Annotated in this window: 45 protein-coding genes (1 of these 45 running past the window's edge); 16 read left to right on the top strand and 29 right to left on the bottom strand. The window is 36.8% G+C overall.

Annotated features, from left to right (window positions below; translation table 11 throughout):
• Window positions 1-71: the 3' end of a GNAT family N-acetyltransferase gene (locus K350_RS33045; protein WP_211236788.1), read on the top strand. 922 nt of this gene lie to the left of the window's left edge; only the last 71 of its 993 coding nucleotides appear in the window; its start codon lies off the left edge, out of view; the stop codon is at window positions 69-71.
• 69 nt (window positions 72-140) lie between these two features.
• Here the strand turns inward: K350_RS33045 and K350_RS0126580 are convergent, their stop codons facing one another.
• Complete coding sequence (locus K350_RS0126580; RefSeq protein ID WP_028982512.1) at window positions 141-1,436, bottom strand: flavin monoamine oxidase family protein; 1,296 nt, start codon at window positions 1,434-1,436, stop codon at window positions 141-143.
• A 307-nt stretch (window positions 1,437-1,743) separates the two neighbouring features.
• On the opposite strand from K350_RS0126580, the gene K350_RS30570 reads away from it, so the two are divergent.
• A complete protein-coding gene (locus K350_RS30570; RefSeq protein WP_051313786.1) occupies window positions 1,744-3,537 on the top strand; it encodes a glycoside hydrolase family 9 protein in 1,794 nt (597 codons plus the stop codon).
• Window positions 3,538-3,656: 119 nt separating this feature from the next.
• On the top strand, window positions 3,657-6,140 hold the full coding sequence (locus K350_RS0126570) for a glycoside hydrolase family 9 protein (RefSeq protein ID WP_028982511.1): 2,484 nt from the start codon (window positions 3,657-3,659) through the stop codon (window positions 6,138-6,140).
• Between the two features lie 207 nt (window positions 6,141-6,347).
• Here K350_RS0126570 and K350_RS0126565 read toward each other — a convergent pair whose 3' ends face one another.
• Window positions 6,348-6,737, bottom strand: a complete 390-nt coding sequence (locus K350_RS0126565; RefSeq protein ID WP_028982510.1) for a VOC family protein — start codon at window positions 6,735-6,737, stop codon at window positions 6,348-6,350.
• 159 nt (window positions 6,738-6,896) lie between these two features.
• Between K350_RS0126565 and K350_RS0126560 the strand changes: the two genes are divergently transcribed.
• Window positions 6,897-7,667: a DUF5995 family protein gene (locus K350_RS0126560; protein ID WP_028982509.1), complete on the top strand. Its 771-nt coding sequence runs from the start codon at window positions 6,897-6,899 to the stop codon at window positions 7,665-7,667.
• 247 nt (window positions 7,668-7,914) lie between these two features.
• Here K350_RS0126560 and hxpB read toward each other — a convergent pair whose 3' ends face one another.
• Window positions 7,915-8,577: a hexitol phosphatase HxpB gene (gene hxpB / locus K350_RS0126555; protein WP_211236787.1), complete on the bottom strand. Its 663-nt coding sequence runs from the start codon at window positions 8,575-8,577 to the stop codon at window positions 7,915-7,917.
• 124 nt (window positions 8,578-8,701) lie between these two features.
• Here hxpB and K350_RS30565 point away from each other — a divergent pair, with 124 nt between their 5' ends.
• The gene (locus tag K350_RS30565; protein ID WP_037577536.1) at window positions 8,702-9,856 is read left to right on the top strand and encodes a glycoside hydrolase family 3 protein; all 1,155 of its coding nucleotides are present in this window, start codon (window positions 8,702-8,704) and stop codon (window positions 9,854-9,856) included.
• Complete coding sequence (locus tag K350_RS0126545; protein ID WP_028982507.1) at window positions 9,853-10,614, top strand: SDR family NAD(P)-dependent oxidoreductase; 762 nt, start codon at window positions 9,853-9,855, stop codon at window positions 10,612-10,614. The genes K350_RS30565 and K350_RS0126545 overlap by 4 nt, the downstream gene beginning before the upstream one ends.
• 43 nt (window positions 10,615-10,657) lie before the next feature.
• Here the strand turns inward: K350_RS0126545 and K350_RS0126540 are convergent, their stop codons facing one another.
• From K350_RS0126540 to K350_RS0126525, 4 genes are read right to left on the bottom strand one after another with little or no spacing between them, the layout of a single operon-like run.
• Window positions 10,658-11,302 carry a hypothetical protein gene (locus tag K350_RS0126540; protein WP_028982506.1) on the bottom strand — a complete coding sequence of 215 codons (645 nt, stop codon included), beginning with the start codon at window positions 11,300-11,302 and terminating at the stop codon, window positions 10,658-10,660.
• Window positions 11,292-11,966, bottom strand: a complete 675-nt coding sequence (locus tag K350_RS0126535; RefSeq protein WP_028982505.1) for a DUF4136 domain-containing protein — start codon at window positions 11,964-11,966, stop codon at window positions 11,292-11,294. Before K350_RS0126535 ends, K350_RS0126540 begins: the two co-directional genes overlap by 11 nt.
• A gap of 49 nt (window positions 11,967-12,015) precedes the next feature.
• Window positions 12,016-12,819: a bestrophin-like domain gene (locus K350_RS0126530; protein WP_028982504.1), complete on the bottom strand. Its 804-nt coding sequence runs from the start codon at window positions 12,817-12,819 to the stop codon at window positions 12,016-12,018.
• A gap of 55 nt (window positions 12,820-12,874) precedes the next feature.
• Complete coding sequence (locus K350_RS0126525; RefSeq protein ID WP_028982503.1) at window positions 12,875-13,279, bottom strand: QcrA and Rieske domain-containing protein; 405 nt, start codon at window positions 13,277-13,279, stop codon at window positions 12,875-12,877.
• A gap of 618 nt (window positions 13,280-13,897) precedes the next feature.
• On the opposite strand from K350_RS0126525, the gene K350_RS30560 reads away from it, so the two are divergent.
• Window positions 13,898-15,304 carry an aspartate kinase gene (locus tag K350_RS30560; protein ID WP_051313784.1) on the top strand — a complete coding sequence of 469 codons (1,407 nt, stop codon included), beginning with the start codon at window positions 13,898-13,900 and terminating at the stop codon, window positions 15,302-15,304.
• Between the two features lie 581 nt (window positions 15,305-15,885).
• On the opposite strand, the gene K350_RS0126510 is transcribed toward K350_RS30560, so the two are convergent.
• From K350_RS0126510 to glsA (K350_RS0126470), 8 genes are all read right to left on the bottom strand, one after another.
• On the bottom strand, window positions 15,886-16,557 hold the full coding sequence (locus K350_RS0126510; protein ID WP_028982501.1) for a trimeric intracellular cation channel family protein: 672 nt from the start codon (window positions 16,555-16,557) through the stop codon (window positions 15,886-15,888).
• A gap of 400 nt (window positions 16,558-16,957) precedes the next feature.
• A complete protein-coding gene (locus K350_RS0126505) occupies window positions 16,958-17,323 on the bottom strand; it encodes a hypothetical protein (protein ID WP_028982500.1) in 366 nt (121 codons plus the stop codon).
• A gap of 102 nt (window positions 17,324-17,425) precedes the next feature.
• Entirely contained in the window at window positions 17,426-19,678 is a 2,253-nt protein-coding gene (locus tag K350_RS0126500) for a TonB-dependent receptor (protein ID WP_028982499.1), read from the bottom strand.
• Window positions 19,679-19,840: 162 nt separating this feature from the next.
• Window positions 19,841-20,383 carry a hypothetical protein gene (locus K350_RS0126495; protein WP_156027226.1) on the bottom strand — a complete coding sequence of 181 codons (543 nt, stop codon included), beginning with the start codon at window positions 20,381-20,383 and terminating at the stop codon, window positions 19,841-19,843.
• Window positions 20,384-20,622: 239 nt separating this feature from the next.
• Window positions 20,623-21,666: a glutaminase A gene (glsA, locus tag K350_RS0126485; protein ID WP_081671166.1), complete on the bottom strand. Its 1,044-nt coding sequence runs from the start codon at window positions 21,664-21,666 to the stop codon at window positions 20,623-20,625.
• A gap of 105 nt (window positions 21,667-21,771) precedes the next feature.
• Entirely contained in the window at window positions 21,772-23,031 is a 1,260-nt protein-coding gene (locus K350_RS30555; protein ID WP_051313782.1) for a DcaP family trimeric outer membrane transporter, read from the bottom strand.
• Window positions 23,032-23,131: 100 nt separating this feature from the next.
• Window positions 23,132-24,298, bottom strand: coding sequence for an amidohydrolase family protein (locus tag K350_RS0126475; RefSeq protein WP_051313781.1), 1,167 nt, complete (start codon window positions 24,296-24,298; stop codon window positions 23,132-23,134).
• 239 nt (window positions 24,299-24,537) lie between these two features.
• On the bottom strand, window positions 24,538-25,581 hold the full coding sequence (gene glsA, locus K350_RS0126470) for a glutaminase A (protein WP_081671165.1): 1,044 nt from the start codon (window positions 25,579-25,581) through the stop codon (window positions 24,538-24,540).
• 234 nt (window positions 25,582-25,815) lie between these two features.
• Between glsA (K350_RS0126470) and K350_RS31770 the strand changes: the two genes are divergently transcribed.
• Window positions 25,816-26,658: a bestrophin-like domain gene (locus tag K350_RS31770; RefSeq protein WP_028982493.1), complete on the top strand. Its 843-nt coding sequence runs from the start codon at window positions 25,816-25,818 to the stop codon at window positions 26,656-26,658.
• Window positions 26,659-26,695: 37 nt separating this feature from the next.
• Window positions 26,696-27,187, top strand: a complete 492-nt coding sequence (locus K350_RS0126460) for a DUF2721 domain-containing protein (RefSeq protein ID WP_028982492.1) — start codon at window positions 26,696-26,698, stop codon at window positions 27,185-27,187.
• Window positions 27,188-27,246: 59 nt separating this feature from the next.
• On the opposite strand, the gene K350_RS0126455 is transcribed toward K350_RS0126460, so the two are convergent.
• The 4 genes from K350_RS0126455 to K350_RS0126440 all read right to left on the bottom strand — a co-directional run bounded on the left by K350_RS0126455 (window position 27,247) and on the right by K350_RS0126440 (window position 32,063).
• Entirely contained in the window at window positions 27,247-28,755 is a 1,509-nt protein-coding gene (locus K350_RS0126455; protein WP_081671164.1) for an APC family permease, read from the bottom strand.
• Window positions 28,756-28,925: 170 nt separating this feature from the next.
• A complete protein-coding gene (gene gad, locus K350_RS0126450; protein WP_028982490.1) occupies window positions 28,926-30,320 on the bottom strand; it encodes a glutamate decarboxylase in 1,395 nt (464 codons plus the stop codon).
• 130 nt (window positions 30,321-30,450) lie between these two features.
• Window positions 30,451-31,014, bottom strand: a complete 564-nt coding sequence (locus K350_RS0126445) for a DUF4136 domain-containing protein (RefSeq protein ID WP_081671163.1) — start codon at window positions 31,012-31,014, stop codon at window positions 30,451-30,453.
• 140 nt (window positions 31,015-31,154) lie between these two features.
• Entirely contained in the window at window positions 31,155-32,063 is a 909-nt protein-coding gene (locus K350_RS0126440; protein WP_028982488.1) for a hypothetical protein, read from the bottom strand.
• A 182-nt stretch (window positions 32,064-32,245) separates the two neighbouring features.
• Between K350_RS0126440 and K350_RS31765 the strand changes: the two genes are divergently transcribed.
• Window positions 32,246-35,497 carry an Ig-like domain-containing protein gene (locus tag K350_RS31765; RefSeq protein ID WP_051313779.1) on the top strand — a complete coding sequence of 1,084 codons (3,252 nt, stop codon included), beginning with the start codon at window positions 32,246-32,248 and terminating at the stop codon, window positions 35,495-35,497.
• Between the two features lie 395 nt (window positions 35,498-35,892).
• Here the strand turns inward: K350_RS31765 and K350_RS0126430 are convergent, their stop codons facing one another.
• From K350_RS0126430 to K350_RS33020, 3 genes are all read right to left on the bottom strand, one after another.
• Entirely contained in the window at window positions 35,893-36,375 is a 483-nt protein-coding gene (locus tag K350_RS0126430; RefSeq protein ID WP_028981128.1) for a hypothetical protein, read from the bottom strand.
• A gap of 10 nt (window positions 36,376-36,385) precedes the next feature.
• Window positions 36,386-36,892, bottom strand: a complete 507-nt coding sequence (locus K350_RS0126425; RefSeq protein ID WP_028981129.1) for a hypothetical protein — start codon at window positions 36,890-36,892, stop codon at window positions 36,386-36,388.
• 537 nt (window positions 36,893-37,429) lie between these two features.
• Window positions 37,430-39,676: a helix-turn-helix domain-containing protein gene (locus K350_RS33020; RefSeq protein ID WP_037577516.1), complete on the bottom strand. Its 2,247-nt coding sequence runs from the start codon at window positions 39,674-39,676 to the stop codon at window positions 37,430-37,432.
• 238 nt (window positions 39,677-39,914) lie between these two features.
• Here K350_RS33020 and K350_RS0126415 point away from each other — a divergent pair, with 238 nt between their 5' ends.
• On the top strand, window positions 39,915-40,475 hold the full coding sequence (locus K350_RS0126415; protein WP_245598702.1) for a transposase: 561 nt from the start codon (window positions 39,915-39,917) through the stop codon (window positions 40,473-40,475).
• 569 nt (window positions 40,476-41,044) lie between these two features.
• Here K350_RS0126415 and K350_RS0126410 read toward each other — a convergent pair.
• On the bottom strand, window positions 41,045-41,218 hold the full coding sequence (locus K350_RS0126410) for a hypothetical protein (RefSeq protein WP_156027224.1): 174 nt from the start codon (window positions 41,216-41,218) through the stop codon (window positions 41,045-41,047).
• A gap of 118 nt (window positions 41,219-41,336) precedes the next feature.
• Complete coding sequence (locus K350_RS0126405) at window positions 41,337-49,373, bottom strand: T9SS type B sorting domain-containing protein (protein WP_156027222.1); 8,037 nt, start codon at window positions 49,371-49,373, stop codon at window positions 41,337-41,339.
• 202 nt (window positions 49,374-49,575) lie between these two features.
• On the opposite strand from K350_RS0126405, the gene K350_RS0126400 reads away from it, so the two are divergent.
• Together K350_RS0126400 and K350_RS0126395 are read left to right on the top strand one after the other, a co-directional pair.
• A complete protein-coding gene (locus tag K350_RS0126400; RefSeq protein ID WP_162144224.1) occupies window positions 49,576-50,619 on the top strand; it encodes a PorP/SprF family type IX secretion system membrane protein in 1,044 nt (347 codons plus the stop codon).
• 126 nt (window positions 50,620-50,745) lie between these two features.
• Window positions 50,746-51,345 (top strand): outer membrane beta-barrel protein, encoded by a 600-nt coding sequence (locus K350_RS0126395; protein WP_162144223.1) that lies wholly within the window; start codon window positions 50,746-50,748, stop codon window positions 51,343-51,345.
• A gap of 214 nt (window positions 51,346-51,559) precedes the next feature.
• On the opposite strand, the gene K350_RS0126390 is transcribed toward K350_RS0126395, so the two are convergent.
• Window positions 51,560-53,053: a WG repeat-containing protein gene (locus K350_RS0126390; RefSeq protein ID WP_028982482.1), complete on the bottom strand. Its 1,494-nt coding sequence runs from the start codon at window positions 53,051-53,053 to the stop codon at window positions 51,560-51,562.
• Window positions 52,996-53,325, bottom strand: coding sequence for a WG repeat-containing protein (locus K350_RS0126385; RefSeq protein ID WP_162144222.1), 330 nt, complete (start codon window positions 53,323-53,325; stop codon window positions 52,996-52,998). Before K350_RS0126385 ends, K350_RS0126390 begins: the two co-directional genes overlap by 58 nt.
• 703 nt (window positions 53,326-54,028) lie before the next feature.
• On the opposite strand from K350_RS0126385, the gene K350_RS0126380 reads away from it, so the two are divergent.
• Window positions 54,029-54,286: a hypothetical protein gene (locus K350_RS0126380; RefSeq protein WP_028982480.1), complete on the top strand. Its 258-nt coding sequence runs from the start codon at window positions 54,029-54,031 to the stop codon at window positions 54,284-54,286.
• A 279-nt stretch (window positions 54,287-54,565) separates the two neighbouring features.
• On the opposite strand, the gene K350_RS0126375 is transcribed toward K350_RS0126380, so the two are convergent.
• The 3 genes from K350_RS0126375 to K350_RS0126365 form a co-directional block, all read right to left on the bottom strand.
• A complete protein-coding gene (locus tag K350_RS0126375) occupies window positions 54,566-55,123 on the bottom strand; it encodes a DUF4738 domain-containing protein (protein ID WP_028982479.1) in 558 nt (185 codons plus the stop codon).
• Window positions 55,120-55,608, bottom strand: a complete 489-nt coding sequence (locus tag K350_RS0126370) for a toxin-antitoxin system YwqK family antitoxin (RefSeq protein ID WP_028982478.1) — start codon at window positions 55,606-55,608, stop codon at window positions 55,120-55,122. The genes K350_RS0126375 and K350_RS0126370 overlap by 4 nt, the downstream gene beginning before the upstream one ends.
• A gap of 404 nt (window positions 55,609-56,012) precedes the next feature.
• Window positions 56,013-56,192, bottom strand: a complete 180-nt coding sequence (locus tag K350_RS0126365) for a hypothetical protein (RefSeq protein WP_028982477.1) — start codon at window positions 56,190-56,192, stop codon at window positions 56,013-56,015.
• 75 nt (window positions 56,193-56,267) lie between these two features.
• Between K350_RS0126365 and cas1 the strand changes: the two genes are divergently transcribed.
• Both cas1 and cas2 read left to right on the top strand, forming a co-directional pair.
• Window positions 56,268-57,218 carry a type II CRISPR-associated endonuclease Cas1 gene (gene cas1, locus K350_RS0126360; RefSeq protein ID WP_028982476.1) on the top strand — a complete coding sequence of 317 codons (951 nt, stop codon included), beginning with the start codon at window positions 56,268-56,270 and terminating at the stop codon, window positions 57,216-57,218.
• Window positions 57,215-57,544, top strand: coding sequence for a CRISPR-associated endonuclease Cas2 (gene cas2, locus K350_RS0126355; RefSeq protein WP_028982475.1), 330 nt, complete (start codon window positions 57,215-57,217; stop codon window positions 57,542-57,544). The genes cas1 and cas2 overlap by 4 nt, the downstream gene beginning before the upstream one ends.
• The last annotated feature ends 127 nt before the right edge of the window (window positions 57,545-57,671 follow it).

Raw genomic sequence — 57,671 nt, 5'->3', positions numbered from 1 at the left:
ATAAAGAGGTAAGTGGTGATGAAAGATATTTTAATTCGAACCTGTCGAAGAATCCTTTTAAAAAGTGGTAAAAAGCTTAAAGCAAAAGACGAAAAGCTGAAAGTAAAAATTTATCTGCATTTTACTTTCAGCTTTGTGCTTTAAGCTTTCAGCTCATTAACTACCTTCAGCCCACTTCCAAACGCCGCTTCCACTGTGCCTCCTTCAGGGCCTTCAAACAATCCTTCTCCTGCAAAATAAATAATATCATTAACAGGCTTAATCAGTTGCTTACGTGCTTGGGGTGCTTCAACAGTAGCATAAGTGTAAGCTCCTTTTGAATAAATATCCTCAGTCCAATTAACTATTTTCCAGGCTTTTATTTTGCTTCGTATCACTTCTTCAGTGTATCCGAATATATAAGCTAAAGCCTTCACTGCTTCTGCCAATCCTTCTTCCTGACTTTTAAATTTATATTCTTCTGCTTTCGGACCTGCGAGCCATCCTGTAAAAAGCGCACTATTCACTGGGTACTGAGTCCACCAGGTAGGAATAGAAGCATCTGAGAAAAAAAATCCAAGTTTTTTCAAGCCTACACCATCATTAAAAGGATCATTTGACTCCCAAAACTTTTCTTTAAATTCTATTAAAAACTTTACTACAGATCCGTAACCTAATTTCTGAATAGCTTCAAATCTGTCTTTTATTTCAGGTTTAAAAACAATTGTATCTTTCGCTTGCAATACCCCTATTGGAATAGTAATAATCACCTTTTCTGATTCATAGACTTTATCCGACTTTGTTCGAACCAGGACTTGATTTTTATCCCATTGTATTTCTTTTACTTCCTCTGAAAAGGAAAAGCTGACACTATTTTTTTCACATTCCATTTTTAGGTAATTCATTAATTTCGAATACCCTCCTTCGATTCTGTATTGTGCATCAAAATCTTCATTCAACCATTCTTCTCTTAGAGCAAAAGCACTTGCTCTTGAAACTGAAGCAGCATCATACCCTTCTACAAATGCTATTACCGACCTTCGAAGAGCATCAAATCTGGAATCAGAAAATTCCTTTTCAAGAAATTCACCAATGGATATGTCGTGTTTAAGTGCCTGCAACTTTTCCATAAGCAAATCCCACTCTTTTATAAAATACTGAGATGTTGAGAGTTGACCATTATGTCGGTGCCAGGATTGCCCTTCTACTTTTATCAGAGAAAGTCCAGCTTCTTTCACAAGACTTTTGGTAATTGGCAGATCTCCGTGGATAAATTCTGCCCCTGTTTCAATCGGATATGAAAAGCCTTCAGGCTGAATAGTATGAGCACGTCCCCCTACAAAAGCTTTTGCTTCCAGTACTGTTACTGAAAATCCATTTTCAGATAACTTCTTGGCACAAAGAATTCCTGCTGCTCCTGCTCCTATGACAACTACCCTTGTTTTGTTTATCGTCATTACACAATTAACTTTTAAATTCTTTAAAATTTCAGCTATAATGCTGTTTGTTGAAAACTTTAATATGAAAAACCAAACTTTTTAAAAGTGATTTAACCGCCTCAGTGAATTTAATTATGTCACATAAATATCATCTTTTTACAAACATAGATTCATCCTTTTGGTTACTATGTGCCCAATCATTTACTAGTAATTCTTGTATACCAATGCCTTATGTATCTTTAGTGCTTGACACGGTACTATAATATTAGGTAATTTGAATTAAATAGAGCAAAATAGTCTCATTAGAACACATAAAACCACTCAAATGAATAGAAAAACGTTAAGAGGAAAGCAATTTTCAACCGCTGCAGTTGGTTTACTCACCTTCCTGTCTTTAGGAAACACAACTGCTTTTTCCCAAAAAAGTACTGACGACATCCGTTTAAATCAGGTTGGATTTTATCCCGGAGCATCTAAAGTTGCAATTGTTGTCAATTCTGAAGCATCAAAATTTTTCGTCATCGATGAAGCGAAAAAAGATACTGCTTTTCAGGGCAGCCTTAAAAAAGGAGGCAAATGGGAATTTTCTGATGAAACTGCCAGCAAAGCAGATTTTTCAGGTCTGAAAAAAGAGGGAAAATATCACTTATATATTCCTGGCCTTGGAAACTCTCATTCATTTGAAGTAAATAAAAAAGTACACCAGGATCTTGGTAAAGCTTCTGTAAAAGCTTTTTACTATCAAAGAGCGTCTACTCCTATTCAAAAAAAATATGCAGGAAAATTTGCGAGAAAAGAAGGGCATCCTGATACTGTGGTATACATTCACCCGTCTGCCAAAACAGATAAAAGACCTACAGGAACCGTAATATCTTCTCCGGGAGGATGGTATGATGCAGGTGACTATAACAAATACATTGTCAATTCAGGAATATCAACATATACTTTACTAGCTGCATACGAGCATAATCCTGAGTATTTCGATACTTTAAAGCTTAACATCCCTGAAAGCAATAACAAAATTCCTGATATCCTTGATGAAGCATTGTATAACATTAAATGGATGCTCACCATGCAGGATGCTGACGGAGGTGTATATCATAAATTGACAAATCCTAACTTCGATGGTTTTGTAATGCCGGATGAAGCAATCCAAAAAAGATATGTGGTGGAAAAAACAACAGCCGCTACTCTCGACTATGCTGCTGTGATGGCTCAGGCTGCGAGAGTTTTCAACAAATACAAAAAAGAACTTCCTAAATTCTCTGAGAAATGTCTGTATGCCAGTAAAAAGGCTATGGAATGGGCAACTAAAAACCCTTCTGTATTATATGATCAGGCTAAAATCACTGATCCTGCAGTTGTTACCGGAGCTTATGACGACAAAAATGTTGCTGACGAATTTCAATGGGCAAATATAGAACTATTTGTTTCTACAGGTGATCCAATTTATTATCAAAATGCTAAAGTAACTGAAAACCTGGCTTCATTTAACCTTCCTGACTGGCAGTCTGTTAATACTCTTGGCCTTATTTCTCTTAGCCGTTTCTCAAAAACTCCTGATCACGAAGCTGTAAAAAATGCGCTTCTTAAACTTGCTGATAGTTATAAAAATCATGCTACGACTGAATCCGCTTTTGGAGTTCCAATGGGACAAAATAAAGGACACTTCACCTGGGGTAGCAATTCATTTGCAGCCAATCAAGGTGTGATATTGTTGCAGGCATATAGCCTAACCAAAAATCAGGCATATTTGAATGCAGCTATCTCTTCTCTTGATTATCTTCTTGGAAGAAATGGTACTGGTTATTCTTATGTAACCGGATTCGGAAAGAAATCGACCATGCATCCTCACCATCGTCCATCAGAAGCTGACGGTATTGCAGAACCAATTCCTGGATGGCTTGCTGGAGGTCCAAATCCACAGATGCAGGATAAGGGTGATTGCCCTGGTGCTGAATACTCTTCTTCTCTTCCTGCAAAAGCATACATGGATAACGTTTGTAGTTACGCATCTAACGAAATAGCTATTAACTGGAACGCACCACTTGCTTATCTGACCCTTTCAATTGAAGCATTTATGAATGAGAAAAACAGTATTATACTTAATGCTGAATAATAACATATTTCTCATCCTATCTTAACACAAATTCAACACTAATTAAAGTAAATTACTTTAAGACCTATAAGGAATAATCCTTATAGGTCTTTTAACATAATAACAATAATTAAATACGAATGAATAAATTAGTTTACCATCTTTTCCTTTTTTCATTTATACTTATTTCCACTACTTCCAAAGCTCAACAGGAAACTTTAAAAATAAATGATCTTGAATACCTTGAAATGACAGGCCTTAATGTAATGCTTGCTCATGACTTCTATCCTGAAAGTCATCAGGGAGGAGTTGGGATTATTCAAAATGGTCTTAGAATAGGTACCAACGGTGACTTAAGACTTGAACCTACTCCAGGCCAATGGCAGCCTGTTCCAAAAGTAGGCAAACGCATGGTCGATAGAAATAAAAACGAGATTAGTGTACGAATGGAATATCCTGATCAGGAGAAAAACAGAAAAGGTTTTAATCCAATTATCTATCCTGATCTTAATTTCGCATATACTTTAAAAATCAAGCCTGAAGGGAAAGCTGTTCGAGTGATTGTTGACTTAGATAAGCCACTACCAAAAGAATGGATTGGCAAAGTAGGCTTCAACTTTGAATTGTTTCCTGGTATCCTCTTTGGCAAATCATATTATATGGATCAAAGCTTTGGAATATTCCCCAGACAACTAAACGGACCAGGTTATATAGATCAGGAAAAGCAATACCAGACAACTCCAATGGCTGAAGGCTCCAAACTTGTGGTTGTTCCGGAATCTGATCGTCAGAGATTGGTTATTGAAAATCTTAAAGGAAATAAACTACAACTTATTGATGGAAGAGCTCAGCATAACAATGGCTGGTTTGTAGTAAGATCACTGATACCGGAAGGAGCTACCAGCAATGCAATCGAATGGCTAATAACCCCGCATGCAATAGCTGGCTGGAAATATGAACCTGTAGTACAACTTTCACAAGTTGGCTATCATCCGTCTCAGCAAAAAGTAGCAGTAGTAGAGCTTGATGCTTCCGAGACTAAAAGATACCCCGTAACATTATATAGAATAGGTGAAAACGGAGCTCTGGAAAAAGCTCTGGAAACAACACCTAATGATTGGGGGAAATTCATCCGTTACAAATACCTGAAGTTTGATTTTACCTCAATAAAACAACCTGGAATGTATGTTGTAAAATACAATACCTATACAACAGAACCTTTTCAGATCAGTAAAGATGTATTCAAGAGAAATGTATGGCAACCCACGCTGGAGACTTTTCTTCCCGCACAGATGTGTCATATGAAGGTAAATGATAGATACAAAGTCTGGCACGGCTTCTGTCACCTTGATGATGCAAGAATGGCACCTACAGATACCAATCATTTTGATGGCTATTTACAAGGTAATTCTACTTTATGTAAGCATGCTTCTGGGGACAGAGTCAACGGACTTAACAGAGGTGGCTGGCACGATGCCGGAGACTTCGATCTGCGTGTAGAATCTCAGGCAGAAACTGTTCATGGACTTTCTCTTGCTTATGAATTATTTAAAACCAACTATGACAATACTAGCATAGATCAGGTAAATAAAATAACTGAAATACACCAGCCAGACGGGAAACCAGACATGCTTCAGCAAATAGAACATGGATTATTGTCAATTGTGGGCGGTTATGAATCTTTAGGAAGGTTGTACAGAGGTATCATTTGCCCGACACTAAGACAATATGTGTTACTTGGTGATCCGGCAAACATGACAGACAACAAGAATTACGTTTTGAAAGCTTCTTCAACAACACCTAAAGTAGGCTATCCTGGTTCCGCTGATGACAGATGGGTATTTACAGAAAACAATCCTGAAAGAGAACTCTTTGTTGCAGCAACTTTGGCTTCTGCTTCAAGAGTGATGAAGGGATTCAATGATACACTTGCGGCTAAAAGTCTTTTTATAGCTCAGGAACTCTGGAACAGGACAAAAGAAAGTGATCCTTTGCAAAGAGTTAAACTTGCAAATGAATTATTGATCACAACCAAAGATAAAAAGTACGCTGACTTTCTCATTGCCCATACAGATCTTATCAGCAAGAACATCGAGCAGACGGGCTATGTAGTTGGAAGAAGCTTCTCACTTGTGAATAATAAAAAATATAAAGAAGCTGTACTCAAGGCAGTGAAAGCATTCCGTGCCAAGATAGACGAACAGGAAAAGAAAAATCCATATGGCATACCATATGAGCCATATATCTGGGGCGCTGGTTGGGGCATACAGAACTTTGGTGTTCAGCAGTATTTTCTGCACACATCATTTCCAGAGATATTTCCAGATACTTATATGCTCCATGCGATGAACTTTATACTTGGCTGTCATCCGGGATCTAATACATCTTCCTTTGCATCAGGTATCGGATCAAAATCATTGACTGTAGCTTACGGATTTAACAGAGACGACTGGTCATATATCCCAGGAGGAATTGCTTCAGGAACTGCATTGATCCGACCGGATTATCCTGAGCTTCTTGAATGGCCTTACCTATGGCAGCAAACAGAATATGTTTTAGGTGGCGGAACTACTGATTATCTGTTTCTGATATTGGCAGCAGATGCGCTTTTAGAAAAGAAATAATTAAGAACTAATTTCATGCTCATTTCTTCTCTATTATTAATAAGAAGGATTTAACTTCCAAGTTTTAAGCCTGAGATAAAAGTAGAATTTACTTTCCGCTTTAAGCATTAAGCTTTCAGCTTATAAAAATTGAACAGGTAGTTCATGCGTGTCAATGAACTACCTGTATTTATTAGTATGAAAACTAAAACAGCACCTTTCAACTAATTATTTCACAAGCGTCTCATGAAGACAGAGGATATTACCCTCTGAATCTTTAAACCAGGCAGCCTTGTCATTTTCCATGACAGCCACATGATTATTATTGGTTTTCAGATTCAAATCAGGCATGTCATAATCTTCAAAGATTACACCCTTGTTTTTGAGACCTTTGATCTCGTTTTCGATATCCTTCACCTCAAAAGTCATCACGGTGTGATCGGCTTTAGTCGGCGTTGGTCTTTCATAAACTGTGATTTTAACTCCATTGGCGTCCAGCACCATCATGTCCTCATAAAATTCCTCAATCGTCAAACCAAGTTTATCTTCGTAAAACTCCTTAGCCCTGTTTATATCAGTAGCTGGTAATGTTGTCAATACCGGAACATTATTTAACATCTCTTCCCTCCTCCAATAGTTCAATCAATCTATTATTTTAACATTTCCCTAACACGACTGTTTAGCAGGCCTTCATAAACACTCAATTCCAACAAGATATGATATTCATTTTTTGTATATAGAACAAAATTTATACTTTTAATAAAATCTTCAGAACCAATGTTGCAGGAAAGTAATCCAACAAAAGATCAGTCTATCGAATCGACCCTAACAAAGCTGGATAAAATCATCGCTAGTTGTGAAAAAAGCAGGAACAGGAATGGATACTTTGCTGCCTTTTATAAAAGCATATCTATCAAAATTAGTGGGTCAGTCGAAAAAGGAGAATTTGAAGACAATCAGCGTATGGCGGAATTTGTAAGAATCTTTGCCAATTACTATCTGGATGCTTATGAAAGTTACCATAATAACACTCTTGGTGCTGACAGTCCCTGGTTTTATGCTTTTGAAAATGGTAAAAAGAAACATACCATCATTCAGCATTTGCTTTTAGGAGTAAATGCACATGTCAACTACGACCTCCCTAACACCTGTGTAGCAGTGGCGCCAGGAAAGGAAGTCATCAATCTGAGTAAGGATTATTTCAAAATAAATCAAATCCTTTCCGATGCTATTGTTCAGCTTGAGAAAGATATTTTCTTTTTATCTCCTATCCTGGGAATGCTTGCGAGAATGATCCCGAAGCTGGAAAGAAGACTATTAAACTTCAGTGTATCGGTTGCCAGATGCAAAAGCTGGGAATGTGCCTGCATTTTAGCCATGTCAGACGAAAAGGGAAAAGCAGAAGTAAGGGAAAGCAATAAGGCTATGACAAGGGAAATATGTAACCGAATTATGAATCCGGGACTACTCCCAAGTATAGCGATGTTTTTTATAATGATTACGGAAGTTCGAGGAATAAAAAAGAATATCGAGGTTCTTGAGGTGTAAGAAAAGGGCTCTTGCCTTTCTTAGTAAATAAGCACTTAGAGACGCCATGCATGGCGTCTCAAAACCTTTGATAATGAAACGATGATGAAATATTATAGATAATACTGTTTATCACCATTGTACCCGACAAGATAAATTCCATCCTTGTCGATAGAGAGACGCCAGCATGGCGTCTCTACAAGGAAATGCCCTAAGAATGGAACAGACAAGGATAACGACAAGATTTAAATTATACTTAAAAATCCATCTAAGAAAAGCTTCTGATTAAATCCAAACTTAAATGATCAAGATCCGGCAAGATTGTATCTGCAATGATAAATCTCTTATCTCCTGAAAGACTTTCATCCGGTATTGCCACGACTTTCATTCGTGCTGCTTTGCCAGCTATCACACCGTTTACAGAATCCTCTATAACAAGACACTGATGCGGATCTATCTTAAGTTTATCTGCTGCGGTGATAAATACAGCCGGATGAGGTTTTCCATATGGTTCGGTTTCAGCAGAACAAATTGAATCAAAATATTCCCTTATCTCCAGTTTGTCTACCACGACATTAATGATCCTCATAGCAGATGAAGAAGCAAGCGCAATTTTATAGTTTTGCTCCTTCAATAATCTTAAGGAACGCTTTACCCCTTTCAGCTCATTTCCATTAGCCTTTATTTCATCAATAACAGTTTGAATGATATCTTCAGTCACTTCATCTTTGCTTTTTCCCTCCCAAGGTCTTCTTTCATACCAATAGTCAGTAACCTCATTAATTCTATACCCCATTGTAAGATTGCACATTTCCGTACTCATAATAAGGCCGACTTTGGCAAATGCTTTTTTTTCTGCAATTTTCCACAGAGGCTCAGAATCAATAAGAATCCCATCCATGTCAAAGATTACAGCTTTAATCATAGTCATATTCACAAGTTTATCCTGCCAATTTACAACTTATTTAATAGCTAAAGATTCTTATCTTTGGCAAACAGCAAATACCTCTATCGGTTTTAGTAGAATATTATTTGCTTTAACTAATGCTATCACAATGAAATTCAGAATTTTATTTTTACTATTTATTATTCTTATTTCCTGTAAAACAAAGGAAAAAACTTCGCAAACAAGGACCACACCTATCAAAACTTCAAAAGCAAGATCCAAACCATTATCTGAAGATAGTCTCGATATAATGATTGGACAAATGATCCTTGTTGGTTTGAACGACAGGACCTTTTTACCAGAAAATGACTCTTTAAGAAAAGAATTAAGGGCAGGTAAAGTCGGTTCCGTAATCGTATTTGAAAAAAATATAAGCAAGACAAAATCAGCAGAAACCCTTAAAAAATTGATTGGAGATCTTCAGGCAGAAGCTCCGATTCCTCTTTTTGTCACCATAGATGAAGAAGGCGGGAAAGTACATAGATTAAAAGAAAAATATGGTTTCGTAAAGATGCCCTCAGCCCAATATCTGGGAAATCTTAATAATCCGGATTCCACCCTTTATTATACCAGAAATCTTGCTAAAGAACTTAAAGAGCTTGGTATTAACCTCAATTTCGCTCCTGATGTAGACCTTGGTCTTAACAAAGAAAATCCTGTAATTTATAAAGCCGGAAGAAGTTACTCTGCAGACCCTGGAATTGTCACAAAACAAGCTTTATTAAGCATAGAAGGTCATCATGATTTTGGAGTAAAAACCATTTTAAAGCATTTTCCCGGACATGGCAGTTCTTCTGTAGACTCTCACCTGGGGATAGTAGACATCACCAACCAGTGGAAAATTATGGAGCTCTGGCCATACAGAGACATTATCAGATCCGGTAACTGTGATGCTGTTATGACTGCGCACATAATCAATTGCCATCTGGACACCACATGTCTTCCTGCAACCTTGTCCAGACCTATTGTCAATGATATCCTGAGAGACTTACTTCAATTTGACGGAGTGGTTTTTTCAGATGACATGCAGATGAATGCCATCAGCAAAAACTATGGGCTTGAAAACGCAATTAAGCTTTCTATAAATGCTGGAGTAGACATCCTACTTTTCGGCAACAATGTTCACCTTGAAGACAGGATCTCTGCAACCCAAATACATGCAACCATTAAAAAGCTTGTCAGATCAGGTGAAATCAAAGAAAACAGAATTGAAGAATCTTTCAGAAGAATAATGGCGCTTAAACATAAAACATTTAATCAATGACAAAGAAGATAATTCTTGTAACAGGCGCTACGTCTGGTTTTGGAAAAGCAATAGCTGAAAAATTTGCATTGGAAGGCTGGAGCTGTATAATTACCGGAAGACGCAAAGAACGATTAAATGCACTGAAGTCGGAACTGGAAGAAAGGTATAATGCTGCCGTTTTGGCTTATGACTTTGATGTAACGGACAAAGATCAGGTGACTTATATTGCTACAGGAATCCCTGACGAATGGAAGTCAATTGACCTTCTTGTGAACAACGCAGGGGGTGCAATGGGTAGAGACAACTTTGCTGATGCAGATCTGCAGGACTTTGACTTCATGATAGATACTAATGTCAAGGGATTATTGTATGTATCTAAGGCTATTGTTCCTTACATGATCAGAAACAATAAAGGACATATCATAAACATAGGCTCTATAGCGGGGAAGGAAGTTTATGAAAATGGAAATGTATACTGCGCTGCTAAGCATGCCACAGATGCCATTAGCAAAGGAATGCGTATAGATTTGTTAAAGCACAACATTAAAGTAACAGCCATACATCCAGGTGCTGCAGAGACGGAATTTTCTCTTGTTCGATTCAAAGGAGATGAAGATAAGGCTAAAAAAGTTTATGAGGGATACATGCCTTTACAGGCAGAGGACATTGCTAATATTGTATTTTACTGCGCTTCATTGCCTGCTCATGTCTGCATCAATGATCTGGTTGTAACGCCGACGGCTCAAGCGAACTCATACCATCTTTTTAAGTCTTAGGTAATAAGTTTTATGTTGTAAGTTTCTTATAACTTAAAATTTATTACTCACAACTCCTATCGTTCTTATCCCCCAGGAAGATAATTACTCCCAGCTCCATATAAATCATATTTTTTACTTCTTCGTGGGAATATGCTGCATAATTAAACCGGGCGAAAGCGCCTACCCCTACTTCTGATTTTTTTATAGGTGCCAGAAAGCCTATCTCAGGACTTATACCAGGCCTGAATGATTTCTTTTTGAAGGCAACAGAACCAAACCATTTTTGATAGTCCATAACATATACTCCCAGACTTCCCCCTACATATGGGATTAGAGACTTTCCCTTTAGAGGATAATAAAAAGCATTAAGAACTACAGGTAAACTACTCATATATCTTGTCTGAATTGCAGAAACGGTTCCTTTATCTGTCTGAAAACTCTGACGGTCCAGAACTGCCTTAACATTATTCCAGCCAATCCGAAATCCAAATGAATAATCCTCTTTGAAAAAATGCCTTAAATCAATATGAAATCCATCATAGTATTTTCCATCAATGAATTTATCCAGGGATCCAACCGTTTTTCCTGCAGAATAATTATATAAGAACAAATTTCTGTACTGGGCTTTTGCTTCTGGTTTCGCAAGTAGAATCAGCAACAGCAGACAAAGAAGCTTTATTTTATAAGTCCACATTTTACTTTCCATCCTTTAAGTATGGGGATTGCTCAAACAAAACATTTATACCTGTTAGCACTCTCTGTGGATTTGCTACAAGAGAATCATTCGCTGCACCTGCTATAAGTCCGTTCCATATTATATTCAATTTCCCTGCTGACGGTGCATTCTTCAAATCAATCATATCAATAGTCAGACTTCCTACATCAAAAGAATAAAACCCAAAATTATCAGGCGCTGAAAACTGATATCCAGGAAAGCCAAATTCGCTGGAAGACGTATATCCAAAAACACCTGGTCCAAACAATGTCGGAGAATAAGAAAGAGGAACAGATTCTTTAAACCTCAATACAGAAGCGACCACAGCCACATCCGGATTTTGATCTTTGTTTACTTTGACAAAGCCATAATTCTGAAGATTAGAATCAATGGTATGAATAATTAAACTCTCCGTCAGATAGTGTTTACGTATGCTCATAGTGTCCTTCCCAATCATCTTAAGCGAATCAATGAGAAAGTAAGTTTTAAAGTCAGCAAAATTAACTGAAGCATCTCTGTTAGAGATATATAAATCCTTCTGAAAAGGCTCCAGATCATTCACCGGATCAGGGTCTTTACAAGCATTGACCATTAAAATAACAATGCCAGACAAAAACAGTATTTTCCAATGATCTGAAGATTTTAAAACTTGCATGATATAACCTTGGTAAGAATGAATACAACAGGTATAGGGTAATAGATGTTTACTCCGATACTTTCTTCAAAGGAGAGTATTTTTCCATAGATTTATCAAGATTCATCAGGGTTTGGTCTCCCACTCTTATAATTCCCCTCAATGGCCTGTCAAGGTCTATGATTACCATCAATACAAGTATCATTAAGACAACAAGACTATATGAAAAAATAGACTTTCTGTTTCTTTCCTGTCCGCAGGCAAAGCCAAGGGTAAAAGTACTGATAATAGCAAGCAAAATCATAAGGTAAATGATGATCTCAGGTACGTGATTGAGCTGAACAGCATATCTTTCAGCGGAAAGATCAATCATTTCATTTAAAGTATTAATGAAAAGTGAAGAATTCCAGTTATTATTTAATAGTGCATTTTTGGAAGCCTTTCTCCAAATCCTTATCTGAACGACTTCAGAGCTGTCCACAATTGCATTCATCTTATTCCGATCTGTAGTGCGATCGTATATAAGACGGTATTCCACATATTTTTCAAGAAGGGTGTAAACCTCTGGCTTTATTGAGTCGGGTAAAAGAGATACTCTAAGGTAAGTGGTCCCTATGGCATTAGACTCTTTGAGAATAGCAAGTTTTCTCGCATCGAACCTTGAGGCTGCCATTGAAAATGTAAAAGCGAACATTATCCCCAGCAACCCCAAAATACCTCCCAGTATGGCTCCAATATCCTCGTCCCTAACTCCTTTCCTGACAAGTCTTTTCACTCCAAGGATATAACCGAGTTCAAAAAAGATTGCCAGTACAACTAACAATACCACAGCAATGATCCATTCATCTAGGTGGTACAAATATTCATTTTGCATATAAAGCCTATTTGCTAATAAGCAACCAGGCTTTATATCTTTTGTTTGAACAGGATTACTTACTAATTATGGTCAATAAGCTACCATTCTGAGTTACATTGAATTGAGGGATATTTGGGCTGGGATTTCCGGATAAAAATCTTCCATTAATATCAAACTCACTACCGTCGCAGGAACAGATAAAGCGATTGGAAATAGATGAATAACTTAAACCGCAACCATCATAGGTACATGAATTGGAAAATGCCAGATAAGAGTTGGAATATCTCACAACGATCGCACCATTGCTAACTACTGAGCCACCGGGCATTCTCAATGCAGAATTGGAATTTTCATTTATATCTAGTGTAAAATTGACGTATGGGTTGGGATTGTCTTTCTTGCATGAAGACAAAATATTTCCGAGGAATAAAAATGAAAATATAAGAAATGTAGCTTTTAAAAAATTTAGTCTTTGCATTGTGAATCAAATTTGGCTGTAAAGATAACATTAAAACTAAAAATTTATTTCACCAGAGCTTTAATGAAATCAAGCCATCATTTAAACCTTTGACTATTAAACCTAAACTACGGTAAATAAAAAAACAGGGAGGCCAGTTAATAATCAGCCTCCATGGTAATGATTTTCTCATATTATTGAATTTTGATTAAAAATTGGATAAAAAGTATGTACCAAGAAAGGAAAATTAGCAGGTAAAAATTGCGAGCAGGAAGTTTTTCATACAAGGAAGATATTATCAAATTTTCCGTTAAAATTGACTACCAACTACCAGGCTTAACAACAAACTGATTAACAGGAGAATAAATTCAAACTTTTTAAAATGGACATTAAATGAATTATGCTCCTCCATCTTTCCGAAAAATTCTTTGTTACCAAACTTAAAATCAGCGTGCCTAAAACACTAAAAATTCTTTTATTTGCAATAAATTTGCATAAGTAAAGGGAAAACTAACCTGGAAAGGGTATCTATTTTAACTTCCGGCCTTAAACTTCAGGAAACAATTTCTTAACCGAATGATAACCTGAACTTCTCTTTTGAAAAGACACATAAAGTGAATATATAACATAAATCTCAAAATGCTTACAGTAGAAAAAATAGGTGGAACATGTATGACTGCCCTTCATGATGTAATGAAAAACATCGTATTATATGGCAGAGAAAATGAAAACCTTTATAACAGAATTTTTGTGGTTTCCGCTTTTTCGGGGGTAACCAACTGGCTGCTGGAAAATAAGAAAACAGGAGAACCAGGTGTTTACCATCATATCACCCAACAAAAGGACTTCCACAAACCTTTGAAGGAAACTACTGAAAAGCTTCAGGAGATCAACAAAAAATACGTTGACCTTGGGCTTGACCTTAAACTTGCAGACGAATATATTGCCAATAAAATATCTCAGGCGGAAAAATTCCTTGAGAACCTGGCTAACGTGCTTGCTTCAGGTTATGTGAGCAGCGAAAACATACTTCAGGCATCAAGAGAGATTCTTGCATCTCTTGGTGAGTCTCATTCAGCATTTGTATTTGCTAATATTCTTCAGAAGCATGGTATCAATGCAACCCTTATAGATCTTGGAGGATTTGATGATCACTATCCTTTCACAATCGATCAGCGCATTGAGCATTCGTTCAAAGACATAGATTTCTCTAAGACCATCTGCGTTGTTACAGGATATACAAAAGGTACAGAGGGTATTATGAGAGAATTTGACAGAGGATATTCAGAAGTTACTTTCTGTAAGATTGCTGTTGCTGTAAAACCTCAGGAAGCTATTATCCATAAAGAATACCACTTATCTTCTGCAGACCCTAACATTGTTGGAGTTGAAAATTGTATCCCTGTTTGCAATACCAACTATGACGTAGCTGATCAGCTTGCAGATGTAGGAATGGAAGCTATTCACCCGAAAGCCTCAAAGCCTCTTGAAATGATGGGCATTGACTTAAGAATCAAAAATGCATTCGAGCCAGAACATCCAGGTACTTTAATTACAAGAGAATATATTTCTCCAAAGAAAAAAGTGGACGTGATCACAGGTACGTCTAAGGCTGTTATCATTGAGATCTTCGATCCACTTATGGTAGGCACTGTTGGTTCTGACCTCAAGATCATGCAGAAGTTCGAATCTTATAAAGTAAGTTACATCTTCAAAGCAACTAGTGCCAACAGCATTTCTATGGTAATCTGGGAGAAAGACTTTAAACAAAAGTTAGTTGATGAACTGGAAAAAGAATATCAGAAAGTAGCGGTTGAAAAAGTAGCTATTGTTTGTATGATCGGCTCTAACATGGATCAGCCGGGCGTACTTGGCAAAGCTGCTGGTGCATTGGCTGAAGCAAATGTAAATATCAAGAGCGCAGGTTTCTCTTTAAGAAAAGTAAACCTTCAATTCATTGTGAACCGTGAAGACTTTAATAAGTCAATCATTGCATTGAATAAAACAATGTTCTTTGAGCCTGCTGTTGCAGAAAGTATTAAATAAGCTGAAAGCGTAAAGCCGAAAGCTAAAAGTAAAAAAGCACTTCCTGAAAAGGACGTGCTTTTTTTATACTAAGTCCTTTTCAAAAAGGACTTTATTTTTTAGCTGCTATACCTCTTTGATTAATTACTACTTTTATTTTATAAATACCTATCTAAATTACTTATGAGCATTCCTATCTTATTCCTTCTACTTTTATGCTTTATTGTTTTTGTAATAATCATTTCAAAAATCAACTACAGACTAAAATCCAAAGAAGTCGTACTGACAAAACTAAGATATCTGAATGGAATACTGTCTTTTCTTAACTTCGCGGGAAACTTTTATTTCTGGTATTTATCATTGATGATTTTAACTTCAAAAAATAATTTAAGCAACAATATTTACATTCTGCTAACCTCAGGCATAGCGACCCTGTTTATCATACCGGGGATACTCGGGCTCCAATATGGAACAAATAAAAATTTAATTGTTCTTGTTCTCAATATAGCAGGAGTTTCCTGGATTTACTATTGGTTGGTTCAACTCCTGGTTTTTCATTGATCACCGAGAATAAACTACAAGTAGATGCTTTATTATAAAGCTTACTCCTTCCCTTTCTTCTTTCGCCTTTCTAATAAATGCTGAATATGATGCATAACATCAGGAGGTGTAGGAACTATAAGATCATATCTTAATGCAATAAGTTTTATTATATAAGTTGAAATAACTCCTATTATTTCACTCACAATAATCTCAAATCCGAATAGCTTTATAAATGCCATATAGAGTATTCCACCAAATAGTGATGCAAGGGTATGCGGATGCCCAGGAAGCAATATTACCGGTGTTTCCCTTGACAATACATCTCTTAATAATCCTCCTCCTGTGGCTGTAATTACACCCAGGAATAATGCAGGCAATATGGACAGATCATTAAGGAATGCACGTTGCATTCCTGCTATTGTAAAAAAACCAAGTGAAAAAGCATCTATGTGCCAGATTACCTTTTGTAACCTGTTTACCAATGTTCCAAAAAACATTCCTATAAATGTGGCTGATAAAATTGTAATTAAATAGCTTTCATATTTAATCACTAAGGGAGGTCCATTGCTAATCAAAACATCTCTTAATATACCACCTCCAACACCGGATGCAATTCCGATAATCATTACTCCAACTATATCAAAATTTCTCCGGAGAGCGTGTAATACGCCGGAAAGACATCCTGAGGCAATTGCCAGAAACTCTATTACTATAAAGCTATCTTTCAACATCCTCTTATAAGGTTTTTAAAATCTTTTATTTTGAATTAGTGATGGTAAATTGTGAGAAACTTACCTTCCCTTCAATATCAAGTATAATTACTGAATCTTCCAGCTAGAATAGATGATATTCTTTACTAACCCTTGAATCTAACCATAGTTAAAACATTTTTGCAAAATCTTCTATTGGTACTAATTATCTTCCCTCAGTAACTGCAATCTTTCGGAATTGGAAATGGTTTTAACAAAAAAAAATGGAAGGATATGACGCTCTTAATCCTTGGTGAACCTCAGTTAGACGTTTACTCAGAGAAATACGGAGAAGCCTCATAGATACACAGTGGATTTCCCTCGGCTATTGACATTCCCTTTTATACTCAAGTTTTTAATCTTTTTATAACACAATATTGAGTTAATACCATTCAATTAATTGACCTTCGAAAGGAAATTCATATTTCTCCTTAAAATAACCAATCCATAAATCAACAGTCCGGAATCCCACTTTGTGGGCAATTCCATTAACTCTTTCACGTGAAAGCCTTCGCCCATTCAGTTTAAATAAAAAAGTTCCTTCATGCTCTTCTATTCGAAGATCCCATACATTTTTGCATACAGCATCCCGAAGTTTTATAGCATGCCTTGTTCTGAGCCCCGTGTACAATTGTAATTTCTCTCCCTTATTAAAAGGATGTTTTCTTATCTTTCTTATTGTAAAGTTTTTTGAACCATCACTCACTGACTTTACAAATTCAGATCTGGCGAAATTAATGAGTGTCATAAGCCGGACTTTTGAGGTTATATAAGTTATAACTAAACAGAATCATTGATCGTTCAGCTTGACATGAAAGGAGATTTGCCATATCCCCTTTCTATTATTTCTTTAGAATAAATAGGTTAATCCAGCTTTTATAAACAATGGTGTTCCGGGCGTAAAGTGAATTTCTGTAATCGGAACACTTTCTCCTCTAAGCCTTGATTCCGTAGCAAACTGAGCTTCTTTCCATTTTTGGTTAAACAGATTCTCTGTTGATAATGAAATTTGAAATCTCTCTACATTGTAGTTCACTACTGCATCCATAATAAAATACCCCTGAGCTACAATAGAATTATCTTCTGCTGCTGGCCTTTGACCAAGATAACGGTATCGTAAGCTTGCATTAAATCCATTAAGGTTACGTATACTAAGTCCCGCAATACTAGAGAATTTCGGAGCTAAAGGTAGGTAACCTGTTTCGTCTGAGTTATCTGTAAGCCTTGACTTACAGTAATTTAAATCAAAATCAAAAAACAGCCATTTGTTCATTTGTCCCCGTGCACTGAAATCAAAACCATATCGCTGACTTCTACCTTCGGAACCTATAGTACCGTCATCTCCTGTATAGGTATACTCTGTATCCATGGTAAGTAACCATAAAGCGGCATTGATAAAAACCCTATTGCCGATTTTCAGATTAGTGCCAAGATCAAGTCCATAGGCAGAAGGAATCTTATTGCGCACTGAGTCCATAACAGATACCCTGGTATCATTGGAGTGAAAGCCCTTACCTGCACTGAGATATACTTGAGCTCCAGGTGACAAATTGTAATACAGGTTTACTTTTGGACTGAATACATTCAGACTTCGTGATTTAGCCAGAGTATCTGAGAACCTGTCATTGTATCGAAAAGTAAAAGCATCATATCGGAGGCCAAGATTCAGAGTAAGTCTGGGAGATAGGTAAAAAGACTGATCTACATATACATTTGCATTTGTCTCATCAACACTCCCCTTTTTAATATCATTGAGAATTCTTCTTCTTACAGTATGAGCCAAACCTATGTCCCTAATATTATCATCCCTTAAACCTACACCGCCAGTTGTAGAAGCTTTTATACCAAACAACTCATAGCTTTTTAAATATGAGCCATTGTATCCAAAGATGTTTCTTTCTTCATATTGAAAGATTTCATCTCCGTTAATGGTATCATCTTTAAAGAAGGTAAAATTAGAATATAGATTAAACTTATAGTTTATTCCATATAAATGATTTCTGATGACAGCACCGTCGTTAAGCGTTTTCACTAAAGAAAGATTAGCATTGCTTCTTGATGTATTTCCTCCTTCCGTGGGATCAATGGCTCCATACCAGGATATAAGCCCATTTCTTACCGCTCTTTCAGGAATTTGCCCTGATGCATCCCAACTGCTTGCAAATGTAGATAGCGAAAGGCTGAGACTGGTAGAGCTATTCAGATCTGCTGTATATTTTCCCATTATGTTCAGACGTTCAAAGTTCTGCGGATACAAAAAGTATCCCTTGGTTGTAACAAACTCAGATGCTATATAAGCATTTTGTCTTCGTGAATTCGTCGAATCAGCCTTATCGAGCAACTTTAACAGTGCTACCCCTCTGTAGGTATTATAACTACCGGCTTCGAACTTTAATAAATTCTTCCTTATATAATTTAAAGTCTGAAAACGAACAGCCCCTGCAGTATTGAAATCACCTGCTTTAGCGTCGTATGGGCCTTTGGAAAAGTCCATTCCTTCAATCGTTTCGGGGATTACAAAATGGAGATCAGCATACCCCTGACCATGAGCATGTGAAACCATGTTCACAGGCATACCATCAACAGAGATTGCCACATCGGTGCCATGATCTACATCAAACCCCCTTATAAATATCTGTTCTGCTTTTCCACCTCCTGCATGCTGTGCAATGAACAAACCTGGTACAAGTCTTAACAAATCCTGAGTTGTTTGGGTCGGTCTTAAACGAAAGTCTATCGCATTGAAATAATTTACTTCTTTTCTGGGCGATACTGTAATCTGATCTATCTGGAGAAATCCTTCTTCCATTTTAATAATTACAGATCTTATTTCATTCTCATCCACTACTACTTCCTGAGATTTTGACCTGAATCCCAGCATGGAACATTCCAGATGGAAAACCCCTGTTTCCAGTCTGCGAAACTCAAAAGCTCCGCTTTCATCACTCAAAATCATTGTATTATTTTCCCTAAGAATGATCACTGCATTATTCAGTGGCTCTCCGGTTTTTGAGTTAACTATCCTGCCCTTGATGATTCCATGGGCAAAAGCAGGACAGCTCAGCAAAATGAATATTGCTGTAAAAAGTATATACTGCTTCATTTTAAATCTGTTATTGATAAGAATATAAAAGCTCCCTATCTCCATTTTAAACATAGGGATTGGGCTATGATCTAAAGTGATCATTAAAAATTCCGGGCAAATCAATATCTGATGGAGTCATAAAAACACCACAACTGCAAAGACTTGCTTTGGAATTAGAGATTATATAAGAGTATATTCAGGAGGAGGAGGAGAAGGAGGATTTTGAAAATATATTAAGAAGAAAATATTATTTCCGGGAAAATAATTCTCCGCAACATTTCCATTGACATTGAATTCATAATGGTAATAAATTCCTGGATACCATTGTATCTTGAATGAGTCCTTTTCTTCTTTTCTTCTGCTATCTGTAGAGGATTCATTATCCTGATTTTCTAAGCCAAAATGTTCCAGTACATCATGATCATGCAAGTGTTTATTTTCTTCCTTTACTACCTCATAATCATGTACAGATTCTGAGTGATGATGATGGCCTTCATATCTATGATCAACCTGATGTTGATTTTTTAAATGATGATTAGATCGATGGCTATGATGATGCTCATTACCTGAATGATGCAAATGACCGTGACCATGTATATGAGCGTGACTATGAAAAGGATTTGGAATATAATGCAAAAGACTATGGATACTCCTAAGGCTATCCTTGAGAAAAATTACAGCTATACAACTGATGATCAGAAATATGGATATAAAACTTTTCAAAACACAATCTACTTACGTAATAAATATACATTACATAAGTAATAGTAAAAAATAAAATTCAATTAATTAACATTGGATGATCGACTCCATTCGGAGATATCATATGATAAAAAGTCTGAACGTCGCATTAGAGATGCATTTAGTAGGTTTTAAAAAAAGTTTTCTTCATACCTAAAAGTTGGCTTACATTCAGACAACATTTCAAATATGAAGAATTATGTACTTGAATGCTTAACAGATTATTTCTTTGCAGAAAATAAATTCAAAGACAATTTGTCTGCAATAAATTCAATGGCTTTTTGAGCTTTCACACTATTACCAGCAGGGTCCAAAGGAGGAGCAAATACAGCGATCCCCATTTTACCGGGAACCACTGCCATAATACCACCACCGACTCCGCTCTTGGCAGGTAGTCCGACAGTATACATCCATTCTCCGGTATTTTCATATAAACCTGCAGTACTCATTACAGATAAAATTTCCGGAACATCTTTAGCTTCAACCAATTTCTCTTTAGTCATTGGGTTCACACCATTATTCGCAAGAGTCGCAGCCATCACTGCGAGGTCTTTTGTATTGATACCAAATGAACACTGTTTGGTATAAAGTTCAAGTGCGATCATCGGATCATCAAAGATACGGTTATAAGACTGAAGCAATATTGCAATTGATTTATTACGTTGGTTAGTTTCCATTTCAGATTTAAAAAGCTCATCGATAACCTTTATCTCCCTTCCTGCAAACTTGTTAAAATAGTTGTGCATTTTTTTCCATTTTTCAGCCTTATTATTCTTTGGAAGCACAATACTGGCTGTTGCTATAGCGCCTGCATTAACCATGGGATTCTGAGGTTCTTTCCCCAAAGTTTCAAGAGCTGTGATTGAATTAAATGGAAGACCTGTAGCATTTGCACCTATACTATCTTTTATAACTTGAGGTCCTCTGTCCTGCATAGCAAGAGCCAATGTAACCACCTTAGATATTGATTCTATACCGAACTCGTATTTGATATCTCCTACCAGATGTACATGTCCATCTGTTGTAATGATAGCAATACCATATAAATTGGGATCTACCTTAGCCAGATAAGGAATATAATCTGCATTTTTCCCTTCCTTAACACCTTTAAATTTTTCATATGCTTCTTTTATAACCAGGTCAATATTTTCAGCTGATATCTCATCTTTAGAAAATGTAAAAGAGAACAAAAGACCACCAAGAATTAAAACACCAATAAAACCTTTCAGGAATAAACCTCTTGACAATTGTACTTTTCTTTTCATGGTTATTTAAGTATTAAGTTAAATAATTAAAACCTGTATTGAGCTGAAAATCCTTCTGAAGCTGTCTTCCTGGCAATGACCTGGTGAAGTAACAGGATTCACCTTCTAAGATTTATTTAACCTTCTGTATATATATTGAGAAAATTTATATTTCACAGAAACTTGAATTTTATTCAAATGAGCATCCCATCCATCCCTAAAGTTATCTCGTTTTGCCCATTGATATTCTATACCGGCCATTAAATTGTCTGTTGGATAGTAGAGTAAATTAACGATGGCGTATTGACCTTTGTGAAATGCATCATCAGACTGACCATCTGGATTATCAATGTTTAACATTGAATAACCTAATGTTGTACTGAACTTTTCACTCCAGGTATGTTCAAGAAAAGCAACCAAACTAATCATTGGTATGGGAACCGCTTTGACTGGCTTTGGAGAAGGAGATGCATCTTCTTTGAGTGCAACATCACTAGGAGCATCGTTAATATAACTTTGTATTCCTCGGCCATATACAAACTGTCCTCTGAAAATATCTTTCTTACCTAGATTTAAATTGGTACTTACATTAAAGCCCCATCCCACTGTCCCACCAGACAAGTCAAGTGAATCAGGATTCTGATCTTTCCACATAATTCTTCTTATAATACCAGCTACTCTCACATAACCGAACTTTCCCATTTGGCGATATTCAGCAGAAAAGTCAGGAAGAGGAAATCTAGGTTCTATACTGTCCAGTTCGATACTGCTTGTATACCTTCCCATATCCTGACTGGCACCTGGTCTTTCCAATGCAAACGTCAATAGACTGTGTTCTTTTTGAATAGGCATGTAACGTATTTGTACGTTACGAAAGAAAATCATACCGTTAGGTCCCCAGTAGTCCAATATATTAGGGAATACGTCAATATCCATAAAAGGACTATGCGTTTGTCCTGCTCCAAAACGCCCCAATTCACCGTAGGCATGGCGTAAACGAATGGTAGTTTCTCCAGCGTCCACACCAACTCCAAACATATCTATTTCAAAGATTGTCTTCATTTGTCCATAACGAGTATTGAAATAACTTTTTACTCCAAGTCGTGATTGACGAACAGAAAAAAAGGTGTTACCATCTGATCCGAACTGATTTTTGTAAGCTGGTAATTTTGTTGGTCGTACCACATCAAACCAAAGTGGATCTATGTTATTGAAATTGTATCCCGCATCCCCCATAGCAAACCCGTAAATCGACATACTGTCCACTTTCTCCTTTTTAGGTGCTGCTTCAGAAGTAGGCGCTTTATCTTCCTGCGCACGAACAGAATGAAATAATGACAAAAAAAACAAAGTTATAATGAAGGATACTCCCTTAAGATTTTTCATTTTTAAAATTCTTTAAATTAAAATTAAATAATGAATACATGCTATTCTACGATCAATAGAATATAGAATTTCGGGTGGTAAAGCAAAAACAACAGAATTTTTATTTTGTTTTAACATATATATTTACCTGCTCCCATTCTCTTACTCTCTTTCTTGCCTGGTCAAAAATTCTTACATAATTTCCTTTGCATACCTTATCTTTGGTTTCTTTAGATAAAGATTTCCACAAGGGATCATATTGATAATATACTTGCAGGTATTCCTTCTGATTATCGGGTGCAACTACATCAGTTCCGAATAGAAATTTATCCGGGAACTGATTTATAAGAGCAGCCACAGCACGAACGGTAGTATCATTTCTTACAATATACTTAGCCACTTCATCCCAGGAAATATCAAAGTGCACATGACTTAACTTCGGGTCATTTAAAATATCCTGCACCAATTGTATTTGATTTTTATTCCTCGAAGTTGCTTCCTCTGTTGGTGAACTTTGAACAGGACGAATGATTCTTCCTAAACCAATATGAGCCCAAATGATTGAGGTCTTAGGATGGCGTTTAAGAAGATTCTTCATTTGTTTAAAGTAAGCAGGTTCTTCGTTTTCCTTAGCAAATGGTACGTCTATATCATTGTGTATAATAACAGCCAATCCTACTTCTCCAGCAAAACTAAAAATACTATCTAAAGCGGGATCTAATAAGCTGGCTGCATCCCCTGCCACTTTTGGTGAAACAAATTCTTTATGAATAGTAAACTCTCCAATCCCGGAGAATACTCCTGGAAAGGTCATCAATACACGTCTTATATGATCAGCTGCATACATATCTGTCGGATTAAATCCTGTAATCATTGGATCGAATCGATTTTGCTGTTCCTTTGATAAAGATTTATATGTCATGGCAATGTATGCATCAGTGAAGGAATAATAATATAATGGTGCATCTGTTTCCAGGTAATACTTTGGAGCATGATCTCCAGAAATTCTATAAGACCATTGTTGCTGAAGGGGAATGCCGAATAAGGCTACCCTTCCTACTTTATCGCCCATTATATTTAAAAACTGATGTATATCAGTTCCTTTTTGAATGTAATTAGTAAGGTGAAAATGTGAATCATTTAATTCATAATTGGCTAATTGAGTAAGAGGAGTTGTCTTAGCTGCAACATTCTTATACTTTAAAAGAGTGAAGAATATACAAGCTGATAGCAGAGCTACTATAAAGTGAATTTTCCATTTATAGATATATGCATTGAAAGTATTCATTCTAATAAAATGTTATTTTAAAAGAAAAACTGAAGTAGCCATTTATATATAAGGAAAATTTACCCACTAAAATCCTTTTATTAAGATCTGCAGGTCTTTATGACTGCAGACAAGATTAAGGTACATTAATTAGTGGCACTGGGTGGGAGATTAATAAATGTCATTGTCGTTGCTGAGAAAATAAGACAATGACATTTATTAAAAGAATATTAGTCAATTATAAACTTATACTCCTATAATTAATTTTGCGCCGAGAATACGTTTAATTTTAGTTTATCAGCCAGGAATTCAATTGTCTTTTGTGCTTTTACACTATTCCCAGCCTTATCTAAAGGAGGTGCAAATACCGCAATTCCCATTTGTCCTGGAACTACAGAAATTATTCCTCCACCTACGCCACTTTTTGAAGGTAAGCCTACCTTAAACATCCATTCTCCAGTAGTTTCATAAAGTCCTGCAGTGCTCATTACCGCTAATATCTGTGGGATATGCTTTGGGTCAACTACTTTTTCTTTTGTTAATGGATTAACTCCATTATTGGCCAGCGTAGCTGCCATTACAGCAAGATCTTTAGCATTGACACCAAATGAACATTGTTTAGTGTATACATCAATAGCGATCGCTGGTTTATCATATAGTTTATTGTATGATTGTAGTAGTAGCGCAATTCCTTCATTGTGCTGATCTGTCGCAGCTTCCGATTTATATAATTCATCAATAACTTTAATCTCTCTGCCAGCAAAGCGATTAAAGTTTTTTTGTACCTTATTCCATTTTGCTTCCTGGTTGTTTTTGGGGTCCAATAGACTAACTGTAGCTATTGCACCAGCATTAACCAGTGGATTTTGTGGTTGTTGTCCTTGTATTTCGATTGCTTGTACAGAATTGAATGGCAGACCTGTTGCATTAACACCTACGCTATCCATTACCACTTTGCCTCCTTTTTCTTGTAAAGCTTGGGCAAGGGTAAATACCTTTGAAATTGATTCAATACCAAATTCGTATTTAGTTTCTCCAATTGGATAAACTTTCCCATCAGCAGTAACTATTACTATTCCATAAAAGGTAGAGTCGACCTTTGCCAGGTATGGTATATAATCTGCATTCTTTCCTCCCTTTAAAGTTTTAAATTTATCATAAGCCTCTTTTACTGCTGCTTTGATTTCTTCTTCCGTTGCTTTTTCTTTATTCTGAATAAAAGAGAAAAAACCTATGCTGATTAATAATAGGATAATGAGTCCTCCCAGTATTGACTTCTTTACGTTTGATTTTATAATTTTCATAATTTCTATAGATATAGTTAAATGCTTTAGGTCAGAAGTCATGATATCTTCTTCTCCTATCTGGTATCAGGATGTTTCAAGCCAAACAGGGATGGTATAAAAATGTTACAACGAGCTTAATTAATTTTGTTTTTTTATCATCCCAGTGAAATAAAAACTTATCTCAATTATTAAAAATTGAAATCAGAACATGTAATTAAATTTCAGGTTTTGTGTACAGTAGAGTTCTGATTTATGAAATATTTTCTTACCAATGATTCCTTTACATTTAAAGACGAATGGATATCCATACTGATAGTATTAATACTACTCATCATATCTTATCTCTTCGGATTTCGCCAGGGAAGGAAATTCTTTAGCAAAGAAACTACAAACAGTAATGATTTTTTTATAATCTCGTCTATTCAAAGTGGTTCCCTATCTCTGCTAGGCATATTGCTGGCCTTTTCATTTAGCGTATCATCTACAAGATTTGAAGAAAGAAGAGGATTGATCAATAAAGAGGCTACAAGTATAGGGACGGCTTATTTCAGAGTGGGTCTGCTCAAGGATAGTACTCTAAAAGATAACCTCAGAAACCTCTTAAAAAAATATCTGGCAACCAGGATCCAGTATTACAATCAATATAAGATAAGGAGCACTCCTGAAAGGCAAGATGAAATACAAACTGAGCTGATAAATCTTCAGGTAACAATCTGGGCGAAATCCGCTAAGATAGGAAAACTGGAGCCCAACGTTAACACAAGTCTTATTATCCAGTCATTGAACAACATTGTAGACATTAGCGATAGCATTTCCTCAGCACTTGAAAACCGCGCACCTATTACAATAATGTACATATTGATTTTAATTGCAATATTTTCGTTTTTCTCAACCGGCTATTATCATGGATACTCAAAAATTATAAAACTTAAATTTTCAATTAGCCTTGGTATAATTATATCTTCAATCATGTTGCTTATTACTGATCTTGACAGACCATTAACAGGAATTGTCAACCTGGATGTTTCAAGCCTTACATTACTACAGAAATCCTTTGAGAAATACGGTAAAATGAATCCTGTAGAAAACTATTGACAACGTAATAAAAACAATGAATTTAATCAGATAATATATGGACAAAGATAAATTTCAGGAAACCGTAGCTATCCTGTCTGCTATGATTATCCCTGTTATATTAATCATGGCAACACTAAGTCTGATATTATCAACAAGCACAAGATCCGGCAAGGTAATAGACAGGGTTAGAGAGTTATTGAAGATTATAAACCTTGACTATAATAGTAAATCACAAAAGATAAATTCAGATGAAGAAACGCGTCATACATTAGAGATATTACATATGATGGCCATTCGTTCAAAATACCTTCAACAAAGCTTATGGTTCCAGTACTTAGCACTTTGTGATTTCTTCGCTACAAGTATCTTTCTTGCAATAATTAAACTCACTCCTTTAAATTTCTATGCAGTTCCACTGGTGTTAGGATTGATTGGCGTTGTTCTTCTATTCGGAGCAAGCGTCATGCTTGTATTTGAATCCAGATATGCTGTTAACGCACTAAACAAAGAATTAAAGGTTGCTTTTAAAAAATTTGACACACATTAACTTGCTATAGCAATCAATATTAAACCCCGTATGAATCATCTCACTATCTTTTTAAATTTTCACACATTAGGTTTGCCACTCAGATCTGTCCCTCTTTTTCTTTTCACATAAAAAATCAAAAAGGGAAGTCCTGTAAAGAATGCTGTTCCTCCAATCACCATTCCTACATAAGAAGCGGGACTTCCTATAGGCAGCTGAGATGGAGGTACGAAAGCGAGTATAAAGGCAAATAAAACGGCAAGAAAACCAGCCCCGGCAACGACTACCATACCTGTCTTTCCACCAGGAATTTTATAGGACCTAGGAAGATTAGGTTGAGTGTATTTTAATCTTATGGCAGCAGCATACATCAACATATACATGATCAGATACAGACCAACAGTAAGAACTGTCAAAAGAAAGAATGCCACATTTACATCCTCCAGAAAGATATATAGTGAAGCCAATATGGTAACAAATGACCCCTGAAAATAAAGTATTCCAGTTTGAATTCCCTTGTTATTAGTCTTACTCATCATATCTGGCAGTATTCTATCTTTAGCAGTAACAAGAAGTCCCTTACTCGGACCGGACAGCCAGGAAAGGACACTTGCTATAGCACCAAAGGTCACTAACAAACCTGAAATATAAGTCAGCCACCCGAGATGGAACTTATTAAAAATTTTATAGAATGCCTGCATTAATCCAGATTGTACATTAATCTGTTGGCCTGGAATTACAGCACCGACTGATAATGCTCCTAAAGTAAAAATACTGAATATTATCAAAGCTGCGAGTAACATAGCCTGAGGAAATTGCTTTGCAGGATTTTTCAACTCATTTGCATGTACAGCTTGAGACTCTACTCCTGAAAACAGCAAAACGATACCTGCAAGAAATGCTACATCTGTAATGCTTTTAAAATAAGGAAAGACACGAGGCTCTGCTTTTCCATCGATAATCTTACTTACAGTGGCATCACTAGGATCAGGATGTAGAAATGCGATGTCCTCACCCATTACCATCCATGTCACACCAAACCCTATAATCAATAATCCTGGAATAACAGTCCCTAATAGAAATCCATAGCTAGTTACTTTCTGAATAACTGCTGAACCTCTGAATACAATAAAAGTGGCAACCCAATATATAAAAATTGAAAACAAACCAACAAACATTCCATTGCTTGCCAAATCCGGCCTACCAAGGGCGTAACCAAAGGCTCCTGATGCAAAGCCGAGGACTGTAGGGTATAATACGATTGTCTGCGCCCATTCCAACCAGATAGCAATAAAACCTGTTTTCTTATTAAAGGCTTCTCCTACCCAGGTATAAACTCCACCTGCCCTGCCTCCAAAAGCGCCTCCCAATTCAGCCGATACAAGGGATACTGGAATCAAAAATAAAAGTGTTGAAAATCCTATATAGAAAAACATAGTTAATTCTTCCTTAGCGATCACAGGCAATCCTCTTAAGCTTAACACGCAAGCACACGTCATCATGCTAATTCCAAAAGTAGTAATGGTACCTTGCTTAACAGGAATCTCATCTTTTTTTACCTTTGGACCTTCATCCTTGAATTTAAACATTAGATTTAGATATAAGTGAAGAATATGAACCTCCACATCTTCTGTAAAGGCTGATTTTATTGAAACTGATAAGTCAACAAGACAAGTAAAAAAATGTTTAAACAGGATACATGCACAAAAAAAGCATTCGTTCTGAAAATATACCGAACGAATGCAATATTTCTTTCAATTTAGGAGTGATTAAATCCTCCTGCTTCTTCCCTTGTCATAGGCTCTACAACAGGGTGTGCTTTGAAGAAATCAACTGATCGGTTTATGTCCTCCAATAGAAGATTGGCAAGGTCATGAGTAAAACCATGTCTTACCAATATCCTTTGAATCACTACATCCTGAGCATTGGAAGGCAAAGAATACGAAGCAATTTGCCACCCCCTTGCTCTAAGCCTGTCCGAAAGGTCATACAAAGTGTAATTGGTATTCAGACCTTCCTTAAGCTTATAACAACATCCGGGAAGTCCTCCTCTTCCATCATAGATAATTTCTACAAGACCAGACTTTGCTATTTCTTCAGCAAGGTAGATTCCTGTATCTATACATGACTGATGAATTCTTCTATACCCTTCTCTTCCCAGCCTTAGAAAATTATAATACTGAGCAATGATCTGTCCTCCTGGTCTGCTGAAGTTTAAAGCAAATGTAGGCATATTACCGCCAAGGTAATTAACATTAAATATCAACTCTTCCGGAAGATCATGCTTTTCTCTCCAAACTACCCAACCAACTCCAAGGGGGGATAAGCCATGCTTATGTCCTGATGCGTTAATTGATTTCACCCTTGATAATCTGAAATCCCATAGCAGTTCCTCATACAGGAATGGAGCGACAAATCCACCGCTTGCAGCGTCGACGTGTATTGGTATATCCAGTCCCGTATCTTTCTGCAACTGATCAAGAGCTTCGCTGATACCTTTAACATCTTCAAACTGAAGTGTAAAGGTTACCCCTAAAGTAGGTACAACCCCTATGGTATTTTCGTCACATCTTTTGAGTACTTCTTCCGGGGACATCAATAATCTTCCATGCTCCATCGGTATTTCCCTAAGTTCCACATCGAAATAACGTGCAAACTTATGCCAGCATACCTGAACAGGCCCACAGATAAGATTTGGCTTATCAGTTGTCTTGCCTTGAGCTTGTCTTTTTGCCCTCCACTTCCATTTCATAGCCAATCCTCCTAACATGGCTGCCTCACTTGATCCGGTAGTTGAACATCCTATTGTATTCGCTGCATCCGGAGAATGCCACAAATCAGCAATCATAGCCACACAGCGAGATTCAATTTCTGCAGTCTGAGGATACTCATCCTTATCAATCATGTTCTTATCGACCGATTCATCCATTAACTTATGTATTTCAGGATCCAGATATGTCTGACAGAAAGTAGCCAGATTCTGCCTTGAATTACCGTCAAGCATCAGTTCATCGTGTACTGCAGCATATGCAACCCTTGGATCATGTTCTTCCTCAGGTATCCTGTATTTTGGCATAGACACACCAAGATCAGGAGATGCATAAATATCATCCAACAAATTACTGCGATGATCATCTTTTTGATATAAAGCCATAACTTTCAAATTCTTCCCTTTAAAATAAGGCTCGTCAACAATAAATTGTTATCCGTAAGGGAGTGCCCCCCATAAACAAAAACAGGTTGCATCAATTGCAACCTGTTTCCGTTATCAAAGTAATCGATCGTTATTGAGTAGGGAACTTTTTAAATCCCTTTTGAACAATCTTGTTGATTTCTTTATCCTGCTTGCTTGATTTCTTCTTAACCTCGCCTGCGCCATATACTCTATAAACAAGATCATTTGTTTGAGCATCTTTTACATCGATCATTAAGGTTCCTTCGTTATAGGTATTTGCCCAGAACTCGTCATAAGAATCCGCCCACCAGTCGTCTGCTACATATATACCTGGACCTGCAAAACCAGGACCTGCATCTTCAAGCTCTGTTTTCTCTTGAGCACCGGCTGAATAAGTAATTATAAGATCAGGATTATTATCATCTCTTTTTAACCCCTTCGCTGTTAACTCAGATGCAACTGCGTTATCAACTTTATTATCCATAATGGTATTATTCGTTTCAGTCTTTCCCTGATTTATAACCGTTCCGGGTTTAAAGCCAAAGGTTTTAAACTGACTGAAATCAGCATTCGGATCCTTATCTGATGATATTTGAGCAAACACACTTGCTGCACAAACAAACAGCATTCCACACATCAAAACTATCCTATTAAATATATTGACCTTTTTCATAATCTTATTTTAGAGTTACCACTCGTTTTTAAAACTGTCAATAATTTAAAATCGTTTTTTGAACAATTCCTGAAAAACAAATCCTATTAAAACCTTTTTATTTTAATGGCTCAATATCAAATGATATCATTTAACTTTGACTAGAATCTTACAGCAAGCTGGCCGGTAACAGCACTAATTTTATACTTAAAATAACCATTTATATCTTCTTCGGGTACTCTGTTCACATCTGCTACAAGGTAATGGTAGTAAAATGAAAGACCAACATTCTCTATCGGATAAATTTCAATTCCTGGTCTTACTTCCCATACTTTAAAATCCCAGTCATTTATATTAAGTTGAAAATAGTCTCCGATACCTCGTAGTACAACATGTTTACCAAGATTAACCAAAGCGTGTACACCTGGCAGAGGAACGGGAGCCCAATATTGCTTTGTAACCCCATAGCTAAAACCATTCAGATGTGCTTCTGCTCTGGCATATACATCAAATGCTTTGGCACCAAGCAATACACCTGCTTCCCACAGTGGAGTTTTAATAATAGAAAATCTATAATCCAGACCGTAGGAATTAAGTCTGAATTTTGCATCAAGACCAGAGTTTACATAAAACGTAGTATCACCGAACGACACTGTCCTATCAAGCACCAGAGAATTCTTTCTGGAAAGACTAAAAAAAGAAGCTGCTATCTGATGACGTTTTCCTATTCTGAAGATCACATCAGCTCTTGGGAAAAACTTATTATTACTTAAGTCAAAATCCCTTTCAAGATCAATATCTGTCCCTTCAAGTTCAGGTGAATTAAGTTTCACCGAAGCATCATTGTAAGCCCAGAAACCTCCAAGCTGAACTGTAAGAAAGTAATCATGAAATCCATCGTCCTTCCCTTTAAAACCAGACTTATATGTTAACCCAATCGGGGCATTCTCTTTATTCTTTACTTTATTCTTCTTTTTATTTTCCGGTATTTCATCTCCTCCAAAAGAATAAGACACACTTGACAAAAATAAAATTATTGTTAGCAATAATATATTGTTATTAATTTTCATAGTATTTCGATAAAACGTAGGATTTACAGGCTTTTCAAAAGTATAACGATGCTCGTTTTACGTTTGTTTAAACGTTATATAAAGCCCCGACAATTATTAAAAAATTTGACAAGCAAAGCCTTTTCCCTGCCAAAAACATTCACAAAAAAAAGATGGTTACACACTTGTAATCTAACCAATCCATGAATTATAACTTCAGTAAATCAATAACATTCATATATCTTTTCATTTCTCCTTTGGTCATACTATCTCAGCCTTCCATCACAGGAGAATTGAAACAATGGCATAAAGTAACTTTGACTTTTACAGGACCTTCAACTTCAGAAAAAGATATTATCAATCCTTTTAGCGATTATAGGTTAAACGTATATTTCACTTCAGGAAATCATACCTATATCGTTCCAGGATATTATGCAACAGACGGTAATGCACACAATACTTCTGACAGCACTGGCAACAAATGGAAAGTAAATTTCAATCCGCCTGAAACAGGTACATGGAGCTACAAAACTTCATTCAGATATGGTACAAATATCGCAGCATCATCTGACTCTCTTGCAGGAAGTGCCATCGCTACTATAGACGGAACAACAGGGTCTTTTTCTGTATCAGCATCTGACAAAAGCGGAAAAGATTTCAGAGGGAAAGGATGGCTTGAACATCATAACGAGCATTATTATAAATTCAAAGGAACAGGTACATACTTTCTTAAAAACGGAGCAGGAAGTCCTGAAAACTTCTTAGCATACTGGGAATTTGACAATACCCAGGATCACACTGGCGGCACAGTTAATAACCTTCCGGATGGTCTTCATCATTATGCCCCTCATCTTTCTGATTGGAAAGCCGGAGATACTACATGGAAAAATGGCTTAGGAAAAGGTATCATAGGAGCTATCAATTATTTATCATCAAAAGATATCAGTGAATTTTTCTTTCTGCTTATGAATGTAAATGGAGATGGACGTGAAGTTTATCCATGGACAACATATACGGAAACAAAACGCTATGATGTGAGCAAGCTAGATCAGTGGGAGATTGTATTTTCTCATATGGAAAAAAAAGGAATCACCTTGCAACTTGTTTTTCAGGAAGCTGAAAATGATCGCATGCTCAACAACGGTAATCTTGGTATTGAACGTATTATCTATTATAGGGAGATGATTGCAAGGTTTTCACATCATAATGCCGTATTATGGAATCTTGGAGAAGAAACTAACAGGAGTACTGCCCAATTAAAAGCTGACGCCGCTTTCTTCAAAAAAAACGATCCATATAAACACCCTGTTAAAGTGCATACAAAAGCTAATTCCACTTCACCGGATCAATTGTATACACCTTTGCTGGGAGATATAAATTTTGATGGAACATCCCTACAACAACCAAACACAGTCGGTCATAGCCTTCCGATAAAATGGAGAAACCTATCTGCTCAAGCGGGATATAAATGGGTTATAGAACATGATGAAGTGAACGGAGGATTAAATCCAGACAGCCCGGCAGTTAATAATCAGGTAACCTTAAGAAAAAACGTTTTATGGGGAAACCTTACCGGAGGAGGCGGCGGAAATGACTGGTATTTCGGTTATGACAACTCCAGAGCTATTGATGATTTAGATTGTGAAGATTTCAGAAGCAGAGACAAATTCTGGAATTATGGAAAGTATGCACTTAATTTATTTTACGGCTACCTTCCATTTCAGTCAATGGAACCAATGGACCAAAATATTTCCAACAGCGCCTCTAACTGGTTATTGGGAAGCAATACAGAAAAAAAATATGTCGCTTACCTGAGCAAAGGAGGCACTGCGACTGTGAACATCCCAGCAGGTAACTGGAAGTACAGAATATACAATCCTGTTACAGGAGAATTCACAAATCAATCTACATCATTAGTCAATCAAACATTGACATCTCCGAATAGTAACGATTGGGCCTTCTTCATCTTTTCAGAAGAGGGTACAAACATTTCTCCAACTGTCAACCTGACGAGTCCCACCTCCAATCAAACATTCGGAAGTACTCAAACTATTAATATAATTGCCAATGCACAGGATGCTAATGGAACAATCTCCAAAGTGGAGTTTTACCTGGACGATTCACTAATATTTACAGATTTAATTTCTCCTTATACTTATTCTACAGGAGGATTAACAATAGGTACACACGACATCAAAGTAAAAGCAACTGATAATGCATTAGCCACAGCTTCAGATTCGGTAAATATTATCATAAAAGATTTTCCCAACCAGGTACCGAGTGTCAATATTACTTCACCTGAAGACAACTCAGAAATCACCTATGGAACTAACTTTACAATAAACGCTACAGCAACTGATAACGATGGTTATATTAAATATGTAGAGTTTTATCAGAACAACTTGCTTATAGGCACAGACAGCATAGCATCATATGCTGTCGATATTAATAACCTTCCGCAAGGCACCTATCACTTCATGGCAAAAGCATATGATGATTCATTAGCATTTGCAACAGACTCTGTGCTTATAAAGGTGATCAAAAAACCAAATCAGTTGCCTTTAGCGCATATAACTTTTCCTGCTAACTTATCCAACTTTACAACTGGGGCAAACACTACAGTAACTGCAACAGCCAGTGATCCTGATGGGGTAATTAAATATATGGAATTTTACTTTGACAATTTATTATTAGGAAAAGACTCTGTCCCATCTTATTCTTTCCCAATCCTAAATCTTCAGACAGGAACACATATAATAAGAATAAAAGCTTATGATGATTCAACAGCTTACTCACAAGACTCCGTTCAGATTAGCGTAACCTCCGGACCTGATTACCTGCAAAGCTTTACACTTATCAATGCGAATACAGAGCAACCTGTCGCTGGCTTTGATCCAATACCCAACAATAGTATTATCAATAGAAATGTCACAGGCGGCAATCTGAATATAAGAGCCAACACAGCTCCATCTGGATTCGGATGCATCAAATTTGAACTGGATGGAGTAAGCGGAAGAATTGAAAATACTGCACCATACGCTATGACAGGAGACAATAATGGAAATTATAACTCATGGACACCTCCGTTAGGTGTACATAGGTTAAAAGGCTATGCTTATTCTCAAACCAATGCACAGGGCACTTTGCTCGACACATTGACAATTTTCTTCACTGTTACATCAACAGCAACTTTAAGTGCACGTGAATCCAGCCAACAATACTCGATATATCCGAACCCATTTGAAAACGAGTTAAAAATAACATTTATTAATGAAGAAGAAATTGTAGCTGAAGCGGTTTTAGTTTCAACACTGGGATTCAAGTATTTTGCAGAAGTTCAAAAGACCAATGCAGGCACATTCAGAATACTCCCACCAGTAATAAAGACTGGAATTTATATGTTGGAAGTAACTACTGAAAGAGGAACCATAATAAGAGCAACAATTCAAAAGTGACTTGACAAAAATCCCCGGAAGTGATATTCCGGGGATTCATTTTTTTATTTATTGCTTTTAAATCAAATATATGGATTAATACTTTAGTTCTCGGAGGGCCTTGAGGAAATTGCGTTAAGAAATTTCAGTGAGTGAAGCGGCCAAAAATTTTGATGTTTGAGGCCGACGAAGGAGGACGAGTTTCAAAATTTTTAGCGTAACGAACTGAAATTTTAGCAAATTTCCTCACAGCCCTTGATTCTTTTGGTTACTTTTCTCATCAAGGAGAAAAGTGACAAAACTAATATAATGGGACATATTATAAATTTCCCTATTCAACACCTTAATGACGGGAATAAAACCCTAATCCTATAAAATATATCTAAAAGTTTTTATTTAACCTTATATTGATAATACTACCTTGGAGAAGGTTGAGTCAATGACCAGCCGCTGATAACAAAGTCCTGAACAAGTACATCTTTCTTCGCTCCTTCCTGAGGAGGCAGTATACCTTTCTTTTTAATAATTACATCTGTTATAAACATTGGAGTAAGAAGAGCGGCCATAAAAAATCCGATAAAGGAAAATACTCCATAAGGTCCCCACATGTAAAAGCCCATCACAGTGAGAATTGCTCCCGCCAAAAGACTTATTGCCCATGTTTTAACCTTTGTTTCGCTATGAATTTTATAACAATAAGCGCATCTTGGAATCCCTACAGATATTTGTTTGAACTTCACAGAACTATATACAACTAAATTTGTCCTATCCTGCTCCTTGAAGAGAGGAACAAAATAATTCAAATTCATATTTGTTGAATGTTTGCTATTACAGAACTGGCACAATGTCTCAAGAGGCTCTATCCTTTTAAGACGTTCATTTAGTACATGTTTTTCCATTGACAAAAAATCAGTTATTTTCCTTTAACATATTTGAGACCAACCATCCAGTAGGATACGCTAGTAGTATTGCTAATCCAACAGGTATTAAAAGTTCTATTTTTATAATTGAAGATCTTCCGGAGACATACCAGTTATAGAAAAACGGAATCAGTACAACGAAGGTAAAGCTTCTTACAGCTCCGCCAAAGGGTTTATCCTTATATGCCAGATACCCTCCTACGGCGGCTATAACAGAGGCAAAAAAATACCACAGAAAGTTTTCTATATTAAAAAGAGGACCGATTAATCCTAAAAAAATTAAACCAAATGCAGCCAGCTTTTCGTAATCTTCAGTTGATTCCTTATTTACCTGTTCATCAAAAAGCTTTTGCCGAATCACAGCTTGAATCTGACTGGTGGCATCTTCTTTGGTAAACCCTTCATTTTCCAGATTACTAATTTCATTCTGCAGATTAAAATTTCCAGATGAGAAAGCAGAGAGAATTCTTGCTTTTTGTTTTTCGTTTAAAACCATTTTATGTTCCTATTAATCAATTAAAAGTAATTTTCTTTTACGGCTATTCTGTAAAAAAGTAGTACAAAATCAATCTAAAAAATACTTTGAAGTCATTTTTAGATGTACAAAAAAATTTCATTATCAGACTAATATACTTTTTTGATTTCTTAAGGCAAAAAAATCTAATAATTTATCTTGATTAATGCTTTTGGTCTCTTTTGCTTACCTGTCCGGGCCTTGAGGAAATTGCGTTAAGAAATTTCAGTGAGTGAAGCGGCCAAAAATTTTGATGTTTGAGGCCGACGCAGGAGGACGAGTTTCAAAATTTTTAGCGTAACGAACTGAAATTTTAGCAAATTTCCTCACAGCCCTTGATTCTTTTGGTTACTTTTCTCATCAAGGAGAAAAGTGACAAAACTAATATAATGGGACGTATTATAAATTTCTGTACTCATTACCTTAATGTCAAAAGTTAAAAAAACTAATCCTATAATTTATTTCAGTAGGAAAAACTTTTCGCTCTCTAAATTTCAGATAGCTTTCCTAGTTCTATTATTAATCCTCTTTAATCCCTGTTGCCATTTTTGCTCTCCAATTCATAACTGCCGTTATTTCGCTATAACTATAATTTTCTCCTAATCTTTCTTTATATACAGCAGTCCTCATATCTCCCATTTCCTCGATTACAGCTACGATAACTTTCAGTTTATCTTCCTTTACAATTTCCTCCACTGCTACCTCTCCGGTAAAAATAAACGAAGCGAGGTGACCTTCAATAGTGCTTATGTTAAGACCTCTTTCTTCTGCTATTTTCTCTATTGGCTTACCCTGCCTGAACAACTCAAGGCTCAACCTATGTGTATCGCCTTTCTTTGCCTTCACTCTTGGCAATTGTATCACTGGCTTTTCCTTCCCTCTCTCCAGTCTATTTTTCCCTGATAGCTGTACCTCCTTTAATAGTGCAACAGGATCTGATCCGAAAGCTAAGCCTTCTGTTAACTGCATTGCTTGCTCAAGCTGGTATTTCTTTCTCTTAATCAAATCAGAAACTTCATTAAGATCCTGTAAATATTGCTTTACCTTCTTCAGTTTTTTCACATCATCATAATGATATTCAAGAGGTGTGAAAAGCTCCTTTTGCATGGATTCTAAAAAATACTTTCCAGCAGCATCTACCCTTTCCCGTAAACTTGCATATTTATCATCAGATGCTGTCTTCAAAAGCTGCTCCATTTGTCTTACAAACTTTTCGGCTACAACTTCCATAGCTTTTGCTTTCTCTAAAAGAGATTTTGCTAATTCAGTGGCTTCATCCAGAAATGTCAATCTTCTATCAAACATGCTTGTACTGAACTGCTCCATAACATCGGAAAGTGCAGCAAAATTGAACACTTCAAGAAGCTTAGCGTGCACATATTGTTTCTCACCTTCTTTAAGATCCTGATGCAGACTTTGATCATCCCTTTCCAATAGAGCAAAGTCCAGCGCATGCTGATCTGTATTGATAGAATCTAACCTTATTTTTGAATAAAGGACCAATCCATCCAAAGAGATCAGGCGGCTCAGTGCTACATAAACCTGTCCGGGTGCAAAAGATTCTCCGGCATCTACTATTGCTTTTGAAAAGGTTAAACCCTGACTCTTATGAATAGTAATGGCCCAAGCGAGCCTTAGAGGATACTGAGTAAAAGATCCTAACACCTCTTCTTCAATAGCATCTGTTTCCTTATTGAAATTATAGCGAACATTATTCCATGTCTCTTTCTCTACCTTGAATTCATCATCAGCAGCAGAGAAGCGAACATACACTGCATCCTTTTCAAGTCTGTTAATAACACCTAATTTCCCATTGTAAAATTTTTTATTCTCTCCTTTGTCATTTTTGATAAACATGATCTGAGCCCCTTCTTTAAGTAAGAGCTCTACTTCTGCAGTTACCGTTTTTTCATTAAAGTCTCCTTTCAATTCTGCTTTATAAATATGCGCTTCGCCTTCAAGTTTATTCAACTCTCTCTGGTTAATCTCTTCTGCTTTCCTATTATGTGTTGTGAGCGTAATGTACTCTTCCTGTATTTGAGGCTTGAATTCAGGACGGTAATAACTATTTAACAAATCCAGATCTTGTTGCAGAACCTGATCATTTCTAAGTCTGTTCAACAGGCCTATAAAAACGTCATTTGTCTGACGATATATTTTCTTTAGCTCCAGGTATTGAGGAGGTGCTGTTTTCAAAACCTGTGCATCAAAAAAGAACGGGCTTGTATAAAACTGTTTAAGTATTTTCCAATCTTCATCATTGACCACCGGAGGCAACTGCAAGAGATCACCAATAAAGACTAATTGTACTCCTCCGAATGGTATATTGGATTGCTTTCTAACATGCTTTAATATTAAATCTATCGCATCCAGCAAATCGCTCCTGAGCATGGAAACTTCATCAATAATAATCAACTCAAGCTCCAACAATAACCTTCTTTTCATTCCGCCAAACCGAAGTTGCTTTAAAAGCATATGGCGGTTAAAAAAATTACCTTCAGGCATTTCATTGTTACTCCCAAGCGGTAAAAAGCTACCAAAAGGAAGTTGAAAAAATGAATGCACAGTAACGCCTCCTGCATTGATGGCAGCAATTCCTGTTGGTGCTATTACTGCTAGCTTCTTATGAGAATGTTGCTTTATATGTTTTAGAAAAGTAGTTTTCCCTGTACCGGCTTTCCCTGTAAGAAAAATATTCTGTGAAGTATTATTGACAAATTGTACTGCCAATTCAAACTGAGGATTAGTTGAATCTGGTGTTTGCATAGCTGGAAATTTTAAATTGAGCAGCTAAGGTCTTAAATGTTATGTAAAAAGCAAAAAAATGATGAGAAGAAAATGAGGTTTTAATGAACTACTATTTGAAATATAAACAATAGGATTAGCTTAGATGGGAATGCCCTTCCTGGCAATTAAACACTCTTTGCCATTGACTGCACCGTGGCCTGTCCCCTGACAGGCCACACTGTCTATAGCAAGCAAAGTTTATTATATTGCAGGAGCTATGGAAAACCCTTTCTTAAAAACAATTCGCAATTCCAGGATGAATCTAAAAGAAGTTTATTACTGGACAAATACAATAAAGGATTGTAGGCACCTTTTAAAAGAAGACAAATTTAAATTAATAATACTAGAAGAGTTAAAGTGGCTTGTAGATCATAAGAAGATAGTAGTTTATGCATTTGTAATAATGCCCAATCACATGCATTTGGTCTGGGAACTACTTGAATTCAATGGGAAGGAAAGTCCACATGCATCATTTAACAAATGGACAAGCAGTCAATTTTTAAAGAATCTTAGAAAAGATCATCCAAAAGTCTTACCGTTTTTTGTTGAACAAACATCTGAGCGATCACATAGGTTCTGGCAACGTGATCCTCTAGCTGTATTAATGAACTCAAGAAAAAAAGTTGAACAAAAAATTGATTACATTCATTTGAATCCATTGAATGATAGATGGAATCTTGTGAAAAGTCCAGAAGATTATAAATGGTCTTCAGCTAATTTTTACGAAAAAGGATTAGATGAATTTAGAATATTAACTCATTATATGGACAGGTTTTAGGGTAAGGAAAGTTGTGGCCTGTCAGGGGACAGGCCACGGATGAGACCTCACCCTAAATCCCTTCTCCTTCAGGACATAGCCGTCAACTTAACTGTTTATAATTTTATAAATCGCTTTATTCATTTACTTACAATCCTGAAGGGATTGAATATTTATAGAAAAGTGGATGTAGCATTGATGCGACCCCAACGGTGTCGTAAGCTATTTTCCAGGTATTATCTATAAACATATGACCTCTTCGAGGTCTGACCTTTCCTCAAAAAAATCTTAATAAATTGAAAAATAAGGTAACCATGTTATTTAAACTCAATACATAAAATTTAAAATGACAATTAATTTAGGCTCAAGCAAAGTCATGAACTTAATAATTGATGCCATCGCTTTAAGTGATGGCATCAATCAAATCTACTAAGTTGACGGCCATGTCCTGAAGGAGAAGGGTTAGGGATGAAGTTTAATTGGCTTGAATACGGGAACTAAATAATTATTCCTATAAAATCAAAAAAGCCCCAAAAAACCGGAGCTTATCTTACATCTTTTGTGACAACAATTTAATAAACTTCTAGAAATCAATAATAATCAAACACCAACGATCTTTTCTTTTTATACTTCGTACTGCTTTTGGTATTCATCTTTGCAAGAGCAACTCTTCTTTTTTCAGCAAGCTTTTCCCTCTTCTCTTTCTTGTTTTTATTTTCATTCAGCACTCTGGCTGTTTCTTTTACATGGTAATTATTGCTCATATCCGACAGCCCTTTTTGTTTACTCTCACTCAAGGAGTTACCTTTATACTGGTCTCTCATACAAGAAACAAAGCATAATACTATCAGGCATAAATAGAGTGAAACTTTTTTCATAAATCTATCTGTCTACAGTTACACTTCCCTGCTCCTTAAACGGTCCCCTGTATCTCTCTGTCAATCCTTCATAATACAAAATCCATGGATAAACTCCGTTAAGCATACGTTCTCCTAAATACGTACCATCCCATGCTTCAGTTGGATCTTCTGTATAAAAAATTATCTCTCCCCACCTGTTAAAAACGGTGAATTTATAAGCAGTAAAATATTTGCCAAAGGTATTGAATTTATCATTGCTTCCATCATCATTAGGAGTGAATATACCTGGTACAAAAACTCTTGGAGGACAAATATCTACCACCTTTATGCTATCGACATTTGAACAATTGAATTCATTAAAAACCTGCACATAATACATTCCTGGCTGGTTTACAACTTCCTGTTTATCTGTATTTCCTGACTTTATCCACAGGTAATGATCTGCAGGTCCACCATCAAGTGTTACAACTTGCTGAGTCTCTTTACAAAACTCTACCAGATCTTCTACCTGAGGTGTTGGTTTGGGATGAAATGACAAATTAACTTCATCATGCCTTGAACATTCCCCTAACTGATATCTTACCTTGTAAATCCCTGGATCTGTAACTGTTATAGAAGAGGTATTGTACGGTAAACTATTACTACCTTTCTCCCAGCTAAAGCTTGCTTCTCCAAACACAGGAATATTAGAAGGTTGAGCATTCAGTACTACCTGATCTCCAATACATGCATTCCCATTCCCTAATATTATATCAGGAATAGGGTAAATTGTAACATCGACCGAGTCTGTATTTGAGCAACCTAAATTACCATTTGTTGTAAGAATAAGCCTTACAAATCCAGCACTTTTATCTTGTGCCGAGATTATATAAGAAGCATCCAAATCAGAGGCATTCGGAAGAAAAACTCCTGAACCTGAAGTTGTCCATCCTCCGCCTGAGGCATTGGTAATATCTCCCGACAGATTGATATGATCATTATCCACGCATACAATTTGATCAGATATAGTTTGTGCTACAGGAACAGGTGTCATATACAAATATGCTGTATCTGTTACCTGTCTGCAGGTATTTGCTAAAATCGTCTTGTAGTAAATTTTCACAAAACCATTGTCCTTATCCTGGTTAGAAGGATAATAGACCGTTATAGTTGAATTAGGATTAGAAAATACACCTGTACCTGTTGAATACCAGGTAGCACCAGATGCGATGGTATAACCTCCGGAGAATGCAATTGCATCCACATCACGACATACGGCCTGATCAGCACCTGCGACAACGTCCGGCAATGGAAGCACTGATAACATAAGAGTATCTTTTACAGGCTGACATAAACCGTTTCCTGTAGAAGTTACAATAAACATCATAGGACCAGCTGAATAATCGCCAGCAGATAAAGTATAAGTATTGTTTAAAGATGATGGTGAAGAATTAGTACCGGTACCTGTTGTAGTCCACTGTCCGCCAGAAGCATTATTTACAGTAGCATTAAGCGTAACACTTGTTTGCTTAGGGCATATCAGTTGATCTTCACCTGCATATATAACAGGTCTCGGGGTAATAGTAATTTGCATACTGTCTACTCTTGGAAAACAATCACCATTCCCTGTGGTAGTAAAATATAGCCGAACCGTTCCGGTATCTATGTCAGCAACAGAGGGATTGTAAGTGACATTCAGCAGGCTTGGATCCGGTGAAAAGCTTCCACTTCCGGAACTGGACCAAATACCTCCTCCAGCATTTGTAACGGTTCCGCTTACATTAACCGGTGGATTATCAGCGCAAACGACTTTATCTGTACCTGCATCTATCACTGGTGCAGGTTTTACTGTAACAGCAATGTCAGCTGTTGCTGGAGGACAAACTCCATTACCTGTTGTAGATAATTGAATCTGAATGTTTCCTGATGAAAAATCTGCTGGTGAAGGATAATAAGTTGGATTTAAATCAACGTCGGAAGGAAGAAAATTTCCGGTTCCTGTTGTAGTCCATTTGATTCCTTGTGCTTTGGAATATTGCCCGCTTAGTGGTGCTCCTGAATTATCTGCACATATAGTGGTAGCACTTGAACTAATTTCAGGCAGTTGCTGAAAATCAATAAATAAAGTATCATGTACGGGTTTGCATGTTCCATTGCCAGTAGAGGTTAGTATAAAATAAACTCCATTTGAAGTATCGGCAGGTGACACAGCATAGTTTGTATTAAGAGTATTATTAGGATTAAATATTCCAGCTCCGGTACTCTCCCATATTCCTCCTGTGGCGACACTTACTGCACCGGACAAGTTTATAGAAGTTTGATTCACACAAATCAATTGATCTGTTCCGGCATTAATTACAGGCGCAGGCGTAAATGTAATAAACAGGCTGTCTGTGACAGGATTACAACCCATATTATCAAAAGTGGTAAGGTATATCTTCACACTTCCAGCAGTGGTATCTGCAGCAGAAGGTTTGTAGTAAACAATCATTGAAGTATCAGAAGCTGTAAATACACCTGAACCTGCACTACTCCATCTTGCTCCGCCTGCAAGAAAATATTCACCACTTAATAAAACCGAATCTGCATCAGCACATATAATCTGATCTGCGCCCGCATTCACAATCGGGCCTGGGCTGATATTTAATTCAAGTGAATCAACAACAGGATTACAAATACCATTTCCTGTAGAGGTCAAGTATAATGTGACCGCAGTATTGGCTTTATCTGTAGCTGAAAGAATATAATCCGTAATCAGGTTATTGACATTTGAAAAAATTCCGGAACCAGACGTACTCCACGTTCCTCCTCCTGCATTGTATACTGTTCCGCTAAGTGAGCTGGTCATAATATCAATACAGATGGGCCCTGCCACACCTGCATCAACTACAGGAGCCGGAGTAAGGTTAATAGTCATCTCATCAAATACAGCTTTACATGTTCCATTACCAGTACTGGTAATCGTAAGAATAACAGAACCATTTGCAGTATCTGTAGCGGATGGAATATATGCAGTATTAAGCTGTGCCGGATCAGGAGAGAATGTACCCGTACCTGAGGAAGACCATATTCCACCGGTTGCGACTGTAGTAAGTCCAAAAATATTTACCGCCTGTACATCTGCACAATGTGTTACATCAGGCCCTGCATAGATTGTAGGCGCAGGTGTAATTCTTAACACCATTTCATCTGTTACCGGATTACAGGTTCCGTTACCTGTTGATGTCAGTGTTAAGGATACCTGACCTGCAGCACTGTCTGCTGAAGAAAGAATGTAATCTGTAATAAGAGTTGAAGGTGATGTAAATGTACCGGATCCATTTGTCGACCATGCTCCTCCTGTTGCAACTGTTACCGCACCATTCAGACTTATCATTGATGAGTCGGCACAGATCGTTTGGTCAGGGCCTGCATCAGCTGTCGGTGCTGGAGTAAAACTTATGGTGATACTGTGTGTTCTCGCATTACATACCCCTGTAGCATTAGCGATAAGAGTAAGAGTGGCCGCGCCTGAGGTACGATCCGAAACCGATGGAATATATTCGACTTCATTTGTAACCGGAGAAGGTGTAAAATATCCTGTACCTGTAGAAGTCCAAAGCATTCCTGAAGTATTGGCGACCAATCCTGAAAGAGGTATTGCTGTTACATCCAGACATACCTGAATATCAGAACCAGCTGATACAAATGGCACAGGCGTCAGATTCACTATCACCTGATCAGAAACAGGCTTACATAAACCATTTCCGGTTGAAGTTAAAGTGAAAGTAACCTGATGAGCTGCAGTATCTGCATTGGTAAAAAGATAACTTGTATTGAGACTGAGATTATCAGGACTAAATGAGCCGGAGCCATTGCTTGTCCATATTCCACCTCCTGCAACTGAAACAGATCCATTCAGTTGAACGGAACTTGTATCCGCACAAACTGTTTTATCAAATCCGGCATTCACTACAGGAGCAGGAGTAATTCTTAAAATAAGGTAATCAGAAACAGGATCACATATTGTAGCTCCTGTCGTACTCAAAGTAAGCATGACATTACCCGCTAAAATATCAGCAGCAGAAGGAACGTAAGTTGCATTGATCGTAATATCATCTGGAGAAAACGCTCCTGTTCCAGTCGATGTCCATCTTGCACCTGAACTGTTGGATACAGTAGCCGTCAGTGGAACACCTGCTGTATCAGCACAGACAGTTATATCAGGACCTACATTAACAACAGGTCCTTTAATAAAACTAATGGTCACGTTATCTGTAACCTGAGGACAAACAGAGTTGGCGATCGATGTAATGGTTAACGCCACAGATCCTGCAGTCAGTTCTGCAGCAGATGGAGTATAGCTTGCATTGAGCGTGCTGTCATTAGGATAAAATGTTCCTGTCCCTCCCGACCATCTTGCTTTGGCTCCGGAAGCTTGTAACTGTACCGGAATATCGTTTTCACAAACAGACTGTGCAGGGCCTGCATCAATAACAGGTATTTGTGTAAAGTTGATGGTCACTGCATCTGAAGCCGGATTACATCCAGGCAACGGTGTAACAGAAAGTTGAAACGTAATGCTATGACTGGCAGTATCTGCGGAGGTTGGAAAATAGTTAGTGCTTAAAACACCGGAATTAGTAAATGATCCTGTTCCTCCTGTTGTCCAATTATAGGATGTTGCGTTTGATACAGTTCCATTGATTTGTATTGAATTAACATCTCCACATAAGTTCTGATCAGGGCCTGCATTCACTATCGGTGCTGGTGTTATCCTGATCACAACATTATCTGATACAGGAATACATGTACCGTTTCCGGTAGATGTTAAAGTCAGGAACACTGATCCGGTTAATATCTCTGAAGCAGTCGGTGTATAGGTAACAGACAAAGCATTTCTTCCGGGTGAAAAGACTCCTGCCCCCCCTGTCCAGGTTCCTCCTGTTGCAACTGTTACAGAACCAGTTAAAGCAGTTGCCGGATTATCAGAACAAACCACTACATCAGGCCCTGCATCTATAATAGGTGAAGGAGTAAAATTGATTTGCATCTGGTCAGTTACTGGAAAACATGTTCCATTCCCTGAAGAGGTAATAGTGATAGAAACTGATCCTGCAGATTTATCGGCAGCAGAAGGTATGTATTTAGCATTAAAAGCCAAAGGTGAAGGACTGAAACTACCAGAACCGGAACTACTCCATATCACTCCTGTCGCAATGGATACAGATCCGTTCAATTGAACATCCGACACATCAGAACAAACAGTAATATCAGGTCCGGCATTTATTGTGAGTGCTGGAGTTATCGTTACCTGAGTCTGAGATGATACAGGACTACAAACACCACTTCCTGTACTGGTAAGTGTAAAGGTGATCACATGAGGAGTTCTATCACCTGGTGATAAATTATAGTTTGTATTGAGACTGGTATTAGACAGTGAGAAGTTTCCTGTTCCGCTACTCGTCCAGATCCCCCCTGATGCATTTAATACAGAACCTGTTAAACTTACACTCCCCGCATCTGCACAAATTACTTTTGGAGGTCCTGCATTTACAACAGGAGCCGGTGAAATGGTAAGCTGCAGGTTATCTGTTACAGGAATACAGTTGCCATTACCTGTGCTTGTTAAAGTTAAAGTAACATTGCCTGAGGTCTTATCAGATGCAGAAGGAACATAAGAAGCATTAAGAGCATTAGCATTAGGTGTAAAAGATCCTGTTCCCGAAGTTTTCCAGGTACCACCGGACGCCACAGTTACACTTCCATTTAATGCAACATTATTTGCAGTAGCACATATTGCTAAGTCTGGGCCAGCATTAACAATTGGCGCCGGAGTAATTTGTATTCTTAAATTGTCACTTACCTGCAGACAAGAACCGTTTCCTGTACTTGTTAATGTCAGGATAACTGAACCGGCAGCAATTTCTGCAGCAGAAGGATTGTATTGAGTAGCTAATGAACCTGCATTGGGAGAAAAACTCCCCGTTCCCCCAGACCATTGTCCTCCGGTTGCAATTGTTACAATACCTGATAATGATACAGATGAATTATTGCCACAAACAGTTACATCTGTTCCTGCATTCACTATAGGTGCAGGCGTAATTGTCACGACCATGTTATCTGATACAGGACTACATAATCCGTTTCCTGTTGAAGTTAAAGTAAGTGTAACCTTTCCTGCGGTAATTTCAGAATTAGATGGTGTGTAACTTGCATTCAGAGCGCTTGAAGAAGGATTAAATGTTCCTGTACCACCGGACCAGACACCACCTGTAGCGACTGTGACAGATCCGTTTAACGCAAGACCAGGATTATTTGCACAGACTGTTCTGTCCGCTCCTGCATTTACTGTTGGTGCTGGTAAAATATTGATACGCACATCATCCGAAACAGGAAGGCAATTACCATTTCCTGTTGATGTTACGGTAAGCAATACAAAGCCAGCTGTCACTTCAGCTGCAGAAGGTGTATAAGAAGGTTGTAAAACATTTCGATTGGGAGCAAACGAACCTGTGCCTCCTGTCCAGTTTACACCAGAAGCTATAGAAACAGTAGCTGAAAGATTTGTAATTGAATTATTTGCACAGACCGTAAGATCAGGTCCGGCATTGATGACAGGTGAAGGAGTAATTGTAATGATTACATTATCAGAAACCGGAAGGCATGTTCCGTTTCCTGTTGATGTAAGGGTAAGCGTTACTGAACCAGAACTGATTTCAGTAGCAGTGGGATAATATGTGGCATTAAGAGTATTGGCATTCGGACTGAATGTCCCGGCCCCGCCTGTCCAAATTCCTCCTCCAGCGTTTGTTACGATTCCATTCAGAGCAACAGATGCATTGTTCGCACAGATGGTTCTGTCAGGTCCGGCATTTACAACAGGTGAAGGAACTATACTAATTGTAACATCATCTGTAGCAGGAGGACAACTTCCATTGCCTGTTGTTGTTAAGGTAAGCCTTGCTGTGCCTGCAGTTATTTCTGAAGCGGATGGTGTATAAGTAACATTCAATGAGCTATTGGAAGGACTAAATGTTCCTGTTCCACCTGACCATATACCTCCTGTAGCAACAGCTACAGTACCTGCCAGACCAACGGAGGGATTATTAGCACAGCTTATAAGATCAGGACCTGCATTGGCAGTAATAGGCAATTTATATGAGGTAACAGTTACAGTATCAGTTGCAGCAGGACAACTGGTAGCATCTGTTATGCGCACCCAATACTTTCCTTCTCCTACATTGATAGATTGTGTAGTTTCTCCTGTACTCCATAAGTATGTGTATGGTGGAGCCCCGCCTGTGCCATATGCTGTAATGGTAGCATCTGAATTTCCAAAGCAAACTGTAGGATTCTTAGGCATGATCTGTGCAGCTTTGTCATTGACAAAATATACCCTTGTTGTTCTTGTTACACGGTTAGCATTACAGCCTCCAATAGGAACACCACTGACCTGATAATCTATGTATGGCGGAGCACCAGGTTGATAGGTTGCAGTTACGGTAGAACACGCTGATGTGCAATTAAGATAACTGTTGTATACTGCATTGTAAGGAACCGAAGTCCATTGAATCGTTGCCGGATCAAAACCTTCTGCAGTCAATGTTGCATTACATGCATCACTGACTGTAACAGGAGGCGTAACATTAGGCTTGGGAATAGAAACAATGGTATAAATATTTTTATTGGCTCCCGGTTTACAAAATGTAAGTCTGTGAGGCCCTGCCCCATCAAGACAAATATTTTCACCCACCATATGATAAGGTCCGCAATTGATCTGATAACCTAAAGAGCCTGGAGGAACAGCACCGGATGCTATATCAAACCGAATACCTTGTGCACCTGTATCCAACGTAAGCACAAATTCAATACAACGAATCGGTGGACTGGCATTAGGATCCAGACCACAGCATAGACCTGACCTTACAACACTGGGACTAAACCATGCACTATCAGCATTGCCGGACAAATCCACTACAAAAGTAGGAGTAGAAGGATCACAAGAACTTAAAGGGGCTTGTGAATATATAGGATTACTTGAAAACAGTATTAATATGCCTACTAACAGGCATATAAGATGAAGCTTATTTTTTTGCAAATACATTTACCCTTAAACGTCAGTTAAATTTTTTATTACAAAGGCAATTTCTCAATACAGATATGCTGCTTATATAATAAATGTCGTTACCTGTCTAAATCATTTTCCAAAATCATACGTAAAAAACATATTATAAGATTGGATATCGATCATCATTAAAAGAATTTACAATTACATTTCAATTATTAATAGGATAAAAAAATTGAATATTAGAAGTTTACAAAATCAATTCACTTTAATACTATGTTTAGTTTTATCAACATTTACTTTTAAAGTGAAATGTCAGGATATTCAATTTTCTCAATTTTATGCAGCTTCTTTATATTTAAATCCTGCCTTTGCAGGCAGTGCACATGCTGACAGGATCACATTTCACCAACGTTTGCAATGGCCTGCTTTGGAAGCAAAGTATATAACTTCTTATTTATCATATGACAGATATTTTGAAAAATATAAAAGCGGATTTGGTGCATATATTTTAAAAGACTGGCAAGGGAAAAATTATATCAATTCAACTGAAGCAGCTATTCAGTATTCTTATGAAATCGGACTCTCAGAAAACCTTGCTTTAAGACCTGCAATACAATTAGGACTCATCAGCAGATCAATTGATTACACCAATCTTAAATACCCCGATCAATTCGATGATCAGGGATTAACAGGCAACCCCACTAATGATCCACATTATAATTCAAACAGAAAAACATTTGCTGATGTAGGTTCAGGTATGGTTTTATATTCCAGAAAGATATGGGTTTCCTATGCAGGACATCATTTAAACAGACCCAATCAATCCTACTGGAACGAAAGTAGCCCTCTACCATTAAAACATTCAATTACTGCGGGCTACAGAATTGAAGCTATTAAAGGTGATACTAAAAATCACATGGGGTATGCAACACAATCACTTTACCTTATTCCTACTGTTCAGTATAAGTTTCAGGGAAAGTCAGATCAATTAGATATGGGAGTCTATTTATTTTACAACGAATATGTTCTTGGGGTGTGGTACAGAGGTATTCCTGTGAAGAAGTATAATTCCGGACTTCAGAATAACGAATCTATGATCGTATTGGCAGGATGGAGAATCAAGCAATTCAGGCTTACATACAGTTATGATTTTATAGTTTCCAAATTAAAAACAGCCCGTCCTGCCGGAGCACATGAACTGAATATCACCTATATCTTCAATAAGAAGAAAGGTATAAAGAAACTTAAAGTATTGCCTTGTCCTGAGTTCCACTAATGATCTATCTTTATTCTGTTCTTTTTTAACGGTTTAAAAAGAATGAAATCTCTTCTTTGGATAAATCTATTTTGTTCAATAATTTTGTACTTTGTTTTTAATTATTCAACAATAAACATCAATACAATGAAGAAGATTTTTATTTTAATCTTTACACTTTTGCCCGTTATTACATTCTCTCAATCTATTGGAATTAAAGGAGGGATTAACATTAGCAAAATAGACTTTGATAGTCCTTACATGAATGTTAATTCTATTTTAACGCCTTCTTTTGGCCTTGTTTTTTATCCAGGCATTTCAAAAATATTCGATATAGGAATTGAGCCAAGCTATTCAACATATGGATATAAGGATATTGTAACTATTACAGATGTTAATGGAAGTGTCCTTGCAGATAAAACATTCAAGGTAAAAGGCAAATATATTGAAGCGCCAATAACCTTTAATATATTTCCTCTTCATAAATCATTTGTATTAGGGGCGCACATTGGTGTTTCTCCTATGCTCAATATAGGCTCATCTTCTGATTATTCCGCTGAACCAGAGTATAATTCATTCTTAATTGCAGGCCTTGGAGGTATTACTTTAGGATGCAACATAAACGAAAATATTTATTGGCACGTGACGAGTCGTTATCAATTTACGTTCAACAATGTTTTTGATATACCTGTCGATAATAGAATAAAGACTTTCAATACATTTGTGACATTAGGGTATAAGTTTTAGCAGTTACAAAGATATCACTACTGCTCTTATCCCTGGCCTGTGGCACACCATAGGCCAACATAATAAATCATTGCATGCTCATGTTGAGCTTGCGAAGCATCTGAGCTTTCCAAAAGAATGAAAACTAATATAATGGGACGTATTATAAATTGCCCGTATTCAATACCTTAATGACGGAAATTAAATCACTAATCCTATCAAATGAAATTACATCTTACTCTTCAGTAGCCATTTTATCATAATCTGATTTAATACGCTCGATTAAAACTCCTTTATTATTTATTATTCCCCATTTGCTGTCAAGGCTGACCCCAATCTTTCCATTTGTCCATCCAGAAGTTATCTCATCATATTTTAATGGCACTATTACTTTACCTGAATTATCAATAAACCCCCACTTGTCGTCTTTCATAACAGCTGTTAAATCCGTAGTGTTGGGAATAATTTGATCATATAACTCTTTGAAGTATACAATCGGTTTGCCCGACTCATTAAGCAATTCCCAATCCCCATTCCGCTTGAAAATAATCCAGCCGTCAGAATACTTATGCAAATCATCATGATCGAAGCTCGTTACCTCTTTCCCCATCGGATTTACAATACCCCATAAATTTCCATTCCTGCGGCATACATAAGAACGATAATTATGAAATGGAATAATCGTGTCATAAATCGATGAAGTAATGGGAGTTCCTTTGGAGTTAATGAAACCCCATTTATTATTATACTTAACAGCAATCATCCGTCCTTTTGTAAATCCGATATTTTGGTATTTTATTTCAGTAACCTCCTTTCCAGTACTGTCAATAAATCCCCATTTTCCATTCCGCATTACTTTAGTAGGCGGGCTATCGGGTTGTTTCGCTCCATCAACCATTGCATAATGAATAGCATCATATTTTATAGGTATCACAACACCTGAGTCTTTGTCAATGACTCCCCACTTGCCATTTTTCTTTACTATCATTAGTTTCTGAGGAAAAAAATGGTCTATTTCTTCATATATTACAGGAATTATTTCTTCACCTGTCTTACTTACAAATCCCCAAAGGTTATTATTCTTGACTTTAGCTAAATCATAATCCTCTTTATAATAAATCGAGTCATAGCGGATTGGAAATACTACTTTTCCCATAGAATCTATAATCCCCCACTTACCTTTAACCTTTACATCAGATAATAAATACTCATAGTTATGATGCTGTCTTAAAGCTTCGTATTTCAATGGTATTAATGTTTTACCAGACCAATCAATCACACCATACTTTTCACCTATTCGAACTGTGAGACGTTTATAGTATGGGGGCAAAATTTCATCATAGAGAGCGGGAATTGTTTTTTTCTTTTTTAGAAAATCAAAGAATCCATATTTTTTTCCGGAACAAAATTGAACAAAACGGTCTCCATAGAACCATATGGAATCAAATTCAACAGGAATAAGCTCTTTGCCACTCTTAAAGCTTGCATATCCATACTTATTTGCCTTACCCACTTTTACAAAATAATATTGCATGGAGATGCAATTGCCTATAGAATCATATTGCGGCAAGATCAGGTATTTGCCTTTAAGGTCTACCATTCCCCATTTATCTTCAGATTTCACAGAAAACTTAGTATCCTTTAAAACATAATAGTTTTGATAGTTAAATCTTATATCATCAAACTTATATGGAATAACCTGCTTACCACTAGTGGATATAACTCCCATTTGCCATCCTTCTTAACAATCAGATATTCATAGAAGCTGTCCGATCCGGGTATATGGATGTCTTCATAGATGGGAGGAAGCACTACCTTTCCATATTCACCCTTAAATCCCCATTTAGCTTTCTCCAAAAAGGGCTCAAGTCCGCTCCAGGGTTGAGCATAAGAGTTTATTTTCCTAAACGCTTTTAACTCCTGTAATCTTCTCTCAGGATCTGTACCGGAACTACAGGCCTGTAAATAAAATATAAAGGCAAAAATGAAAAGTTTATTCACTAAGATTAGAATGTCCTTTTTCTGAAAAAATGAATTCAGAATTTTTAAAAATTTACTATTTTGATAAAAACGATTTTGCTTCATGAAACTTTAATACTATAAAAATTTGAAATTGAATGTAATTTTAGAATATTTTTTATGATGTACAACCATAAGGCATCTATACTATTATTTCAACTTTAATTTAATAGCCTCAAATGGACGTTTTTTCATCTAATTGCGTGAACATAGTCAAATATCAGGCTGGCGGGCTTTCGTAAAGCGTGCCCCACTGCACTATCTAACTCTATAAGCATTAATCAAACTGACTTTTAAAACTTCTTCCAACGCTCACATTTCTAGTGCGAATCCGCTTCGTTTAATATATTTTATCCTTCACTTTTCTTTAAACTTTTGACTTTCAGTTTTCAACTTTTTCCCTATCTTTGCCCCGTTCAACCTTAACACTGTAATGATTATCGAATAGAGTCAAGACATAAAGACTTTTACATATAATAAAATTGCGTTAGCATATTCTTGCATATAGAAAACCGCGAATTTTCAGAGATACAAGAATAGCTGGTGTTCCGCTTTTGCGTGGGCGTAGCTATTGTATCTCGGGTTCTTCGCGGTACCTCTATATCGGTAGCTACTGTTCCACGCTTTTTTTACGTCTTATTTTTAACCGCTTGCGGAACGAAGCACAAAACCCAAACAAACATTTATGGAAACAAATCCATTAAAGAGAGTAGCTGTTATCTTACAGGAAGACACTGTACTCAATCAGGAAATCATTGATGAGCTGGACATCCTGCTCAAGCTGATTACACCTCAGGACATGAACAAGGTGCTGATCTATGTCTTTTTCATGTACATCTACTATGCAGAAAACGATGTCTACTGCTCTGATCTGAAAAACACATCAGAGATCTTTTATCTGCTTATTGATTTCTTCACAAAGGCAGGTGAACTAAAGAAGTAAAAATTTTTAAAACCAGCTAAGTTATGATCCGATTATCCATGCGATGACTATCGAGGTGAGTATTGGTGTACCTCACTGAAGTCAACCACTCTGAACAATATCAGAGCTCCTTATCTCCTCTTTGACTTTTTATAATGCAGGAGAACAAAAATGTAATAGTAAGAACTTTTAAAACCAGCTAAACTATGATTAGATTAAAAAATCGACGACTACCTGAATGATGTTTATGGAATACTATTGGCATCGCGGGAGGTGTCAATAGTATTTTAATCAGATTTACTATTCGATTCGATCAAGCAAAATTTCTTTTCTACCGTCCTTTGATACAATAATAGAAAAATCATAAGCCCAATCAGTATCCGGAACATTCACTGAGAATAAAACTACAACCTCTTGTTTGTCTTTATCAAAACTATCAATCCAGGCATTATACAATATAGCCTGCTTTAAGAAATCTCGGTCTCCAATTTGTTCTAATTTATCCTTTGTTAATAATGTATCTAAAAGGACTTTGTTATCAGAAAATACTTTAACTAAAATTGAATTGTCATAGTAAATATGTTTTTGTACTTCATTATTATCAGCCTCAAAACTCTGCACTACAAATTTATTCTTTAATGATGTCTTTTTAATTAACACTTTAAATCCATTTTCAGGATCCAAAATTGTATCAGTAATATGTACCTCTCTCCTTTCGGGGAAATAACTGGTAATAGTATCACGTTTTATCAATGACTTTTTATTCTCAGATTGTTGACCACTTTTTTTGCTTTCGCATGACAAAATGAAAACAACTCCAAATACGTACAATAAAAGGTCTCTTAATCTAATATTCATTTTAATTTATTGTTTTTTGTCTGGGCAAGAGATGTTTCCCCAATAAGTTCTCCATTCTTATATAAGAACTTTTGTAGAGTATCACCGTCTCCATTGAAATGCAACCAAACGCCTTCAAATTTACCATTAACTTTCTGACCTAAATATTCTTTGCTCCCTCTCTCATAATAAGACGTATAGCTTCCAGTCAATACTCCAAACACCATAAATTCCTCAGCTTTCAATTTGCCATTCTTCCAATAAAATTTTACCATTCCATTGGATTTTCCACCAGTCCTCTGAAATTCTTTAGTAATATTACCATCTTCATCATAATATTTCCAATAACCATTTCCAATACCTTCACCAGGTTTCTGTAATTGAGTTTTTTTTAGAGTTCCATCAAAATAGTAGAACTTATATAATTTACTGCCATCATCATAGCGTTCAATACCGCAACTAACGAGAGCCAATAAGAATATATATATTATGCTTAAATTCTTCATGATTTCAAATGCCCCGGATAACTTATTTATAAACTCACCACGTACGTTTATTAATTATTTAAATGTACTAAATTACCTATTTCAAACCTATATTCAAATTGTTTACTGGATTTACATTCGGTCATTTTACAAGAGCTCTTCCAGACTTGCACAGCACAAGACAGAAGCTAAATGATAAAACCTGAATTAATGTAAGAATGCCCTGTCGGAAGGCTGGAGGAGTTAACTAAAGAAGTAAAAATTTTTAAAACCAGCTAAGATATGATCCGATTATCCATGCAATGACTATCGAGGTGAGTATTGGTGTACCTCACTGAAGTCAACCTCTCTGAACAATATCAGAGCTCCTTCTCTCCTCTTTGACTTTTTATAATGCAGGAGAACAAATGAAATAGTAAGAACTTTTAAACCAGCTTAATTATGATTAGATTAAAAAAATCGAAGACTACCTGAATGATGTTTATAGAATCTATTGGCATCGGGATGGTGTCAATAGTGTTTTTATTCTGATTAAACATTCCAGTGAGAGAAATCAAAGCACAAAGCCAAATTACTAAAGAATAAATATCTACTACCTCCATCATTTTTTATCTGAAATTCCAATCGCTCCTTGAACATATAATTCTGAAAGAAGTTTACTTTCCTCTCAAGAACGGAATATGATCAAGAAGACTCTATATTTTGGCAACCCGGCATATCTCAATACAAGGGATGAGCAATTGGTTATAAATTTCCCAGGAGCTAAGGGAATCGATGATCTTACAAAAATGAATACTGTACCAATCGAAGATATTGGTGTTGTCATTCTTGATCATCAGCAAATCACTATTAGTCATTCCCTGATGGCGAAATTGCTGGCAAATAATGCTGCTCTTATTACATGTGATCATACTCATCATCCAACCGGACTCATGTTGAATCTTGATGGCAACCAGCTCCAGTCTGCACGTTTTAAAACCCAAGCTGATGCTACCCTTCCCTTAAAGAAACAACTTTGGCAACAAACTGTAAAACAAAAAATATTTAACCAGGCACTCCTTCTGAAAAAGAATGGTATTAACCATGAAAATCTTTTAAAGTGGGCTGATGACGTGAAATCCGGAGATTCGGATAATTTGGAAGCCAGAGCAGCTGTTTTTTATTGGAAAAATTTATTCAGCAATATCCAATTAATTGAAAATTCAAGCTTGGCATCTCATTTAATAGAATTTAAAAGGGAAAGAGAAGGTCATCCCCCAAATAATCTTTTGAATTACGGTTATGCCATTTTAAGGGCAATAGTAGCTAGAAGTCTGACCGGATCAGGCTTATTACCTACGCTGGGAATATACCATCGTAATCAATATAACGCGTATTGTCTTGCAGATGATATTATGGAACCCTATAGACCTTATGTCGATAGTCTAGTATATAGCATTATAAAAAATGGAGAAGATTTTACCGAATTGACCAACTCTACAAAAAAACAACTATTATCTATTCCAACGATGGATGTAGTAATAGATGAAGAAAAAAGTCCCTTAATGATTGGAGTACAACGCACAACCTCATCCCTCGCAAAATGCTTTGAAGGGAAACTCAGAAAAATAGCTTATCCCCGGTTTATATGAGATTAAATGAATACAGAATTATGTGGGTACTGGTATTATTTGATTTACCGACGGAATCAAAAAAAGAACGCAAAGTTGCCTCTGAATTCAGAAAAAAGATGCTTAAGGATGGTTTTACTATGTTTCAGTTTTCTATTTATCTAAGACATAGCTCGAGCAGGGAAAATGCAGAAGTTCATATAAAGAGAGTGAAAAGCTTTTTACCCGAAAAAGGCCACGTAGGGATAATGTGTATTACGGATAAACAATTTGGTCTCATGGAAATCTTTTATAACAGTGAGCAAAAGGTTAAAAACTCTAACCCTGAGCAACTTGAACTATTTTGAAATTAAAAATCCTCCCGCTTTAATTCAGGAGGATTTAAGAAACAACATTTTCTTTAAATAGAATACCAGAATTTCGATCTATTTTTCATTCGTATTTTCAGAGATAACAAGCTAATAATCAAATAAT

Source organism: Sporocytophaga myxococcoides DSM 11118, from assembly GCF_000426725.1.
Lineage (GTDB): Bacteria > Bacteroidota > Bacteroidia > Cytophagales > Cytophagaceae > Sporocytophaga > Sporocytophaga myxococcoides.
The sequence above is the reverse complement of the archived record's forward strand: the minus strand, read 5'-3'. Positions and strand labels throughout refer to the sequence as shown.

What these genes read in the sequence shown, in the direction of transcription:
- K350_RS0126580 (WP_028982512.1), bottom strand. Translation starts at nt 1,436, where the DNA reads ATGACGATAAACAAAACAAGGGTAGTTGTCATAGGAGCAGGAGCAGCA.
- K350_RS30570 (WP_051313786.1), top strand. Translation starts at nt 1,744, where the DNA reads ATGAATAGAAAAACGTTAAGAGGAAAGCAATTTTCAACCGCTGCAGTT.
- K350_RS0126570 (WP_028982511.1), top strand. Translation starts at nt 3,657, where the DNA reads ATGAATAAATTAGTTTACCATCTTTTCCTTTTTTCATTTATACTTATT.
- K350_RS0126565 (WP_028982510.1), bottom strand. Translation starts at nt 6,737, where the DNA reads ATGTTAAATAATGTTCCGGTATTGACAACATTACCAGCTACTGATATA.
- K350_RS0126560 (WP_028982509.1), top strand. Translation starts at nt 6,897, where the DNA reads ATGTTGCAGGAAAGTAATCCAACAAAAGATCAGTCTATCGAATCGACC.
- hxpB (WP_211236787.1), bottom strand. Translation starts at nt 8,577, where the DNA reads ATGACTATGATTAAAGCTGTAATCTTTGACATGGATGGGATTCTTATT.
- K350_RS30565 (WP_037577536.1), top strand. Translation starts at nt 8,702, where the DNA reads ATGAAATTCAGAATTTTATTTTTACTATTTATTATTCTTATTTCCTGT.
- K350_RS0126545 (WP_028982507.1), top strand. Translation starts at nt 9,853, where the DNA reads ATGACAAAGAAGATAATTCTTGTAACAGGCGCTACGTCTGGTTTTGGA.
- K350_RS0126540 (WP_028982506.1), bottom strand. Translation starts at nt 11,302, where the DNA reads ATGGAAAGTAAAATGTGGACTTATAAAATAAAGCTTCTTTGTCTGCTG.
- K350_RS0126535 (WP_028982505.1), bottom strand. Translation starts at nt 11,966, where the DNA reads ATGCAAGTTTTAAAATCTTCAGATCATTGGAAAATACTGTTTTTGTCT.
- K350_RS0126530 (WP_028982504.1), bottom strand. Translation starts at nt 12,819, where the DNA reads ATGCAAAATGAATATTTGTACCACCTAGATGAATGGATCATTGCTGTG.
- K350_RS0126525 (WP_028982503.1), bottom strand. Translation starts at nt 13,279, where the DNA reads ATGCAAAGACTAAATTTTTTAAAAGCTACATTTCTTATATTTTCATTT.
- K350_RS30560 (WP_051313784.1), top strand. Translation starts at nt 13,898, where the DNA reads ATGCTTACAGTAGAAAAAATAGGTGGAACATGTATGACTGCCCTTCAT.
- K350_RS0126510 (WP_028982501.1), bottom strand. Translation starts at nt 16,557, where the DNA reads ATGTTGAAAGATAGCTTTATAGTAATAGAGTTTCTGGCAATTGCCTCA.
- K350_RS0126505 (WP_028982500.1), bottom strand. Translation starts at nt 17,323, where the DNA reads ATGACACTCATTAATTTCGCCAGATCTGAATTTGTAAAGTCAGTGAGT.
- K350_RS0126500 (WP_028982499.1), bottom strand. Translation starts at nt 19,678, where the DNA reads ATGAAGCAGTATATACTTTTTACAGCAATATTCATTTTGCTGAGCTGT.
- glsA (WP_081671166.1), bottom strand. Translation starts at nt 21,666, where the DNA reads ATGAAAAGAAAAGTACAATTGTCAAGAGGTTTATTCCTGAAAGGTTTT.
- K350_RS30555 (WP_051313782.1), bottom strand. Translation starts at nt 23,031, where the DNA reads ATGAAAAATCTTAAGGGAGTATCCTTCATTATAACTTTGTTTTTTTTG.
- K350_RS0126475 (WP_051313781.1), bottom strand. Translation starts at nt 24,298, where the DNA reads ATGAATACTTTCAATGCATATATCTATAAATGGAAAATTCACTTTATA.
- glsA (WP_081671165.1), bottom strand. Translation starts at nt 25,581, where the DNA reads ATGAAAATTATAAAATCAAACGTAAAGAAGTCAATACTGGGAGGACTC.
- K350_RS31770 (WP_028982493.1), top strand. Translation starts at nt 25,816, where the DNA reads ATGAAATATTTTCTTACCAATGATTCCTTTACATTTAAAGACGAATGG.
- K350_RS0126460 (WP_028982492.1), top strand. Translation starts at nt 26,696, where the DNA reads ATGGACAAAGATAAATTTCAGGAAACCGTAGCTATCCTGTCTGCTATG.
- K350_RS0126455 (WP_081671164.1), bottom strand. Translation starts at nt 28,755, where the DNA reads ATGTTTAAATTCAAGGATGAAGGTCCAAAGGTAAAAAAAGATGAGATT.
- gad (WP_028982490.1), bottom strand. Translation starts at nt 30,320, where the DNA reads ATGGCTTTATATCAAAAAGATGATCATCGCAGTAATTTGTTGGATGAT.
- K350_RS0126445 (WP_081671163.1), bottom strand. Translation starts at nt 31,014, where the DNA reads ATGAAAAAGGTCAATATATTTAATAGGATAGTTTTGATGTGTGGAATG.
- K350_RS0126440 (WP_028982488.1), bottom strand. Translation starts at nt 32,063, where the DNA reads ATGAAAATTAATAACAATATATTATTGCTAACAATAATTTTATTTTTG.
- K350_RS31765 (WP_051313779.1), top strand. Translation starts at nt 32,246, where the DNA reads ATGAATTATAACTTCAGTAAATCAATAACATTCATATATCTTTTCATT.
- K350_RS0126430 (WP_028981128.1), bottom strand. Translation starts at nt 36,375, where the DNA reads ATGGAAAAACATGTACTAAATGAACGTCTTAAAAGGATAGAGCCTCTT.
- K350_RS0126425 (WP_028981129.1), bottom strand. Translation starts at nt 36,892, where the DNA reads ATGGTTTTAAACGAAAAACAAAAAGCAAGAATTCTCTCTGCTTTCTCA.
- K350_RS33020 (WP_037577516.1), bottom strand. Translation starts at nt 39,676, where the DNA reads ATGCAAACACCAGATTCAACTAATCCTCAGTTTGAATTGGCAGTACAA.
- K350_RS0126415 (WP_245598702.1), top strand. Translation starts at nt 39,915, where the DNA reads ATGGAAAACCCTTTCTTAAAAACAATTCGCAATTCCAGGATGAATCTA.
- K350_RS0126410 (WP_156027224.1), bottom strand. Translation starts at nt 41,218, where the DNA reads ATGAGCAATAATTACCATGTAAAAGAAACAGCCAGAGTGCTGAATGAA.
- K350_RS0126395 (WP_162144223.1), top strand. Translation starts at nt 50,746, where the DNA reads ATGAAGAAGATTTTTATTTTAATCTTTACACTTTTGCCCGTTATTACA.
- K350_RS0126390 (WP_028982482.1), bottom strand. Translation starts at nt 53,053, where the DNA reads ATGGGAGTTATATCCACTAGTGGTAAGCAGGTTATTCCATATAAGTTT.
- K350_RS0126380 (WP_028982480.1), top strand. Translation starts at nt 54,029, where the DNA reads ATGGAAACAAATCCATTAAAGAGAGTAGCTGTTATCTTACAGGAAGAC.
- K350_RS0126375 (WP_028982479.1), bottom strand. Translation starts at nt 55,123, where the DNA reads ATGAATATTAGATTAAGAGACCTTTTATTGTACGTATTTGGAGTTGTT.
- K350_RS0126370 (WP_028982478.1), bottom strand. Translation starts at nt 55,608, where the DNA reads ATGAAGAATTTAAGCATAATATATATATTCTTATTGGCTCTCGTTAGT.
- K350_RS0126365 (WP_028982477.1), bottom strand. Translation starts at nt 56,192, where the DNA reads ATGATGGAGGTAGTAGATATTTATTCTTTAGTAATTTGGCTTTGTGCT.
- cas1 (WP_028982476.1), top strand. Translation starts at nt 56,268, where the DNA reads ATGATCAAGAAGACTCTATATTTTGGCAACCCGGCATATCTCAATACA.
- cas2 (WP_028982475.1), top strand. Translation starts at nt 57,215, where the DNA reads ATGAGATTAAATGAATACAGAATTATGTGGGTACTGGTATTATTTGAT.